The organism is Cryobacterium sp. N21, assembly GCF_002929575.1.
Classification (GTDB): domain Bacteria; phylum Actinomycetota; class Actinomycetes; order Actinomycetales; family Microbacteriaceae; genus Cryobacterium; species Cryobacterium flavum.
Map to the genome: position 1 here is coordinate 285,206 of NZ_PJJQ01000035.1, position 57,020 is coordinate 342,225.

Genomic DNA, 57,020 nt, shown 5'->3' on the forward strand with positions numbered 1-57,020 from the left:
GCAGCACGGCTTTGCCGATGCGCGAATACATGCGCACACCGTTGGGATCTTCGACCTTGTCGACGTAAACGATGCTGCTCTCCATGAGCGCGGCCAGGTGCACGGTATTGCCGACCACCTTGTGCAGGCGACGGATATGGTCGTGCGCTGCCTCTCTCAGGTCGAGGTTGTCGAAGGCCAGTTTGGAGAGCGAGATGAGGTGCAGGCCCAGGGTGTACTGGCCCGACTTGCGTCGGTGCACGTAGCCCACCTCTTCGAGTGATTGCAGCTCGCGGAACATGGTGGAGCGGTGCAGCTCGAACATTTGCGACAGCTCCACGACCGTCTTCGGCCCCTCCGCGATGGAGTCGATGATGAGCGCGGCGCGACGAACGCTTTTCGACATGTGACTACTTTCTCGTCTGAGGACCGAACCGGTTGATGCAAATACTGCAACACTGCGACGTTATCGCCCTATCGGGACCCGTCGTAATCCCCGACCGGCCAATTCGGAGGTGAGCTGGCCGTCGCGCAGCACCGGCCGGCCGGCGACGAAGACATCGTCGATGCCGGTGGCCAGCGCGAACGGCGCTTCGTAGGTGGCATGATCGGCCACCGCGGCCCCGTCGACGACAATGATGTCGGCGATCTGCCCGGGTGCCAACCGCCCGCGCTCACCGAGTTCGAAGGTGTCGACCGGCCGGGTGGCGAGGTGCGCCACGGCCGCGGTCCAGGTGTAGAAGCCGTGTTCACGCACGAATTCGCGCAGGTAGCGGGCGAAGGTTCCGTGGGCCCGCGGATGCGGGTGCGCACCCACAAAGATGCCGTCCGACCCGCCGACGTGCCGCTCGTGCGAGAGGATGCGACCCAGCTCCTCGACCGGACGGGCGTAGCGCACAGCCATGATGGCGTTCACTTCAAGCCGCGAGGCCAGGAGCAGGTCGAGCGCGAAGTCGATCGTGTCGACGCCTGCCCGCGCGGCTCCCTCAGCGATCGTGAGGCCGTGCGCCCAGGCGTATTCGGGCGCCCGGATGTGGCCGAGGGTAATCATGGTGGGCCAGTCCGGCCCGAGACTCGGCTTCTGGTCGATCTGCGGGAACCACTCCCGGCGGAGCGCCTCGCGCGCTTCGGGCCGGGCCAGCTCGAGCAGAATCTCGTGCACCGGGCGAATCGCCAATTCCGGCGGCAACAGCGGCATGGCCAGCAGCGTGCATCCGCGGGTATAGGGGTACGCGTCAAAAGTGGTGTCGATGCCGGCGCCCCGCAACCGATCCAGCAGGGGAAGGAGCGTGTCGGCTTCGGCGTGAAAGTGCGAGATGTGGGTGCGCACCCCCGAGTGCCGGCTAATCGCGGCGATCTCGTCGACTCCGGCGGCCGAATTGGCCTCATAGCCGCCGCGCATATGGGTGACATACACCGCGCCGACGGCCGCGACCGGCTCGCACAGGGCAGCCAGTTCGGCGGTGTCCGAGTAGATCCCCGGCACGTAGTCGAGCCCGCTCGACAGGCCGATAGCGCCGTCACGCAGCCCCCCGGTGACGAGGTCGCGCATGCGGCCCAGCTGCTCCGGGGTGGCGGGCTCGGTACTGCGCGCCATCACCTCGTGCCGCACGGTTCCTGCCGGCACGAGGTAGGCCACGTTCAGCCGGGTGGTGTGATCGTAGGTGGCGAGCAGGTGGGCAACGCGCGGGCCCCGATAGGTCGGGTGCTCGCCGTTAATCGCGGCGAAGTACTCCGACGCGTAGGCGCCGTCTCCGGGCGCGTAGGAGATGCCGTCCTGGCCGCCGATGATGGTCGTCACGCCCTGGCGCAGCAGCGCGAGCTGCACCGCTGGATCGAAGACCTTGCCGTCGCCGTGCGAGTGAGCGTCGACGAAACCGGGCAGCACGAGCCGGCCGGTGCAGTCCACATCTATGTCTCCGGGCTCGGCCGGGACCTCGCCGACGGCTTCGATGCGGTCGCCGCGCATCGCGAGGTCGCCGCGGTACGGCTCCGTCGCGCTGCCGTCGACGATCGTGCCGTTACGCAGCACCAGTCGGGTCATGTCAGGGCTCCAGTCGTTTGCCGGTCTCGGGGTCAAACAGGTGAACGGCGTCGCTGGCGAAGGTGATGCGGCATCCGCTATTGGTCGTGAACTGCTCTTCACCGGCGATGCGGGCGTAGTGCAGGCCGCGGCTGGCACCGACCCCCACGTCGACGGTGGCACCGACCGGCCCGGTCTTGACGCCCACGATGGTTTCGGCACCGAGGTGTTCCACCACAAGGGTGTGCGCCTCGATCGAGAGCAGGTCGCCGCTTGGCGAATCGAGCCCGATCTTCTCGGCCCGCACCCCCAGCGACACCGTCTGCAACCCCAGCGCCACAACGGATGCCGCCCAGCCGGCGGAATTTAGCACCGGCACATCGCCGACATAGAGCAGTCCGTCGCGCACCGTCGCCGCGAAGATGTTCATCGGCGGGGAGCCGATGAACCGGGCGACGAATTCGTTGGCGGGAGCGCTGTAGATCTCGGCGGGGGTGCCGTATTGCTGCACGACGCCCTCGTTCATGACGATGATACGGGTGCCCATGGTCATCGCCTCGACCTGGTCGTGGGTGACGTAGACGAAGGTTTTCTGCACGCGCGCGTGCAGGGCCGAAATTTCGGCGCGCATCTGCATGCGCAGTTTGGCGTCGAGGTTCGACAGTGGTTCGTCGAACAGGTAGATCGCGGGTTCGCGAATGATCGAGCGGGCAACGGCCACCCGCTGACGCTGGCCGCCGGAGAGTGCTTTCGGGCGGCGTTCGAGGTAGTCGGTGAGTTCGAGCATCTCGGCGGTGCGCTCGATCTTGGCCTTGATGTCGGGGCGCTTCAGTAGCCGTGACCGCATCAACGCGCCCCAGAACGGCAGGTGGTGCCACCAGCGAAAGTTGTCCATGATGAGCGGAAATGCGATGTTTGCCCGCACGGTCATGTGCGGGTACAGCGCGTAAGACTGGAACACGAACGCGATATTGCGCTGCTTCGGGGTGAGGGCGTTCACAACGTCGTCGCCGAATTTCAGGGTGCCGGAGCTGATGTCGGTGAGCCCGGCGACCATGCGCAGCATGGTGGATTTGCCGCAGCCCGACGGGCCGAGCAGAACCAGGAATTCCTTGTCGTCGACCGTGGCGCTGAAGTCGCTGATGACAGTGTTGGCGCCATAGCTCTTGGACAGGGCGTCAAATGTGAGCGATGCCATCGGGTTCAGCCTTTCACAGAGCCGGCGGTGAGACCGGCGACGATCTTGCGTTGCATTAGAAGGAAAAAGATGGCTGCGGGAATCGTGAAGACGATCGCCCCGCTGAAGACCATGTCGAGCGGCGTGGTGAATTCGCCGATGAAGGAGGCGAGCCCGGTGGAGGCGACCCAATTCGCGGTGTCGTGAATGAAGGTGGTCGCGAACAGGTATTCATTCCAGCCGTCGAAGAAGGTGATGACGGCTGCCGCCGCGAGGGAGGGCGCAATCAGCGGGATGAACATGACCTGCAGAATCGTGAGGGCGTTGCAGCCGTCGACCCGCGCAGATTCTTCGATCTCGTAGGGCACCGTGTCCATCGCCGATTTAAGCAGGAACACCGCGACCGGCATGGCGAAGGCCGTGTTCACGAGCACGAGCCCGTAGAGCTCGTTGAGCAGCCCGAGGGTCATGAACATGGAATAGAGGGGAACGATGAGCAGGGCTTCGGGCAACATCTGGGTGGCGAAGAAGCCGAAGGTCATCAGGCCCTTGCCGACGAACTTGTAGCGGGAGAGCGCGTAGGCGGCCAGGCAGGCCAGCAGCAGACTCAGCAGTGTGGTTCCCCCGGCCACCAGGGCGGAGTTGCCGAGCCAGCGCAAAAAGGGCGAGTCGCTCACGAGCACCTGGAAGATGTTCAGCGTGCGGCTGAAGTCGGGGATTATGCGCTGGTTGTTGGAGTAGAGATCGCCGACCGGCGTCATGGCCGTGTTGATCATCCAGAACACGGGGAAGCCCGCGAGGATGACGAGCACGAGGGCGAGCAGACTGCGCACCCCGATGCTGAGATTGCGCCTGCCGATCATGATTCGATCCCGTTCGCTTTGGTCGCGCGTTGTTCGACGAAGAAGTAGACGACGGTGACGATGAGCGAGAGCAGCAGCCCCAGCACGCCGGCCGCCGCGGCCAGTCCCAGGTTTCCGTTATTGAAGGCCTGGCGGTACACGTTAATGACGATCGTCGTCGTCGCGTCGACCGGGCCTCCTCCGGTGAGCAGCCAGATGATCTCAAAGCGACGGAACGACCAGATCGTCATGAGCAGGGCGACGACGCGCATGGTGGGCGCAATCTGCGGCAGGACGATCTGTTTGAAGGTGGTGAAGGCATCCGCCCCGTCGACCCGGGTGGCTTCGTAGAGTTCCTCGGGAACGGACTGCAGGGCAGCGAGCACGATGAGCATGACGAAGGGTGCGAGCTTCCAGACCGTGGCGATGACCACGGCCAGCATGCCGTAATTGGGGTCGATGAGCCAGCCGACCTGACCGAGGCCGAGCCCCTGGGTGACGTCGCCGGCGATGCCGTTGGTGTCGTTGTAAATCCAGCGAAAGACCAGTGCGAGGGCAACGGTCGGCACAGCCCAGGGCAGCACCATGATGGTGCGGGCGATCGCGCGGCCGGGCAGAAACCCATTGATGACGAGCGCAGAGGCCGTGCCGAGAACGAGGCAGCCGATCACGGTCGCCGCCGTGTAGATGAGCGTCGTGTAGACGCTCTTCATGAAGGCACCGCTCGTGATGAGAGCGGTGTAGTTGTCGAAGCCCACGTAAGAACCGGCCGAGGGGTTGAGCAGTTTGCTGTTCGTGAAGCTGAGGTTCACCCCGGTCAGCAGCGGGAACGCCGTGAAGAAGAGCAGGTAGAGCACGGCGGGGCCGATGAAGATGTAGGGCGCCGAGCGCACGCGTTTCTTGGTACGAGCGGGCCGCGCCTGGGGCATTACGGAGACCATGCGACTCCTCGAAAAGTCGGGTGGAGAGCGACCCTGCTCGGGTGCGGCGGCTAAAAGCCACCACACCCGAGCAGGCTGTTTTACTGGGTAAGTGCTTCAGCCTGTTTCTGGGCTTCGGCGAGCGCTTCTTCAGCGGAGATGCCCTCGGTGAGCACGCGTTCGATCTGCGTGAGCACGATCGTGCGAATGGCCGCGGTGTCGGCCTCGAATCCGGCGATGATGACGCTGCTGGCGTCGTTGACCTGCTCGTGGAACGCGGCAACCCAGGGGTTGGCGCCCAGCAGTTCGTCGGAGGCGGCAACCTCGGTGGCGATGGCCGACGGGAAGAGCGTATCGGCGAGGCCCTGCTGGGCGTCGTCGGTGAGCATCCACTTGATAAAGTCTTTGGCCGCGTCCTTGTTCTTGGAGTTGGCGTTGACACCGATGGAGAAGCCGGCGTAGGCCGAGCCGCCCTCGGGGAAGGGCAGCACGGCGGAACCGATCTTGTCGGCCGGAACCGCGTCGCCGACCAGGGTCATGACGGCCGAGGAGTTGTCGATGGCCATTCCCAGTTCGCCGGCTGCGAAAGCCGAGCGGTAGGTGGAGGCGTCCTGGCCCTTGCCGAAGCCCGAGGAGTCGTAGACCGACTTGAAGGCCTCGACCGCTTCGATGTTCTCGTCGGAGTCGATGGTGAGCTTCTCACCGTCTGACCACTCGCCGCCGTAGCCGAATTCCCAGTTGGACTGGTCGGTCCACCACGGGGTTTCCTCGTTCATCTGGTGGCGAACCGAGAAGCCGGTCTTGCCGGTGGTTTCGGTGATTGTGGCCGCAGCGGTGATCAGTTCGTCGACGGTGGTGGGTGCTTCGACACCGGCAGCGGCGAGGATGTCGGTGTTCCAGAACAGGGAGTAGGGAACGACCTCCCAGACCAGGCCGAGCTGGCTGCCATCGACGACGTAGTTGTCGTTGATGTTGCGCAACTCGGTTGCTTCGCTGACGACATCGTCGAGCGGTTCGAGCAGGCCGGCATCGGCCAGCTGGGGAAAGTAGGCGTCGGGGATGACGAACACGTCGGGGCCGGCGCCGGCGCCGAACTGCGTGCTCAGAGTCTTCTCGTAGTCGGCGCGAGCGATCTCGACCTTTTCGAGCGTCACATCGGGGTTGTCGGCCGTGTAGCCGTTGATCGTGTCGAACAGTGCGTCACCGCGGGTGGGCTCCAGAAACTGCCAGGTGGCCACGGATAACGTGCCAGCGGCCGCGGCAGTGTTGGCGGCTTCATCGCCACCGCCTGCACAGCCCGAGAGTGCGAGTGCGGCGACCGCTATGACGGCGACCGGGACTGTCTTAAGAACTTTCACGTTTCCTCCTAGTGCAAATGACGCTTGTGCATATGTTGCAACGCATGTTGCAGATGATGTGAATTCAGTATTGTGCAGCCCGAAGTCGGGCGGAAGAGCGGCATGTTGCGGGTTTGTAACATTTGCACGCCATTGTGCGTATATTGCACACTATTTAGAAGTAGGTGCGAACCAGACCCACCACGAGGTCGGACTCCCAGTTCTGCACGACGGGGATACAGCGCCACTTGTCGAACGCGGTGCACGGGTGCGACAACCCGAGCGTCACGACCGAGCCGATCGCGAGCTCCTGCGCCGGGGCCAGCCTCAGAAAACTGTGCTGGTCATTCATCGCGCTGACCGAGGCCCCGGTCAGCGGCGTTGCGGCCGCGCCGAGGTCGATCGCGCGGGTCTGGGGAATGGGAAGCCCCTCGTCGTAGGGAAAGTCGCGCTTGCCAGCGTCGAGCAGGGCAAGCTGCGGTTCCGGGCGCGACAGCACCCGGGCGAGGCCGCGCATGGCCGGTCGCAGCACGTGCGCCGGGTCGGCGTCGCCCAGCCGCGACGCGTCGAGCGGGGAGATTCCCCGATAGAAGCCGTCATCGTGGGTGAGATAGGCACCGGAGCGCAGCACATAGCGAGTGTTCGGCACGGGGTTGTCGATGGGGCCGAAGACTTCATCGACGAGGTCAAAGTAGGCGCTGCCGCCGGCCGTGAGAATGACCTCCTGGTCGTCATAGTCATCGGCCAGGCTCGTGTGCAGTTCGAGCATTGCTTCGAGATAGTCGCGCACCGCGGCGAGTCCCTGCTCGTTGCGGTCATGGGCAAGACAGCCCTCGTAACCCGCAACGCCGGCCAGACGCAGCACCGACGACCGACGGATGCGTTCAGCTACGCCCCGCGCGTCGGCCAGCGTGCGCGCCCCCGTGCGTCCGCCATCGGCGCCAAGCTCAACGCAGACATTGATCGGTCGTGCGAGTTCGACGCCGTCGAGCGCGCGCTCCATGACCTCGACGGTGTCGACGGAATCTGCCCAGCAGCTGAACGAGAAGCTCGGGTCGGCGAGCTGGGCGGCCACGAAACGCAAGGCGCGGGCATCCGTCAGCGCGTTGGCGAGCATGATCGATTCGAAGCCGAAGTCGCGGGCCACTCGCACCTGGCCGGCCGTGGCGAGGGTGATGCCGAAGGAGCCGGTGTCGATCTGGCGCCGCCAGAGGTCGGGTGCCATGGTGGTCTTGCCGTGGGGCATGAGCGAGAAGCCGTGGCGCGCAGTCCAGTCGGCCATGACGCCGAGGTTGTGGGCAAGGGCGTCGTCGCTGAGCACGAGAAGCGGGGTCCAGAACTCGGACAGCGTCGGGCGTGTGGCCAGGAACTGTTCTACGGTGAGGCCGGCCGCGCGAGCCGGGAGGCCCTTGTCGCGGGGCGACAGCTGGTTGTTGTCTACTCTGATTTCTGCACCGTACCGATCGAATTGTTGCATGTCGTGCACATGCAGTTGCAATTTCTGTTATCGATTATCTAATCAGAAGCGTCGCCAACTTGCGAGCATGTTGCAGCATTTGCAACAGTGTTGCAATATATGCTCAGATAGTCAACTATGGAGCCATGAGCCAGACTGTGATCACCATTGGCGAGACCATGGTGCTCGTCACGCCCGTTGAGGCCGAGCCATTGGAGACCGCGAGCGCGTTTCGCCTCGATGTCGGCGGTGCCGAGTCGAACGTGGCGTCACACCTGTGCAATCTGGGCACCCCCACCGCGTGGGTGAGCCAGCTCGGCGACGACGCCCTCGGGCGGCGGGTCGAACGGCTGCTGCGTGAACGCCAGGTCGACACCGGCTGGGTGCGCCGGGTCGCGTCAGCGCCCACGGGCGCGTATTTCAAGGACCCCGGTAACGGCGTGCAATACTTTCGCGCCGGCTCTGCGGCGTCACTCATGAATGCTGTGACTGTCGCTGAGGTTCCCCTCGAAAGCGCTCGGCTCGTGCACCTGTCCGGCATTACCGAGGCACTGTCGGCGAGCTGTGCCGAGCTGGTTACCACCGTCATCGCTCGGGTTGCCGCCGCGCCAACGCTGCTGAGCTTCGACGTGAACTATCGCGGCGCCCTGTGGAGCGTGACTGATGCTGCTCCCGCGCTCGCACACTCAGCCGGCGGCGCCGACATTGTTTTCGTGGGCCTCGACGAAGCTCACACCCTCTGGGACACGCGCACTCCCGACGACGTTCGGACAAAGTTGGCCCACGTGCCGTACCTGATCGTGAAAGACGGTGACGTCGGCGCGACCGAGTACTCCCCCGCGGGAACCGTGTTCGTTCCGGCTACTCCGACGGCCGTCGTCGAGGCGGTCGGGGCCGGTGACGCCTTCGCCGCCGGGTACCTGCACGCCTTCTTACAGGGCCAGGGCAGCGCCGAGCGCCTGCAGGCCGGGCATGACCGTGCCGTGCTGGTTTTGCAATCGACGAGTGACTTTCTGCACATCCACTGACCGCTTTTGAGAGGCACACATGACCGCACTATCGAATGAATCGCTCAGCCCCCTGCTCGATGGCCAGCCGTTGATGGCCATCCTGCGCGGCTTCGGCGTTGCGCGCAGCCTGGAGTTGGCACGCCAGGCCTGGGATCTCGGCATCGACTGCGTCGAGCTGCCGATTCAGTCCAGCCGCGACATCGACGCGCTTCGTGCCGTGGTGGCGGCCGGGGCAGACCGCGGCAAATCGGTCGGGGCCGGAACGGTCGTGACGCTCGAACATGTGCGCCAGGCTCACGAAGCTGGGGCTGCCTTCACGGTGAGCCCCGGCTACGACCCGGTTATTGTGCGTGCCTCGTTCGATGCCGGCATGCCGCCCCTGCCGGGCGTGGCCACCGCTTCGGAGGTGCAGGCCGCCCTCGCCTCTGGCCTGACCTGGCTCAAGGCTTTTCCGGCCAGCCTGCTCGGGCCGACCTGGTTCACCGCCATGGCCGGTCCGTTTCCGCAAGCCAAATTCGTAGCGACCGGCGGCATGGACGCCGCAAACGCGTCACTCTTTCTCGCCAACGGCGTGCGCACCGTGGCCGTGGGCTCGGCCCTCGGCGACCCAGCCCAGCTGGAGCTGCTCGCCGCCATCGCCCATGCTTGACTACCTGCAGGCCAAGCTCGCCTACGAGGTGGACGTGCTCGATGCCGCCGCGGGGCTGGACTCGGGGGAATTCATTCTCGTGGACACGCGCATGCGGGCATCGTGGGACCACGGGCATGCCCTGGGCGCGATTCGCCTGCGGGATGACATTCCGGCGGGGCGCACCGTGGTCGTGTACGGCTGGGGTCCGGGCTGTAACGGCGCCACCAGAGCGGCCGTTGCGCTCATCGCGCAGGGCCATTCGGTGCGGGAAATGATCGGTGGCTTCGAGTACTGGTACCGTTCAGGCCTCGCCGTCGAAACCGCCACCGGCATCGTGCGTCCGCCGGTGGATCCGTTGGTCGGGGCCTCGGGCGAGTCGCTGTAACTTTCGGGCTCGGAAGTGACGAACGGCGGCGGGAGGGGCCGCTCCGAGGTCAGCGCTCTGGCTGAGACCGGCTTTGTGGGGGCACCGCTCGGGTTTGCCGCACTGCTGATGATTCTGGCCGGGGCCGCGGTGGTCGTGAGCCGTCGCCGGAACGTTGCGTAGGGCATCCGCTTGTAGCAACTGACAAAGCGGCCGTCACCACGTTGTATCAACGGGTGGCGGCCGCCTTATTGCGGGCTCGGCGGGGTTAGGCGGGCCGGGCTGCGCGCCAGTGCGTGATTTCGGCCAGCAGCTCGGCCCGGCGATCGTCGTCGATGAAGGCAGCACGCACGCCGTTGCGCGCGAGCACGGCGAGCTGGTCGACGGTGAGGTTGAAGGTGCGCGTGATCGCCGCAAACGTGTCGTCGAGGTAGCCGCCGAAGTAGGCCGGGTCGTCCGAATTGATCGTGACGAGCAAACCACGCTCCAGCATGGCCGGCAGCGGGTGATCGGCCAGCGTGTCCACGACACGCAGACGCACGTTGGAGAGCGGGCAGACCGTGAGCGGAATGGCATTCTGCACCAGGTAGTCCACGAGCAGCGGATCCTCCAGGCTGCGAATTCCATGGTCAACGCGCGATACCTGCAGCCGTTGCAGGGCCTGCCACACGTACTCGGGCGGGCCCTCCTCACCGGCGTGGGCAACACACTTGAGCCCGTGCGCGCGGGCCAGGTCGAAGACCTCGACGAAATCGATCGGCGGGTGCCCGACCTCCGCCGAGTCGAGCCCGATTCCGATGATGGGTGCGTTCATGGCGATCAGCTGGGTAAGAGTGTCGAGCGCCTCGGCGGCAGGCTGATCGCGCAGAAATGTGATGATGAGCGCCGACGACAGGCCGAACTGCGCCTGGCTGTCACGCAGGGCCCCCGCCACGCCGTTTACGCAGGCAGCGAGGGAAACACCGCGCACGGTGTGCGCCTGCGGGTCCAGAAAGATTTCCGCATGGCGCACGCCGGCTGCGCTCGCACGACGCAGGTAGGCGCGGGTGAGGTCGGCAAAGTCCTGCGCGGTTTGCAGCACGGCCATATTGGCGTAGTAGAGCGTGAGAAAGGACTGCAGGTCAGTGAACTCGTATCGACTCTTCAGATCGGCGATGTCCCTGTAAGGCAGCGTCACATTGTTGCGGGCAGCCAACTCGAAGATGAGTTCCGGCTCGAGGGTTCCCTCAATGTGTAGGTGTAGTTCAACGGATGGCAGGTGGGTTGAGGGCATGAGCGGGGTGCTTTCACGTTGAGCGAACGGCTTGCGTTGACAGGTTTCGGTATTACTCAGGCGAGTATACGTTTGGCTCGCTGAACTGTTGCGGCGTCGGGAACGCGAGCAACACCCTGCCGGGGTCGCCGAATCGACGGCTCCGAACAGGCCGCGCGCGGGTGGCGTGGGGCTACTGACCCGAGATCGTGAGGGTCGCGCGCGGGCGCGTGGCCTCGATGAGCTCGGCGTTCTTTCCGTCGACGGACTCGGCCCAGGCCAGCGCGGCCTCGGGGCTGCGTCCGTGGCGCTCGTGCCGGTCGACCAGGCGGCGGAGACGCTCGTTGTCGCTGGTCTCACAGAACCAGGATTCGGCGAGGAGCGAGTCGATCTGCACCCACGGCTCGGTGTCGGCGAGCAGGTAGTTGCCCTCCACCATGACCACACGAGCGCTCGGCAGCACGGCGATCTCGGCAGCGATTCCCTCGTCGACGTTGCGATTAAAGCTTGGCGCATAGACCGTGTGGTCGTACTCGGTGAGGAGGCGACGGAGCAAGGCGACGAATCCCCAGCCGTCGAAGGTGTCGATCGCGCCCTTGCGATCGTGCCGGCCGAGGCGGTCGAGGGTGGAGTTGGCGAGGTGGAAACCGTCCATGGGGAGGTGCACGGCGACATCCGTGCTGCCGAGCAGATCGTTCACCGTCGCGGCGACCTGCATCGCGAGGGTAGTCTTGCCGGCGCCGGGGCTGCCGGCAATCCCGACCAGAATGCGCCCGTGCTCGGGCAGAAGATCGATGACCCGGCGGGCGAGGTCGGTCAGTTGAGCGGATGCTGTGGGCTCGAGGCCGCGGTTCGACATGAGTTGACTATAGGGGGCGGCGGGAGCGCGAGCTGTTCAACACGCGTTAGCTGCTGGGCGGGGGCGCTGACGGGGGGGGCTGCGGCGGCTGCGGGCGGGACGGGGCGCTGCGAGCGCTGACTGTGGCGGTGGGGGGTCAGGAGCCGGTGGGGGGCCAGATACCGTCGCATCCGCTTTGCGCACAGGCGAATTGCCAGGTCTCGCCGTCGGGCACGATTTGCATGGGCATGAGGCAGCGCGGGCAGTTGGGGGCACGCACCTCGGTCGGTACAGCGCTGGCCAGCTCGGCCTCGGAGTACGGCGGACCAAAGTACAGCTGCGGGCACGCGAAGTTGGCGCAACCGTAGTCGTAACCCGTGCCGTGCCAAGTGACTTCCAGGGGATCGCCGCACTGCGGGCAGAGGCGCGGCTGATCGACGTCTTTCTTCTCGAAGACCCATGCGACGTTATCGTCCATGCGCTGAGAATAGTCCCGCTGGCCGGGGTGTGGTGGGCATTTGACGATTTGTGGAAAATCGGGCGACTCGTACTCGGAGCCTCGTGTATAACTGCGGAGAATTTACCATCCGGCGCCGAAGACCATTGGAGGTGACCCGGTTTTCCGGGGTCGGGGCCGCTATCTCCGCAGTTACGAACGGGACGCCCAACGGCCGGGCTAGAGCCAGGTGCGGCCGGCGTCGGTGGAACGGAGGGTGGCGTCGCCGATCCAGAGCCAGAGCGTGTCATCGGCGGCGGCGACGGCGACGTTGCCGGCCAGGGCGGCGGGAGTTTGCTCGGTCGGGTAACAGCCGGTGACCGTGGGCGTGAGATCGGCGGTGAGGGCGACGAGGTTCACACCGATGCAGTCGGTGGCTGTGGTTGTGCCGGTGGTGGTCGCGACGGCCAGGTAGCCGGTGGACGTGGCAGTGACGGTGACTATTCCGGCGACGGTTACCGGCGGCGACCAGGTGGTGGCGGCATCCGTTGTGGCGAACAAGCGGCCGTCGGCGCAGAGCACGGCTGCCGAGTCCGCGTCGCTGCTGGGCGCGAGGGACACAACCGCATCGCACGGGGCTGGCTGGAATCCCGCTGGCCCGTGCAGTTCGGAGCGGTCGGCCGGGTCGACAAACCACATGGTGTCGAGCTCGTCTTCGGAAGATGAGTAGTTATCGCCCGCAACGAAGGTGCGCACGACCTGGGGCGAGCAGTCTTCTTCGGCGAATCCAACGAACTGGGCGACCGACTCGTTGGTTGCGTCGATGCTCTGCAATGCGGTCACCTCGGTGGGACCGTTCGCGTCGGTCGCGGTCCAGGAGGCACCACCGTCGGTGCTGACGGCGGGCTCGGCGAGCGGGTCAGGGCAGGTGCCAGTGACGGCCCGCCAGGCGATGGTCGACGACACAGCAGAGAGAATGCGCGTGAGCGGCACGGGGCTGACGCTGGCGGCCACCGAGCCGGTCGGGCTGGGAACGGGAGTGGCGGTGGGAACAAGCGCAGCGGGCGGCGGGGAGTCGGGGAGGCTGGTCTCGGCCCGGGTCGAGGTGAGAGCGGTGGCGACAAGATAGATGTCAGCCAGGAGGAACAACCCGACGGCGAGATAAACCCAGAGGCGACGACGCGAGGAATCGCGCGGGCTCGTGCGGTGAAAACGGCGCATATCAGCTCTGCCGCAGGGCGGGGGCCAGAGCCGCCGCGATCGTCGTGACCGAGTCGTCGATGATGGCGGCGACTCGGGTGTACACCACCACCGACTGCCGGAATGGGTCATCGATATCGTCGAGGGTGGCGGGAGTCGGCGACGGGTGCAGGCCGCGCGTCGCGGCGATAGAGGCCACGAATGCCGAGAAAGCGGATGCCGCCGGCTGGGTCGCCGAAGCGGGTTGCGGCGCAGCCTCAAACGGTTGCCGATCCTGTTGAGACACGACCGGCAGAGGGGACTCGGCGGTGGCGGCCGAGGTCGGTACATCCGCTCGCCGGGCCCAGGTTGGGGAACCGGGCCCAGGTTCTAAACTGGGCCCGGTTTCCGGGCCCGGAATGGAAGAAGAAGGAGGGTCGGAGGGGGCTTCCACGGCGGAAACCAGACGGGCGAACTGGTTCAGAGTGAAGGTGTACCGGGTGGCCTTGGGGAGCAGCGTGACGACCTCACGGCGGTGGTCCCGGGTAGCCGTGAGAATGAGGTCGGCCTCGCCAACGAGCTGCTCGGTGACCTGCCGGGCCGCATGCTCGGTGTCATGGGCGCCGTGCTTGAGCGAGAGCGCGGCCGCCTCGGCCGTCATGGGGCTCGCCACCATGGCTCGGGTGCCGGCGCTGTGCACCTCGACCAGAAGGCCGAGCGCGTCACAACGAGCTCGCAACAACTGCTCAGCGAGCGGAGAGCGGCAAATGTTGCCCGTGCAGACCAGAAGAATGCGGGGGGCGCTCATGCTTTGGCTCTCGATCGGCGGGCGTAGGACGGCGGGACCATGTCAGGTTCGGCCCCGACTTCACCATAGCTGTGACCGTAGCCGTACGGACCATAGTGTCCGTAACCATAGGCATCCGGCCCGGTGATTTGCAGCATGGTGAGGACGAGCCCGCTGATCGGCGCTCCGACGCTGTGCAGGGCGGCGATCGCCCCCTTGAGCTGGTTCTTCTGGGTACGGCCAGCGGCAACGATGAGAATGGCAGCGCCGACGCTCTTGGCGAGGATAGCGGCATCCGTCACGGGCAGCAGGGGCGGGGAGTCGAAGATGACGACGTCGAAGGTGCTGTTGAATTCATCGATCAGCGTGGCCATGCCGGCTGAGCCGAGCAACTCGCTCGGGTTCGGCGGAATGCGACCGGCGGGAAGCACGAACAACTGCCCGAGGCCCCACGGCTGGATGACATCGCTGAGCTCAGCCCGCCCGATCAGCACGTCGGTGAGGCCGACCCCGCCCTCGATATCCATGTATTCGGCGATTTTCGGGCGACGCAGGTCGGCGTCGACGAGCAGCACCCGGGCGCCGGCATCGGCCAGGGCAATGGCCAGGTTGGCACTCGAGGTGCTCTTGCCCTCGCTGCCGATCGACGACGTGACGACGAACGAACGGTCAGCGCGGCCCAGATCGAGGTATTGCAGGTTGGTGCGCAGGGTGCGAAACGATTCGGCTCGGGGGCTGCGCGGGTCCGCGTGCACGATGAGCGGGCGCTCGGTGGCTTTCGGGTCGAACACGATGCCGCCGATGACGGGCATGTCGGTGACCTGTTCCACGTCGCGCTGGCTGCGGATGCGGATGTCGAGAGTTTCGCGCAGCACGGCCAGCCCCACGCCGAGGGCGAGGCCCACGAGCGCGCCGAGCGCGAGGTTGAGCGGCACGTTCGGGCTCACCGGCGCGTTCGGCACACTGGCCACCTGCACCCGGGTGAGTTTGACCGGCGCGGCCGCACCCGGGTCGTCGGGCTTCTCGATCTGCTGCACGTTCTCGGTGAGGCTCTGCGACACCGCGTTGGCGATATCCGCAGCCCGCACGGGGTCGGCGTCGGTGACCGTGATGTCGATAATGGACGTGTCGAGCGGTGCAGAAACGGAAATCGCATCAGCGAGAGCGGCCGGTATGAGGTCGAGGTTCAGGCCCTCAATGACCGGCAGCAACACGAGCGGCGTGGTGGCGAGGCCGGAGTACGTCTTGACCCTCGCCACGGTGAAGCTGTTGCCCTGCACCAGGTCAGAGGTGGTGCCGCTCGATTGCGTCGACACGAAAACCTTCGAGATGGCGCTGAACTTGGGCGTCGTCGTGATCGAGAAAACGGATGCCGCGGCGACGGCAACGAGCGTCAGCGCGACAATGAGAAGCCAGCTCTTGCGCAGGATGCGAATGTAGTCGCGGAGTTCCACGTGGCGACCTTTCGTTGCGATACATAACTGCTCTCCGTAGTCTCCCACAGATAGGACGCCCCTTTACTCCCACGCCTGCCCCGTAATCAGGGGTGCAAAACCCTAATTCAGGCGTGCTGGCCGCGCACCCAACGGCGGCCGATCAGCACGAACGCCAGGCCCAGCGCGAGTACACCGGCGACGGAATAGAGCACCAGCGCTGGCACCCCGAAGCCGGCTGACGGCAGGGTCGCCGAGCCATCGGCGGCGACAACCGTGATCGTCGCCGTGCCCACACTTTGCGATTTCAGGCCGGTGGCGGTGAGAGTGTAGGAACCGACGGCATCAGCCGGCAGCACGATGGTGAGTTCGAGTGCGCCGAGGTTGGTCGCCGTGCGCTCCGTGTCGGTGGTCACGGCACGCACGATGCCGATCGTCACGGCGCCGTCGCCGGTGACGGCCACGGCCACCCGCTCCGCCTTCTCGAATGCACCGCTTTGGAACCCGACGCTGACCTCGCCACCGGGCTGCTGGTCGCCACTGACCGAGACGAGGTCGGCAGCGACGTAGCCCGCCGCCTGCGCGGCGACCGGCACAGCGAGCAGGGCGACGGCAGCGATCGCGAGTGTGGCGAGAAGTTTCTTGAGCACGTGCTTACCCCCCGGGGTGGTGCTGAATTAGATCATTGTGACGAACCCTGACAACTGAAGTCTAGTTGTGTCGCCTCGTGCAGCGCGATGAGGGGGGTGCTGCGCAGCTCGAGGGCACCGCTGAATGGCCGAGCGCCGAGCCAGTTGAAGCGCAGCACAGTACTCTCCCCCGGGGCCAGTTCGACGCCCACCGTGCTGACCGGAAAGGTCGCATCGGTGGCCGGATGGTAGGGAACGGTGGCCCCGTCGCGGGTGACGCCGAGATTTTGCACCTCGGGAGTGCCGTACCCGCTCACCATGGTCTTGATATTGCCGAGCGGCACGCCGAAGGAACCGCCGCCGGTGACATAAGCGGGAAGGCTGGTGGCGGCATCCGCTGGGGCAGTGTTGGTGAGGGTGACCTCGACCGCGTACTGCGGGCGCTGGTCTGCGCGGCAGGTCTGCTGGCCGATGGCGGTGTGCACGTTGAGGTAGAGGTCCATTTTGGCACCGGTGGCGTCGTTCAGGTAGAGGCCGAAACGGTTCGTGGCGCTGTCGCTGACCGGGCGCGCTCCGGCGAGGGTAGTGCCGGCGAGAACGGCCTGCTCGCCCTCGTTTGCGTTCCAGACCAGTACCCGGTTTTCTGCGCCGGCGCGGACGAGCGCGGTGAGCAGTTTGGTCGGATCGGCGCGGCCACTCTTGACAGCGTCGAAGACCGCGCCGGCGGCGGCGGCGAAGAAGGCATCCTGCTGGGCCGGCACCTCGTAGCGTGCGTAGACGTCGCTGAGCAGCAACTGCACGGCGTTGTCGGCGGTGAGCTCATCGCCAGTGGCCAGCGTGATCGGCCCGGTGGCATCGAGCAGGTAGCTGAGCGCGACCGGATCGACCGAGAGTACGCCGTTGGCCTCGACGCCGAATGCGAGGCGCCACATTTCACGCGTCAGGGCGCCGCTCTGGGCGAAATCGGGCGTCATGGTGACGTTCTGGATGAACTGACCGGTGATGTCCCCGTAAATGCTGCGAATCTCGTCGCCGAGAGGGAGTACCGGCTCGTCCGGCTGCGCGAACGATCCGGAACTCGCCTGCTGCGTGAGCTCGATGCTGCCCTGGTCGGTGTGCAGCAGGGCGAGGGCGCCGGGGATGCCGCCGGTGGAGCGCAGCTCGGCGGGATTCTGAAACAGCAGAATGTAGTCGCGGGGTGCGTCGGCGCCGAGCATGGCCGGCACCAGGGTGACGGCACGTTGCATGCCGTCGAGGGTGACCGCGGTGTCGACCGTGACGGTTTGCAGCTGGGTGACCGAGCTGCGCACGACCTCGAGCACGTTGCCGGTGTCGATGCGGTCGACGTTGGCGGCCGCGCGGGTGAGAGCAGTGTTGGCCGCGGCGACCTGCGGTTGCGAATCGATCAGGGGCTGCAGGGCGATTTTTCCGTCAACCGGTTTGAAGGCGTTCAGGTCGAGGGTGCCGGCGAGTGCGGCGAGGGGCATCACGGCATTCTGGGCGACGTCGTCGACCACCGCGGCGACCTCGCGCACGGCCACCAGGTTGGGTCCGAGAAACGGGAGCAGCTCATAGGCGCGCCAGACGGGGTCGCTCGTGCGGGACCGGGCGGTGTCGGCGAATTCGGCCAACTCGGCCGCGCTCAGGGCAGCGGCAGCACCGTTACCGGCGACGACCTGGTCTTTGAGGCTCATGGCGAGCGGCACGGCCGCCTCGAGGGCGTCCTTCGCCTGCAAGCCGCGAATACCCACCCAGGCGGTGGCGGCGATAAAGACAACGAGCAGCCCGAGCACAACCGGGCCCACGGTGGTGCGCGTTCGGGAGCGCTTCGGCCGCGCTGCGTGTGCCGATCGGGGAGAAGACATTGCCCTATTCAAGCAGAACGCGGGCCGGTCACGGCTTGACGCGCGAGCCGCGGGTTCGCTCCGCGGTGGGTGTCGGCACGACGGCCGGTACCGTGGTGTCGCCGTAACCATAGCCATACCCGTAGTGGCCGTACCCGTAGGCATCGGGGCCCTTGGTCGGCAGCATCGTGAGCACGAGTCCCGAGACGGGAGCGCCCACGTTGTCGAGCGCGGCGATAGCCCCCTTGAGCTGGTTCTTGTGGGTGCGACCGGCCGCCACGACGATCAGCGCCCCGCCCACGTTCTTGGCGAGAATCGCGGCATCCGTCACCGGAAGCAGCGGGGGTGAGTCGAAGATGACCACGTCGAAGGCCCGGTTGAACTCGGTGATGAGTTGGGTCATGCGGGTGGAGCCGAGCAGCTCGCTCGGGTTCGGCGGCACGTGGCCGGCCGGCAGTACGAAGAGCTGCGCTTTTCCCCAGGGCTGGATGACGTCGGCCAGGTCGGCCCGTCCGATCAGCACGTCGGTGAGCCCGACCGCGCCTTCAACGTCCATATAATCGGCAACCTTGGGGCGACGCAGGTCGGCGTCGACGAGCAGAACGCGCGAGCCGGCATCTGCTAGGGCGATTGCGAGGTTGGCGCCGGTCGTGCTCTTGCCCTCGCTCTCGATCGAGGAGGTGATGACGAAGGAGCGGTCGGTGCGGCCCACATCGAGATACTGCAGGTTGGTGCGCAGCGTGCGGAACGACTCGGCGCGGGGGCTGCGCGGGTCGACGTGCACGATCAGCGGCCGATCCTTGGCCTTCGGGTCGAACACGATACCGCCGAGAATGGGCAGGTCGGTAAGCTGTTCGACATCGCGGGTGTTGCGAATGCGGGTTTCGAGGGTTTCTCTCAGCACCGCGAAGCCCACGCCGAGGGCGAGGCCCACGAGGGCGCCGAGGGCGATGTTGAGCGGCACGTTCGGGCTGACCGGGGCGGTCGCGACGGTCGCTTCCTGTGCGCGCGCCAGCTTGACCGGCGAGGTCGCGTCGGTCGTGTCTGGTGTTTCGATTTCTTCGACCACGAGGGTGAGGCTGGCCAGAACGGCGTTGGCCGTGTCGGCGGCCCGCACCGGATCGGTGTCGGTAACGGTCACTTCGATGATCGAGGTCTCCAACTGCGACGACGCAGTGACCTTCGTGGCGAGTTCCTCGGCCGTGACACCGAGGTCGAGCGCGGCCACAACGGGCAGCAGCACGATGGGTGTGGTCACGAGGGCCGAATAGGTCTTCACGCGCGCCACCGAGAAGTTATTGCCCTGGGCCAGGTCGGCGGTCGAACCACTCGACTGAATCGAGACGAACACTTTGGACGTGGCGCTGTACTGGGGCGTCTGCAAAATCGAGAAAGCGGATGCCGCGCCGACGGCCACGAGAGTGCACAACACAATGAGCACCCAACTCTTGCGCAGCATGCGAATGTAGTCGCGAAGTTCCATTCGACGGCGTTCCCCTCAGGTGTTCTGTGGGAATTTCAGCTGGCACCAGCGCTTTGTGCACCGCACGATCGCACGGCTCCCCTCATCTGAGGATATCGAACTTTGGTCGCCAACTCTGACCGTGCACCCCTAACGGGTATTTGGGTAGCTTTACCGTATGGGTATAACTACAGAAACAGCTGGGCCGTCGAGGGTTCGACCGCGCCACGTCGGGTCAGCACTCACGCCGGCCGCCATCGGCATCGTGCTGGCGATGGTGCTCATCGTGGTTGTCGACAGCACGCAATTCGCCGATGCCCGGTGGGCACTGCCGCTTAGCTACCTGTGCGTGTGGATACCCCTGCTCGGAGCCATCGTGGTGGCCGGCTGGGCCCACGGTGCGAGCTTCTGGCGGTGGCTGCGATTCTCGGTTCGGGGGATCGACCTGATCTGGGGGCTCGGCGTTGGACTGCTGGCGCGCACCGTCGCGAGCCTCATCGAAATTCTGGGCTATGGCAGCATCGGCTCGGCCGGAGTTCGCCTGGGCGACACTGTCTACGACGCCTGGTGGCTGTTCGGTGCACTACTCGCGCCCGTACTGCTCGCCCCCATCATCGAAGAGCTCTTCTTTCGTGGTCTCGTGCTTCGGGCCGTCTACGGCCGCGTGGCGGCACGATGGGCGGCGCCGATCGCGATTGCCGTGAGCGGCCTCACGTTCGCCCTTATGCACCTCGTTGCCCTCGACCTCAGCGACCTGGCCACCGTCGCGGTGGTGGGGAGCTCGACGCTGATCTTTGGCCTGGCTGCAGCCTCGCTGTCGCTGGCCACCGGGCGAATCGGCGGCGCGATGATCGCGCACGTGACGTTCAATGCTCTCGTAATTGTGCCGGCTCTGCTGTAGTTCGTGGGGTTCGGATGCGCTGCCCCCTGCTTTGGGGATAGGTTTAAGCTAACTTGGTGAGGGACTTTGCAAATGCCTTTACTAGTATCAGCACGAACAGCACTTACCCGCGCTCTGAAAGAGTGATCAACACCCGAGGTTTTTCTGCGATACGGCCTGCCCGCCGGTCGGAGTGACCTGCGAACGATAAGGCCAGAACATGGGCAAGCTAACCTACGATTCGTACCTGACGGCCGACTTCGATGACCGCGTTCTGGCGCACATCCAGCTCGTCATCGGAGCCAAACTGCGCCGCGGTGAATCGTTCTACTTCTCGTGGCGCGACGACCCCCTCACCGGCGGCGGTCGCAGCACAGTGTGGATCCACCCGGGAATTGCCCTGGCCTACAAGTATTTCGGCAGCAAGATTCCCACACTTAACCGGGAGTGGGTCGAAGCACTGTCGCTCTCGGCGAACTCAGCCACCGGGCTGCAGGTCGTTGCCGAACCGCCGTCGAGCACTGCGTAGCCGGTAACCACGGCCCTGCTGCCGTGGCCCTGGGCGCGCCCGGGTACGTCGCGCGCGCCGGCAGCGGCCCGCCCACGTACCCTCGTGGGCGCACAAAACGCCCCGACACCAGACGGCAGTCGAGGCGTTCCGTGCGAGCAGCCAGGGCTGCCCGGAAAAGCTGGTTACGCGGTGGCCTGCTGACGGCGAACCGAGATGCGCACGACGACGAGGGCGACACCGAGCACGAGGATGCCAGCGGCACCCCAGATGACGAGAACCGGAGCATTGTAGCCGGTCGACGGGAGGCCCGTTCCGGATCCGGCGTCGGCTGCAACGATGTCGAGGGTTGCGGTGTAAGTAGCGGAGGCCGCGGAGGCGGTGACCGTGTAGTTGCCGACGGCCTCATCGGGAATCAGAACTTTGACCGAGGAAGAGCCGTCTAGCTCAGCACGCTTGGTGAGCGACTGGGTGACGGCAGCCTTCACGACGCTCAGCGTGGCGGCGTGCGACCCGGTGACTGTGTACTTGACGCTTTCGCTTTGCTCGAACGCGTTTGCGGCAAAGGCGATGACGGCAGTTTCGCCGGCGATGGGCGGAGCCGTAATGGTCACAACCGCAGGGTCCGACACGTAGTCGGCGGCGACAGCGGCTGGCGCGAACGCGAAGACGGCAATGACGGCGAGTGCGGCCGTGGCTAGGCTTTTCTTGAACATAGTGAGGTTCCCCCTGGGTGCTAGATGGTTGCGACGTCGGTTTCAACGCTTCCCGGCACATCGTCATGAAATACCTAGGCTGCTTCTACGCTAGCGGCCATCTGGTGCAATACATAGGTGGATTGGGGATCAATCTCAGCAAAACGCCGTCATCGCACCCGAAGTGGGGGTGATTAATGCAGAACGCGCGTTCATACCTCCCGCACCAGGCCGTTCCGGGAGATGACCAGCAGCCGGCTCATCGTGATGGCGTTCACGGTGGTCTCCACGATGATCGTCGCGAATTCCGGCCGGCCGGGCGGCAGTACCCGCACCGTCAGTCGCCCCTGCATCAGTCGGTCGAGCTCGCCGCCCACGATCGCGGCCGTCAGCGCAACGGATGCCGGTGGCCGATCGCCGCTGTCGTCGAGCAGCACGACCTCGACCCCGCGGGCGCGTGCCGCCCAGGCTGCCCCGATGATGGGTTCGACGAACAGACAGCGCGCGCGAATGGCGTCGCGCAGGCTGGCCTCCACCAGCAGGAACTCGTCGCGCTGAAAATCCGTCACCGGGTCGATGCGGGTGAGACGTTCGAGCGAGGGTCGCGCCAACGCGTTCAGTCGGGCGACCTGCACCTGACGTTCGGAGGTGGTCGCGCCGGTGCGGGCCACAAAGGTTTCCCTCTGCAACCGATCGCGGTACAACTCGTCGAGATTGCGTGAGTAGTGCCGCAGGGCCACGGCGAACAAGGTGCCCACCAGGAGGGTACCCGCGTGGCGGCTTGCCTGCAGGAGGCCGTCGCCGACGGTGAGCCCCGTGTGCACCGCCACAGCGATGGAGCTGAAAGCCATCATGGCGTATCCCGCCCAGGCCCAACCGGTGCGTCCGCGGGCGACCAACACGACGAGCAGCAGCGTGATGGCGCCCAGGTGCCAGTGGGCGAACGGTCCAACCGGCCCGCTCGGAATGTGGAAGAACATCAGGACGGCAGCGACCGTGCAGAGCAGGAGAACACCTACCGTGCGGATCATCGGCATCGGATCAGCGGCGTCACCGGTGACCAGAATCGCCGCGCTGGAGAGCGCGAGAAAAGCAAAGATGCCCAGCGGCATGATGGTGATGCGATCGGAGTTGGCGGCGGCGAGCACCGAGTGCACGACGATGAAGAGCACGACGTCGAGCCGGGACAGGCGCACGGAAAGACCGAGCGACGCCGAGAACGACAGGGGACGCGGTGCCGCCCCTGGTATGCGGGCGAAAAGAGCCGTCGCCGCGGTCACGGCCGCCGGAGTGGCCGCTGGCGAGGCCCCGATCGGCGTTATCGTTCGAACCCAGAACAGATCGACAGTGACTCCGTGACCCGGCCGGCTCGTGATGACGGCGCTTCCGCCCGGCACGCGTTCCATGCGACCGACGATGCTCTCCACGATTCCCAGCCGGTTGTCGGGCACTTGGGCGCTGTCGAAACCTACCCCGTCGTCGGTGACCGCCAGGTGAATCGCATTCCGGTCGGCGCTCAGCGTCACCCGACGGCGCACCTGATGCGGATGCCCAACTCCGGCGGCGGCGACCGAGTTGCGCAGTGCCTCGCCGGCGGCACCGAGCAGCGCGAGTACGACCGGAGCGGGGATCGGCTTGAGATCGTTCTGCAGAATCGTGACGTGCACCGCGGCCGCGAGCTGCTGGCACTGGTGCCGCAATTGATTGGCGAAGTCAGCCCCGCTGACGGGGGCCGTCCGGGCATCCGTGCCGAGAGCGTCGAGCTGGTCCAGCGTGAAACGCGCTTGGCGGGCGACCACGGTGGGCGAGGCCCGGTTCAGGCCCGCCATCAGCAGGGTGGAGAGCACGCTGTCGTGCACGAGGGCATTGATGGTCTGCCGCTCCGCGCGCCGGGCAAGCCGGGCGGCCTGCTCGGATTCGGCGGCCCGTCGCACGTATTCCTCCCCGTCGACTCGAGCGGCGCTGCGTCGGATGGTCAGCGTCAGCCCCACCAGAACGCTCGACAGAAGGAGCATATAGAGAGCGTCCTGCAACCCCACGAGCAGTGGGTCGGCTTCCGGCGAGGTCGCGCCGCGAATGAGTCCGCTCGCGATAGACGCCAGCACGGCATAGATTCGCGCTGTCCAGGGCCGCACGCTGATGGCGATGGTAACCGTGGGAATGCCCGACAGCATGAGCACCCACGGCACATCGGTGCCGGCCGGGAGGGGTTCGAGCCGCATGACCAGCCACCAGCAGAGGATGAACGAAAAGGTGAAGCCTTCAGTGAGAGCGATGCGCCGTAATACCCGCAGCGGCACCAGATGGGAGAGAAAACCGAGGGCGGCCGGCAACCCCACGATGAACAACCAGCCGACGGTCGACGCGACCGGGAACGGGTTGTAGACCTGGCGCAGGAACACGTCGAGGGACAGCACGCCGAAGATCAGCGCGGTGGCGCCGACGCCGAGGTAGAGCATGCGGGTGAGACGTTCGGTGGCGGATACGTCGTCGAGCTCGGTGGCGCAGGCGCTGGCGGCCGTGTCGGCGTCGGGACGCGCTCTCGGCGGGCGAGGCGGAGCATCCGCTTCGTGCGAATTTCGCTGGGGCATTAGGAGCGGCCGGGAACGGGCAGGATGCCGTCTTCCAGAGCGCGCTTGTATAGGTCGATCTTGGTGTTGGCCGGGCGTCCGACGCGCTCGTACTTGGAGCGAACGCGGCGGATGTAGTCGATGACGGTGGCCTCGGAGAGTGCGGTGCGGGACGCGACGAGGGGCGCTTTCGCGCCGGCCGCGTAGAGCGCGAGTACCTCGCGCTCGCGCGGGCTGAGGCCCGCGTCAGCGAGGTCGGGGTCGCCGTCGAGGGCGGCGGCCCAGTCGGTGGAGGCGATGGTTTCACCGCGCGCGGCCCGGGTGATGGCGTCGAGCAGCACGGCGGCCGGCTCGGATTTGCGCACGACGCCGAGCACCCCGGCGCGGGCTGCGGCCCGCATGAGCTGTGCGTCGTCTCCCCCGGTGAAGGCGAGTACGGCCGCACCCCGGGCGCGAAGCCGGTCGACATTGCTCATGACCGTTGAGCCGTCGGAGAGACGCAGGTCGAGGATGACCAGGTCGATGCGGGTGCCGTGCGGCGTGGTTTCAAGCAGTTCGGTCACCGTGGCGACGGTGCCAGCAACGTGGATCTCGGGGATAGTGGAAAACAACTCGGCGAATCCGCGCGCGACGATCTCGTGATCGTCGATGAGGGCCACTCGATAGCGGTACATGGATTTTACCCTAATGTCTCCTTTCACATCCGACCGCACCCCATTGTGGGCTTTGGGCGCTGTGCCCTGTTTGGGGGCCCACAGAACTGGCGGCTGGACCGGTCTGCTTCGAATTTCTAAGCTGGAAGCGGGGAACTGGGGGGACAGGGGGTGCTCGCGACGACGACGAGCGTCCCGACCGCGTCAGGCGGGCTGTGCGCTCGGCGCTTTATTCGGGCGGATTATTCGGGCGCTGGCCGGCTGCGATTGTTGAGCACTCCGTGGCTCTCGTCGAGATAGCAGCTGCCGCAGAGCGACTCGTAGGTGACCTCTTCGCCGTCGATGGCCACCTGGTCGCCGTCGAACACAAACGCGCCGTCGATCTTGCGCCCGTTGAACACCGCTTTGCGCCCGCAGCGGCAGATGGTTTTGAGCTCTTCGAGGCTGTGGGCAACCTCGAGCAGGCGGCGGCTTCCGGGAAAAGCGACGGTTTGAAAGTCCGTGCGAATACCGTAGGCCAACACGGGCACGTTCTCGAGAATCGCGATGCGCAGCAGGTCGTCGACCTGGGTTTCGGTGAGAAACTGGGCCTCGTCGAGCAGTAGGGCGCTTACGTCACGGCCGGACTGTTTTAAGACCTCGCCGCGGTGCTGCTGGAACGCGGCGTAGGCATCCGTTTCGGGAGTGAGCAGAAAGTCGACGGCGCGGGTGACGCCCAGCCGGGAGAGGATGCCGCGGTCACCCTTGGTATCGACGCTCGGCTTGGCGAGCAGCACGTGGTGGCCGCGCTCCTCATAGTTATAGGCCGCCTGCAGCATGGACGTGCTTTTACCGCTGTTCATGGCGCCGTATCGAAAGTACAGTTTCGCCATTATTTGATGCCTTTGGTCGTGGTGCGCTCAGCGTCAAATTCTAGCGTGAGCAGCGGATGCCGGCTGGTCACCCGCACCCGGGTGAACACGGCGCGCAGCACACTGAGGTACGGGCGCAGGGCTCGGCGGCGGTGAAACGGCGGCAGGGAGATGCCGGCCTGGATCGTGATGGTGTCGATGGCGCTCAACCCCGTTGTGCGCGGCCTGGGGGCGGTGGCGGCGTGCACCTGGGCCTGCGCGCGGGCCTGGGCCTTGGCCTGGGTCGCGGCCTGCTCTTCGGCGGCGGTGACGATGGCAATGGTCGTGGTGTCGGCGGCCGGTGTCGGCCGGGCTCCGCGGTGGCCGAAGGCCTGGGTGATCTGGTCGGTGTCGGCGGGGGCTTCGCCGGATCCGTCGATCTGTACGACCAGGCTGGTGGGGTCGAAGCCCTTGAGTCGGCAGAGGGCCACGATCAGGGCACCGACGGCGGCGCGCTGATCGGAGTCGAAGCCGGTCGCGCGGCGCTCGGGGTCGGCGATCACGCACAGCGGGTTGAGGCCGCGCTCGGTGAGTTTGAGGCGTTCGCGGTCGATGAGGTCGTCGAGCCAGGTGTGGTCGACCTCGGCCACGAGCACCCGCCGCACCTGGAAGGCGAGGGAGCGCGCCCGTTTGATGTCGGCTGCTGTCAGGGTTTCTCGCTCGAGTACGTCGGCCAGAAAGGGGAGCACATCGGCGCCGAGGTTTTTCAGACGCTGATCGACGACCTCGGTGGCGAGGAGACCCCGGCTCTCTTCGGTGCGCGCGCGGATGGCGCGGCGGGCATCCGTTTGCCAGCGGTGAATGGAGTTGACGACCTGGCGCGAATACGCCGCCGAGGCGAGCGCGGGGGCGAGCACCTGGGTCATGGCGATGATGGCGAAAAGGAAAGGCGGGGTCTGGATGCCGAGAAACGGAGACTGGGCCAGGGCCGTGACGCCGACGACGACGGCGGAGGAGACGCCGAGCGTGAGGATTTCTTTCCACGGACGGAATGGGGCAAGGGCGAGGAGCAGCAGGCCGAGTCCGATCGGGGCGAAGTCGTCCTGGATCATGCCGTTGAACTGCCAGGTGCTCGCCGCGGCGAGCAGGTGCGCCGCGAGGCCGAGGGCCACGATCACGACGGCGCGGGTGCGGGTGAACGGCGCCAGATCGGGGCGGGCGGCCCACACCAGCACGGCGGCCGCGATCATGAGCACGGCAACGGAGGCCGCGGCGAGCTCAGTGATCTGGATCTCGTGCATGCGCGATATCGTCGCGACGATGGCGTAGGTCACGACGATGAGGGCGACGACCGGGGCGAGGGGCCACGCGGCGAGGCCGCCGATGGGGTCGAGGCGCTGCTGCGAAGCGGATGCCGGCGCGCGCGGCCGGCGCGGGGTGGGGGTCGCGCGGGTCATCGGGGGTTCCGTGGGGTCGCCGGGTTGTGGCTGGGCGGGGTCGCGCGGGTCATCGGGGGGTTTCGCGGGGTCGGGCGGTTTCGCGCGGTCTGGCTGGTGGCAGGGTTCGTGGGCGTGTGTGTGGCGGCCGGAACCGTCAGGCGCACGCTCGTGCCGGCGCCGGGGCGGCTCCAGATCAGCACGGATCCGCCGAGCTGTTCGATGCGGCGCCGCACCGACTGCCGCAGACCGAGGCGGTCGGAGGCGGATTCCGATTCGGTGAAGCCGCGGCCGGCATCCGTTATGAGCAGTGAGATTGTGCTCAGGTCGGATTCGATGGCGACCTCGGCGGAGGCGACTCCGGCGTGCAGGATGACGTTGACGAGGCACTGCTCAATGGCGAGGCCCACGTCGCGGTCGCTGCCGGCGTCGAGGCACGCGAGGGCATCGCGGTCGCCGGTGACTTCGACAACGAGTCCGCGGTCGCGTGTGCGTTCGATGGCGGTGTAGACGGCGCTCGACAGCCAGGCGTCGCTGACGGGTGATTTCGGCGTGTTCTCAGTGGCTGTGCCGGTGACGGTTGGTCGCGGGGCGGTGTTGGTACGGGCGTCGATGTCGGTGAGCCAGTTGGTGTCGTGCAGGGTGGCGAGCGTGTAGTTGAGGCTCGCCCGGAGGCCCGGCGAGAGGGCGCCGGGTTCGGCCAGGGACAGGGCGACGAGCTGGGCCACGGTCGTGTCATTGAGTAGGGCGATGGCGCGGGTGTCGAGGGCGTCGCGGAGCTGGCGGTTGGATCCGTCTTGCACGGCACGGTGGATTGCGGGCTGGGCGGCGTTACTCGCGCGGCGGTCGATTCCGGCGAGCACCATGACGCCGACGAGCACGAGGTAGGTGGAGAGGGTGAACAGGTCGGGCCGGTAGGGCACTGCGGTACCCAGGATGGCGAGGAACGCGGCGGTCTCGGCGAGGATGAACGCCGCGGTGCTCCAGAGCACGCCGGCGAGGGCGGTGGTTCCGGCGCCGCCGACCATGACGAGTGCCATCTTCGGCAGGGCAACGAGGAACATATTCGACGCGGGGAATACGTCGGGAACGCCGAGCACGGTCGTGGTGAAGACGTAGACGCCGAGGGTTCCGACGATGAGATAGGCGACCGCCAAAGTGATGCGGCGGTGCCGGGTGAAAAGAATGAGCAGGGCCCCCATGGCGGCCACGACCACGATGGTGATCCAGAGTTCGGGGCTGCGGGTGAGGCTGAGAATGCCGACGGACACGACCGCGGCCATCAGGCAGGTCAGCGCGAACCAGTGTGCGGCCCGTGCGAGGGCGCGCGCGAGCGTCAGCTGCACTAAGTGGCCGGGTAGACCCAGAGACATATTTTCCCCCTGGTCAAGTATGCCACCGGGGTTGAATGGGGGCGGGTGGTGGTTGGGCGGGTGGCATAGCCGTGGGTCGATCATGGGCCCAGTTTCCCGGCCCCGGCCCGGAAAGTCTGACCGGTCAGAACAGGGTGGGTGAGAGTTCGGGCGGGAGCTCGGCGGCGATCAGCGACCGCGGGGACTCGGAGCCCGGGGCCCACCTTGTGACCCCGGGCCCAGTTTCTAAACTGGGCCCGGGGCCGGGGCCCGGGCCCCGGCCCCGGCCCCGGGAAGCGCCCGGTGCAGAGGCCAGCGCAGAACCCGGGCCCGGCGCAGGGAGAAGGGCGGGCGCGTGGGAGGCGGGCGCGGGCATCCGTTCCGGGGAGGACGGGAAGGCGCTGGAGCGCAGCCCGCCGGTGGACGGGTCGACGACCCCGCGCTCAAGGCCGTGCGCTCGAATGAGGGGTTTGATGCGGGCGGCGAGCCAGGTGCGGTATTCCTTGGGGGCGTACTGGCCGCGGGCGTAGAGCTCCTGGTAGCGGCCGACCAGTTCGGGATGCTCGCGGCCGAGCCACTGCAGGTACCAGTCTTTGACTGCGGGCTTCAGGTTGAGCCCCGAGTAGAGCACGCTCGTCGCCCCGGCAGCCTTGGCCTGGCGCAGCGCCTCGTCGAGGTGGGCTCGGGTGTCGGTGAGAAACGGCAAAATGGGCATGAGAAAGATGCCGCAGTCCAGGCCGCGTTCCCGCACCGTGGTGACCGTGGCGAGGCGTGCCGTGGTGGTGGGGGTGCCCGGCTCGACGGACTGCTGCAGCTCGTCGTCGTAGATGGCGATCGACATGGCCAGATCGACCGGAACATGCTCGCTCGCCTCGACCAGCAGGTCGAGATCGCGGGGCAGCAGGGTTCCCTTGGTGAGAATGGAGAAGGGCGTCTTGCTGTCGGCGAGGGCCGCTATGATGCCCGGCATCAGCCGGTAGCGTCCCTCGGCGCGCTGGTACGGGTCGGTGTTGGTGCCGAGCGCCACCGGATGCCTCCCCCACGTCGGTTTCGCCAGCTCTTTACGCAAGACCTCGGCCACGTTGACCTTCACAATGATCTCGCTGTCGAAATCCTTGCCGGCGTCGAGGTCGAGGTACTGATGCGTTGGGCGGGCGAAGCAGTAGGTGCAGGCGTGGGAGCATCCGCGGTAGGGGTTGATCGTGTAGCCGAACGGCAGCGCGCTCTGCCCGGGCACGTGGTTGAGCGCCGACTTGGCGAGGATCTCGTGGAACGTGATCCCGGCGAAGTCGGGCGTCTGCACGCTGCGCACGAGGTTGTTCAGGCGGGCCAGCCCCGGCAGGGCGCCGGGCCGCTCGGTCTGTAGTTCTTGTGAGCTCCACCGCATGGGTCAAGTCGAACATAGGTACGACTGAATTGCAAGTGTCTGCCGAAAAACCCGGAGTGAGCGGACGCCCGCGGCCCGCGCCGGGCTCGCGGAACTCAGCAGAGTTCGCGGCACTCCTACAGAGGGGTGCCGCGAACGCGTTCGAAGGTCGCGAGCGGGCGAGCCGGGCGCGAGCAGTGGCATCCGCTCGCAGCACGCGTTAGGGAAGTTGGCACTGGTTTGAACACGTGCAGGCTTCCTCAACACGTGCCACGAGCACACCGGAGGGGCTCGATGGGCGAGCGCGCCTGAGGGGCTCGATGGCCGCGAGCGCGCGGACACCGGCGCCGCGGCATCCGCTCGGCGGGGAATCGCTGTATTGTGCCGACATGCGATCAGAAGCCACACCGGCATGACCCGGCTGCGACGCAGTGACCCGACCCGGCCGGGGTACACGCGAAAGCGCGCCGGCACGGGCTTCAGCTACCGCGACCCCGCCGGGCAGAAGGTGACCGAGACGGCGCTGCGCGAGCAACTCGCGGCGCTCGCGATTCCGCCCGCGTGGAACGACGTGTGGATCTCGCCGCACGCGAACGGGCATATCCAAGCGATCGGCATCGACGCCGCCGGGCGCCGCCAGTACATTTACCACCCGGTGTGGCGCGAACAGAAGGACCGCCTCAAGTTCGAGCGCGCGCTGCAGCTGGCCGAATCGCTGCCGCGGGTGCGCGGCCAAGTCACCCGTGAGCTTCGCGGCGACGGCCCGCCGCGCACCCGGGCGCTCGCCGCGGCGTTTCGCATGCTCGACCTCGCCTCGCTGCGCATCGGCAGCGAGCGCTACGCCGATACGTACGGCAGCCACGGCCTTTCGACCCTGCTCTGCTCCCACGTAACGGTGCGCGGCGACGTGGTGCGGCTGAATTTTCCGGCCAAGAGTGGGCAACAGTTTCAGGGCGTCATAACGGATGCCGACCTCGCGTTGTATCTGCGCGCCCGCCTGCGCGAGCGGCCGGCCGCACCGCTGCTGTCCTGGGTACTGGATGACATCGAGGACATCGTGTCGGCCGCCGACATCAACGATTTCATCAAGGAACGAACCGGCGGGGAGTTCACGGCGAAGGACTTTCGCACCCTGCGGGGCACGGCCGCCGCCGCGCAGAGCCTGGCGGCCAGTCTCGCCGAGAGTTTGAAGGTGACCACGGAGGCGGGCGGCCGGCCGGCGGTATCCGGTGTGGCGGGCTCTGCCGGGCGGCCACGATCGTCTGGCGGCACGGATGGCGCGGGTGCTACAGGTGCGCCGGGTGCGCAAGCCTCAGCTGCTGGGCCGGCGGGATCGGCCGCGCCCGCGGCATCCGCTGCCCGGCCGCCACGTGCTGCGACGCGCAGCCGGCGCCAGGACAACCGTGTCATCGCCGCAGCCATGCGTCAGGCGGCGGATGCGCTGGGCAACACGCCGGCGATCGCGCGCACGAGCTACGTGGATCCGCGCGTGGTTGACCTCTATCTCGCCGGTGAGACCATCGACCCCGCGGGCCGAGTCTCGGTCGAGACGGCGCTGCGCACACTTTTACTCGGCGAAGCGACCTGATGAATCTCACCCGTTCGGGGTATAACTTGAGTGCCGCCCGCCGGTCGCCGCTGCGACCCGGCCGTCCCCATGAGAAAGGTAGACCTGTGACTTACGACTCCGACCCCGACAACCAGCCGCCGCTCGATGCCCCCGACACCCCAGAAACCGAATCGGCGCCCGAGGCCCCGGCTTCGCCGACCAACCCCGATCAGCTGGTCGGGCCGGATGGGCCCGACGGGCCGGACGACGAATACGCGGGCTCAGCCGTTCCGGTCGCAAGCGCGGGCACCGGTCCCGATGGGCCGGCCCCGAGCGACGACGGCTCGACAGCCGGGGAGGCCGCCGCGCCCGACAGCGATGCCGAAGACGATCAGGACAACGTCGACAACGAGCCCAACCTCGACGACATCGACCCCGCCGACAACCCGTCAAACCCCGATCTCGTCGGGCACGACGTCGACGCAGAAGACCCCCGCCTCGCCGAACCCACCGCGTGACGTCCCCGCACCCCGCAACCCCTAAGGAGTCCCCATGAAAGGCAAGTTCTTGTTCCTCGCCGGTACCGCGACCGGCTTCGTTCTCGGATCCAAGGCCGGCCGCCAGGCCTATGACCGGCTCAGCGCGAAAGCCCACGAAATGTGGGGCGACCCCGCCACGCAGAAAGTCATCTCGCAGGCCGAGACGATTGCCCGCGACGCCGCGTCCGTGGCACAGAACAAGGTGAGTGACCTGCTCGACCGCACCGAAGCATCCGTCAAGAAGGAGCAGCACCACACCAATCCCACCACGGGTGCCGACGGCCACGAAATGTAGACCGCGGGCCGACCGTCTCGGCTAGTCCGTGACGCGTGAGACCTGGCGGCTGCCGGGCCGCATTGGTGCGCCCGGGCCGGTTGCACCGCGCACCAAAAAACTGGCTTGGGCCCGGTCGAAGGATGAGTAGAACCACCTCGTGGTGAGCACGCCGAGCTTGGTCACCTCATAGGCGTCCCCGCTCTGCTGGATCACTCCGAGCAGGGCGGCCGGGTCGCCATCGAGCATGTGCGAATCTCGCACCAACCATTCGGTCGGGGTGACCTGGAGGATGCCGAGCTGCGATACGAGCGGATTCTGGGCGTCCGAAACGCCATTGTTCGGGTTCACGTGCCGCCTCCTGGCCGCCATTGGGCTTTAAGTAGACATCCGCTAACTCCCGCATTCAAGGGGTTGACAGCGCCCTCCTACGCGATCCCCGCCCGGCTCCAATCTTCCTTCCGCGAGAGCGCAAAAAGTGCCCGATTGGACACTCCAATCCGGCACTTTTTGCGCTCTCCCGAGGCGAGCTGGGACTAGTTCGTGAGGTTCAAGACCTCGGCGGTCGCGGCGAGGGACGCGGCAGCAGCAGCGGGGTCGTCGGAGAGGCGGGTGCCGTAGCTGGGGATCATCTGGCGGATCCGCGGCTTCCAGCCCTCGATGCGGTCGGGGAAGCAGCGCGCCAGCAGGTCCACCATGATCGGCGCGGCCGTCGAGGCTCCCGGCGAGGCGCCGAGCAGGCCGGCGATCGAGCCGTCGCTCGAGGTGATGACCTCGGTGCCGAACTGCAGCACTCCCCCGAGCTTGGGGTCCTTCTTCATGACCTGAACGCGCTGGCCGGCCGTGATGAGCTCCCAGTCCTTCGAATCCGCGGCGGGAATGAACTCGCGCAGGGCCTTGATCTTGGCGTTCCGCGACGCGAAAACCTCGCCGATCAGGTATTTCATCAGGTCGAAGTTGTTCTTCGCGACGGCTAGCATCGGGCCGAGGTTGTGCGTGCGAATGGAGAACGGCAGGTCGAACCAGGTGCTCGTCTTCAAGAACTTGGGGCTGAACCCGGCGTACGGGCCGAACAAAAGCGACATTTCGCCGTCGACGACGCGGGTGTCGAGGTGCGGAACCGACATGGGCGGGGCGCCCTTGGCCGCCTTGCCGTAGACCTTGGCCTGGTGCTGAGCGACGAGCTTCGGGTTGGTGGTGCGCAGGAACTGGCCACTGATCGGAAAACCACCGAAGCCCTTGATCTCGGGAATCCCGCTCTGCTGCAGCAGAGCGAGTGCGCCGCCACCGGCTCCGACGAACACGAAGCGGGCGTTGATGGTACTGCGGGTCTGCCCGACCTGGCGCAGCAATTTAAGGTTCCACGTGCCATCCGCTTTGTGCCCCAGGCCCACGACCTGCTCGTTCATGTGCATCGTGACGCCCTGCTGTTCGAGGTTCTCGAACATGAGCCGGGTGAGGGCGCCGAAGTCGACGTCGGTGCCGCTCGTGATGCGGGTGGCGGCGATCTTCTGGCCGGCGGGGCGCTTGCGGGTGAGCAGCGGAGTCCAGGTGCCGATGGTGGCGGTGTCATCGCTGAATTCCATGCCGGCGAACAACGGCTCGGGAGCGAGCACGGCGTGGCGCTTACGCAGGTATTCCACGTTGGCTTTGCCGTGCACGAAGGTCATGTGCGGGGTGGAGTTGATGAACTTCTCTGGCTCGGGCAGGGCGCCGATCGAAACCAGGTGCGCCCACAGCTGGCGGCTGATCTGGAACTGCTCGTTGATAACGACGGCCTTGTCGGCGGTGACCGAACCGTCCGCAGCCTGCGGCATGTAGTTGAGTTCGCATAGCCCGGCGTGGCCGGTGCCGGCGTTGTTCCACGGGTTCGAGCTCTCTTGGGCCAGCTCGCCGAGGCGCTCGTACACCTCGATGCGCCAGTCGGGCTGCAGCTCCTTCAGGAGCGTGCCGAGGGTGGCACTCATGATGCCGCCACCAATGAGGACTACGTCAACGGTTCCCTGAGAATTCACACTGTCGAGTGTATCGCTGCGAGCGGATCCGCCTGACCGCGCACTCACCGCTCGCCCGCGCGCCGAATGACGATGACCGTGACATCGTCGGGGGCGCTGAGCCCGGCCCGCAGCATCAGCGAATCCACAGCGTTCTGGGCAGTCGGCGCCCCACGCACCAGCCGGTCGACCGCGTCGAGGGAGGCGAGCGTGCCGTCAAACAGGTCGAGCACACCGTCGCTCACCGACACCAGCGTGCTGCCCGGCGCGAGCACGACAGTCTGCTCCTGCCAGGGCGAGTCGTCGCCGGCGCCGAGCGGCAGCCGCAGCGACGTGAGCCGCTCGGTCGTGCCGTCGGCGTGCACGACCAGGGTGAGGCCGTGGCCGGCATCGACGTAGCTCACGACACCGGTGTCCATGTCGAGTCGGGCGTGGAACAGCGTCACGAAACTGCCCGCCTCGTCGAGGTCTGGGTCGAGCGTCGCCGCCGCGATACGCGCGACCTCGGCCACACCATCGAGACGAGATCCGGCTCGCAGCACTGCCCGCACGGTCGCCGCGATGATCGCCGCACCCACCCCCTTGCCCATGACGTCAGCGAGGGTGAAGGCCGCGCCCTCCCCCACCGGATACCAGTCGTAGAAGTCGCCGCCGACGGCGCGCGACGGCGAACAGGCCCCGGCCACCTCGAACCCCGGCAGGCTCACGAGTTTCTTGGGCAGCAGGCCGTGCTGTACCGCGGCTGCCTGGTCGAGTTCCTGCGAGGCGTTCAGCTCGTTCTGCACCCAGAACGCCAGGTCGCGGAGCAGATTCTGCTCGAGCGCCGAGAACTCGCGCGGCACGGTATCGAACACGCATAGGGCGCCGATGCGTTCGCCGCCTTGCGCTTCGAGAACATGACCGGCATAAAAGCGGATGCCCGGTTCCCCGGTCACATAGATATTGTCGCGAAACCGCGGGTCCAGCCGGGCATCGGGCACGATCAACGTGCCGCAGGCGTCGATGGTGGAATCGCAGAAGGCACTGGACCGCGGATACTCGAGGGGCTGATCGGGCTCGATGCCAGCGCTGGACTTGTTCCACTGCCGGTCGTGGTCGATGAGCGAGATGATGGCGATCTGCACATGGAAGAGCTCTTTGACCAGCCGGGTGATGCGGTCGAAGCGTTCCTCCGGCGCGGTGTCGAGGATATGCAGGTCGTCGAGCGCGCGCTGGCGGGTGAGTTCGGTGTGCTGGAAAATAGCCGACGCAGTCATGACCGCAGCGTTCGCACGATGTGCCAGCGGTTCACGTCGCCGTCGCGGGTGTATTCGAGCTCGTCGACGAGGGCCTGGATGAGCGCGATTCCCCGGCCCGATTCGCTCAGCGCATCGGGCATCTCACGGCTGTCCACCGCACCGTCTGATGCGGGGTCGGCGGACGCCGCGAGCAGCTCCACTACCGTCCCCCCGGTATCGCTCAGCCGCGCGTCGATCGAGACAGCGCTCACCTCGAGCCGCAGTGCGCAGGTCACACCGCTGCCGGTGTTGCCGTGGCACAGCACGTTCGAGGCGAGTTCGATCAGGGCCGTCTCGAAACTGAAACGGTCTCTCGGGGAGACGTGCGCGGCATCCGCCCAGACCGTTTCGAGCAGGGCGTGCACGGTGTCCACGTCGTCGGGCGGTGAGACCAGCGTGAGGGTGTGCGCGCTCACGCTAACCATGGAACGCGCTGCTCGCGGCGGGATACGCGGTGAGGACGCGTTCCATGTTGGTCAGCTGCAACACCAGGCGCACCTGCTCGTTCGGCGCGGCGATGCGCAGGTCGCCGCCGGCCTGCCGGGTGACCTTGAGGCCGCCGATGAGAGCGCCGAGGCCCGAGGAGTCGATGAAATCGACGTCGCTCAGGTCGACAGCCACCCGATTCTGGCCGGCGGCGACGGATGCTGCCACCACCTCCCGCAGGCGCGGTGCGGTGACCATATTCAAACGTCCCATGATGTGCACGACGGCGATGCCGTCGCCCTGGTCGGTGACCGTGAATTGCATTAGCGGCTTGTCTCCTTCGGGGTAAAGCCTTGATAGCGGGCGGCGGGTACCAGCACGCTGAGAATGACGAGGTCGAACACGACCCAGGCGAGGTTCACGAACGTGCCGATGGGTTCGCCGACGCCGAGCGCCAGCCGGGTCACGCCGATGATGGTGGCGACGACGAGCACGATGGCGACGATGATCTGCGGCCGGATCAGGTGCCAGGGCGCAGCGCCCTCCTGCCGGGTTTTCGGGGTGACCGCGAAGCCGAGCGGCCGGTGGAAGACCACGTTGGCGACGGCGGTCGTGGTGGCTTTGATCCAGACCGGGAACAGGGCGAGGCTGTACTGCTGGCCCCGCCAGGTCGAGATTCCGTGGCTGGACAGGATGAACAACAGCTGGTTGGCGATCATGAACGGCAGAAAGCGCAGAAAGAATTCGAGGGCCGTCGTATTGACCGGCAGAATGCCGAAGCAGAGAAAGACGGCGGGGGCGGCGAAGTAAACCAGCGCGGCGTAGCCGCTGAGATAGCTCCACATGGTCGAGAAGTACATCAGTCGCTGCGGCAGGGTGAGGCCGCGCTGCACCAGCGGGTTCTCGCGCATCATGACCTGCATCGTGCCCTGGGCCCAGCGCAACCGCTGGGTGAGCATGGTGCCGAGGTCTTCGGGAGCGAGTCCAATGGCGAGGGTTTCGTGATGATAGACGGTGCTGAAGCCGAGGCCGTGCAGGCGCATGCTCGTAGCCATGTCCTCGGTGACGCTGATCGTGGCGAGCGGCATGAGCGGCTGGGCCTCGTCGGCGCGGTCCACGTCGATCGACCGCAGCAGCACCTGCACCGATTCGAGGGCTCCGAGCGGGGACAGGTCGCGGGCGGCGAGTAGCTCGAGGCTGTGTGCGGGAATGGCGCTGGCGGCATCCGTTTCGAGCTGCAGTTCGGCGATGACGGCCAGGTCGAGGGTGAGTAGGTGCAGGTCAACGGCCACCAGGTCGCGCGACACCGCCGTGATGCGATTCTGCAGCGTGTAGGTGGCAGGCCCGATGGTCTCGCCGGCGGCGATCGCGGCGCGCGTGTCGCTGATGGCCGCGCCCACCTCGTGCAGGGCGGCCTGGACGAACGGGTCCTGCGCATCGTCGGCCCGGCCGGCCCGGGCGAGCACCCGGGCGGCGCCGGTGAGGGCGCGGGTGACGGCGCGCTCCATTTCGAGCACGTAGCGGGTGATGCCGAGCTGCATGAGCGCTTCGCGGCGCAGGAGGGCATTGGAGCCGCAGAAGAACGCGGCGTTCCAGCCGTCTTTGCCCTGCTGGATCGGTCCGTAGAACAACGGAGCCTGGCTGCCGAGCGGATCGGCGGCGCCGACGTTCTCGAACACCTGCGGCGTCTGTACCAGAGCGATCTTCGGGTCGGCGAAGTAGCCGAGAGTGTGGTCGAGTATCTGCGGCAGCGGAACCTGGTCGGCATCGAGAATGAGTAGGAACTCGCCCGCGGTGCTCATGAGCGCGTTATTGAGGTTGCCGGCTTTGGCGTGCAGCGGGCGATTCTGCCAGTCGGCTCCGCGGGTGATGTAGCCCACGCCGAGCTGGTCGGCCGCCTCGCGCATCTCGGGGCGGTTGCCGTCGTCGAGGATGAACGTGGAATGCGGGTAGCGGATGCCGCGCGCCGCCAGCGCGGTGCGCCGCACCATCTCGACGGGCTCGTTGTAGGTCGTGATGAACACGTCGACGGTGAGGTCGGCGGCCGGCGCGGTGGGAAGCTCGCGCTCGCGCGCCCGCCACATGGTGAGGCCGAACAGGGCGACGTCGATCAGGCTGTAGGTTTCGGCGAGCACGAGGGCCACGGCGATCCACCAGGCGTCCCAGTTGAGTGAGAAGAACCAGCGCCACAGAATATAGTTCGCGCCGAGGGCGACGGTGACCAGCACGGCCACGCGCACGAGCAGTAGATGCGCCGCGGATCGGGCGGGGCGAACCGGTTTCCCCACATTGCTCCCTGATCCCAGGCCACTAAGACAGGCGGATTCTGACACCAGAATAAACCCGCATGCGACTCCGCACCGATTCCCGAAGTGGGCATTGTGCCGTAATTCGGACTGCGCTAAAGGCGCGCTCGTGGTGGGGGCTATGAAAGGTATGGTTTCTGACAACGACGAGCGGCGCGTGGCCGTCATCATCGAGGATGACGCCGACATTCGCAACCGGCTCGAGGCCGTGCTCACCCAGGCCGGGGTCGAGACCATCGCCACGAGCAACGGCCTCGACGGCATCGCCGCGGTGCGCGCCTACGACCCGATCGTCACCACCCTCGACGTGAGCATGGGCAACCTGCGCCGCAAACTCGGTGACAGCAGCATGACCCCAAGCTGGTTGGAAACCGTGCGCGGCGTTGGCTACCGCCTGGCAGCCCAGGAGTAGCGGCCCCGGAATTAGACGGGAACTCGGCGTCCGGTGCCGTGCCGCGCGCTGAAGTTCTCACTCGCTGAAGGCCTCCGGGCCCACCTTGCGACCCCGGGCCCAGTTTATAAACTGGGCCCAGGGACGGGGCCCGGGCCCCGTGCGCCACCAGGGCCGGCCGGAGCTGCCGGGCCCAACTTGCGAAAGCTGGCCCAGCTTCTATCACGGGCCCACTTTCCGGGCCCGGGCGAGGCAAGCACAGGCGCGCGGCAGGGCAGTTCGGAACGGGCTAGGCGGCTCGTGCGGCGGCGATGAGTTCGGCGATCTGCACGGCGTTCAGGGCTGCACCCTTGCGCAGGTTGTCGTTGCTGATGAAGAGGGCGAGGCCACGGCCATCCGGTACGCCTTCGTCTTGACGGATGCGACCGACGAAGCTGGCGTCCTGGCCGGCGGCCTGCAGCGGCGTGGGGATGTCGGTGAGTTCGACGCCGGGGGCCACCTTCAACAGTTCCTCGGCGCGGGCGACGCTGATCGGCTTGGCGAACTCCACATTGATCGAGAGCGAGTGGCCGGTAAAGACGGGCACGCGCACGCAGGTTCCGGAAACCAGCAGTTCGGGCAGTCCGAGGATCTTGCGGCTCTCGTTCCGCAGCTTCTTCTCTTCGTCGGTTTCGAACTGACCGTCGTCGACGATGCTGCCGGCCAGCGGAATCACGTCGAACGCGATCGGCCGGGCGTAGATGGTGGGCTCGGGCAGGGTGACGGCACTTCCGTCGTGCACGAGCTGGAACAGGTTCTCATCCTGCGCGGCAACCCGCACCTGGCTGGCCAGTTCGAACGCTCCGGCCAGGCCACTGCCGGACACGGCCTGGTAGGTGCTCACAATGAGGCGCTTGAGGCCGGCTTCGTCGTGCAAAACCTTGAGCACGGGCATGGCGGCCATGGTGGTGCAGTTCGGGTTGGCGATGATGCCCTTGACGGCCTGCTTGATGGCTTCGGGGTTGACCTCGCTGACGACGAGGGGAACGTCGGGGTCCATGCGCCAGCCGCTCGAGTTGTCGACGACGAGCACACCGGCCGCGGCAAACCGGGGCGCCTGCGCTTTGGAGAGCGTGGCGCCGGCCGAGAAGATGGCCACGTCGAGCCCGGTCGGGTCGGCAACCGAGGCGTCTTCGACCGTGATCTGCTCACCCTTGAAGGTGAGGCTGGTGCCGGCCGAGCGTGCTGACGCGAAAAAGCGGATGCTCTTCACCGGAAAGTCGCGCTCCTCCAGCAGACGACGCACCACGGCGCCGACCTGTCCGGTGGCGCCGACGACGCCGATATTGATGCCGGGGGTGTTGGCTGAGCTGGTCACGTGTGGTTCCTAACGTCTGTGGGGCTGTCTCCCGTGGCTAATTCAGGAAATTCGGACTGCTTGCTGGCATTTCGGCCCCCGGAGCGGATGCCGGTGGTCGATTTTCTGATTTAGCCCCCGAGAGTCGGGGTGATGGGCTTCATTCTGTCAAAACGGGAGTTCCTCCCCCTGCCACCCGGCCTAACTCTCGCAATTTCTAAACCCGAGAAAGTGGACCCGCGTAATTACGCGGAAGTTGACAACCAACGGGACAATTTGCAGGAGTTATGACGGTGAGGCGGGGTATCCGTTTGGCGACGTGTGAGTTTTTAGGCCATTTGGGGCCTAGACCGGGTCAAAACTCACACCTCGGCGGGACTAGCGGCCGGAGCCACCGTGCACGACGGCTTCGATCTCACCGTCGAGCCCGAACGCGGTGTGTACCACGCGGAGGGCCTCGTTGATGGTGTCGGCGCGGGTGACGACCGAGATGCGAATCTCACTGGTCGAAATCATCTCGATGTTGATCCCGGCCTCGTAGAGCGCCTCGAACAGCTTCGCCGAGACGCCGGTATTGGTGCGCATACCTCCGCCGACCAGGGCGAGCTTGGCGATCTGGTCGTCGTACTGCAGGCTCTTGAAGCCGATGAGCTCTTTCTCGTTGGTCAGCGCGGTGAGCACCTGCTGGCCCTCCGACTTGGGCAGGGTGAACGAGATGTCGGTGAGCCCGGTGGCGGCGGCCGACACGTTCTGCACGATCATGTCGACGTTGGCGTTGGTGCGCGCGACAATCTTGAAGATGAGCGCGGCCTTACCGGGAATGTCGGGCACACCGACCACGGTGACCTTGGCTTCGCTCAGGTCAGCGGCGATTCCGGCGATGATTGGCTCTTCCACAATTACTCCATTTTCTCGCGCGGTCGCGGCGTTGTACACGATGGTGCCGGTGTTGTTGTTGAACGAGGAGCGCACGTGCAGGGTGACGCCGTGCCGGCGGGCATATTCCACAGCGCGAATGTATAGAACTTTGGCTCCGGCAGCGGCGAGTTCGAGCATCTCCTCGCTGGTGACGCGCTCGAGTTTGCGGGCATGGGGAACGACCCGCGGATCCGCGGTGAAGACGCCATCGACATCCGTGTAGATTTCGCAGATGTCGGCGCCGAGGGCCGCGGCGAGGGCGACGGCGGTGGTGTCCGAACCGCCGCGGCCGAGAGTCGTGATGTCCTTGGTATCGCGATTGAAGCCTTGGAAGCCAGCGACGATGGCGACGGCGCCCTCGTCGAGGGCCGAGCGGATGCGGCCGGGCGTGACGTCGACGATGCGCGCGGAGCCGTGGCGGGCATCCGTGATCATGCCGGCCTGGCTGCCGGTGAAGGAGCGGGCGTCGTAGCCGAGGCTCTTGATGGCCATCGCGAGCAGCGCCATCGAGATGCGTTCGCCAGCGGTGAGCAGCATGTCGAGCTCGCGCGGGGCGGGAAGCGGCGTGACCTGGTGGGCGAGGTCAAGCAGTTCGTCGGTGCTGTCGCCCATCGCCGAGACGGCGACGACGACCTCGTTGCCGGCCTTGCGGGTGTCGACGATGCGCTTGGCGACCCGCTTGATGCTTTCGGCGTCGGCGACGGATGATCCGCCGAACTTCTGCACGATCAACGCCATGGGACTCCTGAGATGGGGGTGTGCGGCTTGTTGTGCGGGCCGCGTCCAAGTTCCCATCCTAAATGCTGGTGCTGGCGGGCCGGTGCCATGTGACGTTGCGCGGCAGAGGGGGTGCGGCGGTGGGTGGGGTGTGCGGGGCCGGGTGGGGGTGTGCGGGGGTCGGTGTGCGGGGGTCGGTGTGCGGAGGCGGCATCCGCTCGCTGGGCCCACCTTATGGCCCGGGGCCCAGTCTATAAACTGGGCCCAGGGACGGGGCCCGGGCCCCGTCCACAAGAACGAGGGGTGCGCTAGGCGCAGCGGAGGCGACCGGGCTAGTGAGTGACCTCGCGGCGGCCCTCAAAGGCGCGGCCGAGCGTGACCTCGTCGGCGTACTCGAGGTCGCCGCCCACGGGCAGGCCGGAGGCCAGACGGGTGACCTTGATCTCCAGGGTGGTGAGCAGGCGGGAGAGATAGGTGGCGGTGGCCTCTCCCTCGAGGTTCGGGTCGGTCGCGATGATGACCTCCTGAACGGTGTTGTCGGCGAGGCGCTGCATCAGCTGGCGGATGCGCAGGTCGTCGGGTCCGACGCCGTCGATCGGGCTGATGGCCCCGCCCAGCACGTGATAGAGGCCCTTGAACTCGCGGGTGCGCTCGATCGCAACGACGTCCTTGGCCTCTTCGACGACGCAGATCGACGTGGGATCCCGGCGAGGATCCCGGCAGATCAGGCAGGTAGGCTGCTCGGAGACGTTGCCGCAGATGTCGCAGAACCGCACTTTGTCGCGCACCTCGAGCAGCACGTTGGCGAGCCGGGTTACGTCGAATTTCTCGGTCTGCAGGATGTGAAACGCGATGCGCTGCGCCGACTTCGGGCCGATACCAGGAAGCTGGCCGAGCTCGTCGATCAGTTCTTGGACGATGCCTTCATACATGGTTTAGTGGTCGTTTCTGGTTCGGGGCGCCGCGGAGTGCGGCTGTTCTTCGATGAAGGTGGCACCGAGAATCTCGCGCACGACGGCCTCGCCGTAGCGCTGCTTCTCAGCGAAGGACGGCGCCCGCGACGGGTCCTTCGTGGAGCCGCGCTGGCCGGACGCGTTCGGGTGCTGGCGGGGGGCTTGTGCGCTCTCACCGAGAATGGGTTGACCGAGGCTGGAGCGACCGGCATTCTGCTGGACAGCGGTCTCGTGACCTGCGGTCTGCGGGCCTGAGTTCTGCGGGCCTGAGTTCTGCTGGGGCGCGCCCTGGGGCTGTCGACTCTGCTGGGCGTTCGTGGGAACAGCACTTACGGGCACAGCGGATGCCTCAGCGTGCGCCTCGTAATTCGGCACGCGTTCGTCGGCGGGGGCGTCCATCTCGGGCGGAACGTCGTCGTCGAACGGCGGCGGTACGTCATCGTACGGCGGCTCGTCGTGGGACGTCGATACGAAAGCAGTCGCGGCCCAAGGTTCGTCTGACGCCACGCCCCCGGATGAACCCGCAGTCCCAACCGACTGTGCCGACACGGGCGATGACGATTCGGGGGCCAGAGCTGCTGGCGGTGCAGCGGTTTCGGGAGCAGGGGTATCCGTTGCGTCGTCGTCGAGAGCGGGCAGTGCCGGGCCGTTCGGTGAGCCGGGGATGGCTACGGTCGCCCATCCGCTGGTGGATGCAGCGACGGGCGACGCGCCTTCAGCGGCCGGCGAGGCTGGCTCGCGCGGCGCATCGGGAGGGGCAGGCATAGTGCGGGGAGTTACGTCGGGTTTCTGGGCAGACGGCGCGGTCGCAGTGTTCTCAGTCGCAGCAGCCGCAGCAGCCGCAGACGGCGCGCTTGTCGGGGACGCCGGCGAATCCGCTGCCTCGAGATTCGGGACGGCCGAGCCGACAGCATGCGCTGCTGCCGAGGGCGATTCGGGTGCCGGGCCTGCTGGCGCAGGCTCCGCGGCGGCTGCGGGTGCGGCACCGGACGCCGCGCTCGGCGAGGAAGTCTCGCGCCCAGCGTCGACGCGCGCGATGAACTTGACCCGCAGGCCGAGCACAGCGACGATCGCGGTGCGCAAGAAGTCGCTCGTTCCCATTCCGGGGACCTTTTGTTGCTTGAAGCTCTCGACATCGGCGTGACTCGGGAACGACAGGGCGAGTACGTCGCCGTTCAGGCTGAGTACGTGGGCGGTGTAGACGACAAGCCACGCGGTGGTCTTCTCGTTCTTGACCGCTTCGAGAATCTCGGGCCAGGCGTCCTTGAGCTGTTGCAGGGAGACCGGGGCACTGGGGACGATGGGCGGTTTGGGCGCGGAGGGCGCGTCCGCAGCCAACGGTGCTCGCGTTCCCGCCGCAGCCTGCGTTCCCGGAATGGCGGTCTCGACCGGCTCGACCGACGCATTGGCGGCGGGCTCGCGGGTAGCAGCGGCGCCACCGGCAGCGGCAGCGACACCGGCAGCGGCGGAGCTGGCAGCCTGCGTTCCCGGGATGGCGGTCTCGACAGGCTCGACCACCGGATGGGGGGCGGACTCGCGGGCAGCAGGAGCACCAGCAACGGCGGCCACAGCGGGCACAGCCGCCACGCCGTCGACGCCGATACGACGCTCCAGGCGCTCGACCCTCGCGAGGGCGCCGCGAGTTGAGTCGTCGGTCGCGGGAATCAGGGACCGCGCGATCATGAGCTCAAGATGCAGGCGCGGCGAGGTGGCCCCGCTCATCTCGGTGAGCGCCGCGTTGAGAATGTCGGCGGTGCGCGAGAGTTCGGCCGGCCCGAAGGCCGCGGCCTGCACGGTCATGCGTTCCAGCTCGTCTTGCGGCACGCCGCGCAGCACGGCCGCGGCCCCCGCGACGCTTGTGGCCGCGACGATGATGAGGTCGCGCATGCGCTCGAGCAGATCTTCGACGAAGCGGCGCGGATCTTGCCCGGTCTGGATGACCCGGTCGACCGCGTCGAAGGCTGCAGCGGAATCACGGGCACCGATGGCCTCGACGGCCTCGTCGAGCAGCGATGCACTCGTGTAGCCGAGCAGCGCCACGGCGCGATCGTATTCAATGGACTGGCCATCAGACCCGGCCATGAGTTGGTCGAGCAGCGACAGGGTGTCGCGCGGCGAGCCGCCGCCGGCGCGCACCACGAGCGGCAGCACGCCGGGCGCGACGACCATCTTCTCGGTGTCGCACATCTGCTGCACGTACTCGAGCATCGGCCCCGGAGGCACCAGCCGGAACGGATAGTGATGGGTACGCGAGCGGATGGTTCCGATCACCTTTTCGGGTTCGGTGGTCGCGAAGATGAACTTCACGTGTTCCGGCGGCTCTTCGACAATCTTGAGCAGCGCGTTGAAACCCTGCGGGGTGACCATGTGGGCCTCGTCGAGGATGAAGATCTTGTAGCGGTCGCGGGCGGGCGCGAAGATGGCGCGCTCGCGAATGTCGCGGGCATCGTCGACACCGTTGTGACTCGCCGCGTCGATTTCGACGACGTCGAGCGAACCGCCGCCGTCTCGGGCGAGCTCGACACAGCTAGGACAGACACCGCACGGGGTGTCCGTCGGGCCCTCAGCACAGTTGAGACAGCGGGCCAGGATGCGCGCCGATGTGGTCTTGCCACAGCCGCGGGGGCCGCTGAACAGATAGGCGTGGTTCACCCGGTTGGTGCGAAGCGCCGTCATCAGCGGATCAGTCACTTGGGACTGGCCGATCATCTCGGCAAAGGTCTCTGGCCGGTAGCGGCGATACAGGGCGGTAACCACGATCTCAATGGTACTTGCCGCAACCGACACTCGCCCCCGCCGCGGCATCCGCTGCGACAATCGTGAAGCGGATGCCGCGGCGCGTTGAACCGACGACGGCGACATCCACGACGCTAACACCGGCCGGGCTGACCGCGCTGATGGTGGCGCAACCCTGGGTGCTCGCCGTGCTCGCGATCGGGGCTGCGGTGCTCGTGACCTGGACGTTCTGGCCCCGCAGAGAACGGGAAGACACCGACCGGGATGACGATCGTGATCGATCGTCTGATGCCGTTCCGGTTGGCGTCCGGGCCGCCGACTCCGACGCCGCTGGAGCCTCCCCCACTCCCCCGGGGTTAGCTCCGGATCCCTCCACTGCCGCGACGGAGGCCTCGGCCGCGTCCGCTCCCGGGGGCTCGTCAAACCATCCGAGCGGCCGGCCAGTGCAATGATCGCCCGGCAGCTCGTCCTCGCGGTTGCGGCGCTTCTCGCCGCCGCGCTCGTTCCCGCCGACTCGAGGTGGACCGACGCGACGTTTACGGATTCTGAATTCGTCGCATCCGCTGTGACAGCAATCGTGGTGCCAGCACCGGTGATCGACACCTGCACGGCGGCGAGCGTGCTCGTGTAGCTCAGCCTCGTGCCGCGGATCGTGCTGACCTGGCACTATCCGACCACCGGATACGCGGCGGCCAATGCCCGCTACTACAAATCGAACACCGGGTTCGGCGGGCTCATAGAGGTCTCGCTCGGCAGCGGGGTGAGCACGTCTGAGCCGGTATCGGGAACGTTCACGTCGACCTTCGAGGGTGCGCTGCTCGGCGGACTGCTCGGCGGGGCGGGCGACGTCGGGGTCGCTGCGGCCCACTCGAGCGGGCTCGCTCATCTCGAGCGCGCACGCCACGTTCCCGCTGCTGGTCGGCGCCGGAACCTGCACGATCGTGAACGCCTGACCCATTACCGCTGAGGTTCCCGCTTACAACTGCGGAGATTCGGCCGCGCTGGCCCAAAACGTAACGAAACTGGCCGCCGCCATGGAAAATCTCCGCAGTACTGAACGGGCCCGAGAGTAGAACACGTTGGAGCCTGCCGGTCGCCGCCATCTCCCGCATCTATCGCGTGCCGACCGGCCCCAGTGCAGGTCTGCGGAGATTCTCGGCGATCCCAGCCCAGTTAGGCCACAAGCGACCCAAGGAGGGCGTCTTCTCCGCACTTCTGAACCGCTGCTGAAGCATACGGGGCCGGCCTCTCCTCCCCAGTCACCGAATTCTGGTGGCAATCCACAACTTGCGCGCACCTCGCCGAGCACAGCGTCATTCGTCGCACTATGCAGTCATGAGCCACGACCTTGTCACTGTTTTGTGCCACTTGGGGCACGTCGCCACGTCACAGCAACTGGCGGGTATCGGGGCCAGCCGACGATCAGTGAAATCTGCAGTGGACTCCGGGCTGATCAGGCACGTTGCCCACGGCGTATTTTCCTGCGCGCACCTCGACGCGCCGACTCTCACCGCACTGCAAGTTGGCGGGCGGGTCGATTGTCTGACTCGCCTGTCGCAGCTCGGCATCTGGAGCGGAATCGCGCGGCCAGGACTGCATCTCCGCTTGCGCCCGCACCACCACCAGCGACGATTGGCCCCCGGCGCATCGATCCATTGGAGTCGCGCCTTCCAATGCTGGGCACCGGTGTTCGAAGTATCACCGTTTGACGCCGTGCTGCAAGCGTTGTCGTGCCTCGACGATGTCGACGCGCTGGCATGCCTGGAGTCCGCGCTTTTCATGAGGTTCATCACGGAGGACGACCTCGTAGAGCTCCTCCGTCTGGCCCCTGACCACCTGCGCGCGTTGCTGCGCCTCCTCGATCGCGGGGCGCAGTCCGGATTTGAAACGTTCAGCCGGGTGGGGTTCATCCGCGCGGGCTTTCGGGTCGCGACACAATTTTATGTGACAGGTGCTGGCCGCGTCGACATGCTCGTGAATGGGTGCGTCGGAATAGAGACCGACGGTGAAGAATGGCACGGTCCGGAACGATTTCTGCCCGACCGCAGCAAAGATCGCGAAGTTGAACGGCAGGGGATTCGGGTCCTCCGCTTGGCCAGGCCACACATCTTCGACACGTGGCACACTACCCTCGAGACGGTGCGTCGCATGGTAAACGACGCCGAGGACGCAGCAGCCTGGAAGCGTCGTTCGTAACGGCGGAGATATGGCAGAAATCGCCCCAATCACGCCAGATTCTGGGCTGAACGCGAAAATCTCCGCAGTTCTGCACGGCGAGCGCGGGAGGCCAAGCCTGGGGCGGGGTCAGCGCACCGTCGCCAGGGTCTGGCGGGCGATCTCGAGCTCCTCGTTGGTCGGAATCACGAGCACCGTGACCGCGGAGTCGTCGGCGCTGATCACGCGGGCGCCGCGCGCGGCGGCGGCATTGCGCTCGGGGTCGATGCGAATGCCCAGGGCCTCCAGCCCGGCAAGGGCGCGCTCGCGCACGAGCGGCGCGTTCTCGCCGACACCGGCGGTGAAGGAGATCACGTCGACCCGGCCGAGCTGGGCATAATACGCCCCGACGTAGCCCTTAACCCGGTGCACGTAGACGTCGATCGCGAGCTGCGACGGCCCGTCGCCAGCGGCCGCGGCCACGATCACATCGCGCATATCGCCCCGCCCGGTCAGACCGAGTAGTCCGCTGCCCCGGTTGAGTAGTTTGTCGATCTCGGGAAAGTCGAGTCCGGCCCGGCGATGCAGGTGGAACAGCACGCCCGGGTCGATGTCGCCGGAGCGGGTGCCCATGACGAGTCCCTCGAGCGGTGTCATGCCCATACTGGTCTCGACCGAGCGGCCGCCCTCGACCGCGCAGGCCGACCCGCCATTACCGAGGTGCAGCACGATCTGGTTGAGGTCTTCGACCGGTCGCTGCAGAAAGTTCGCCGCCTCGCGCGCCACAAAGCCATGGCTGGTGCCGTGAAAACCATAGCGACGGATGCGATACCGCTCGGCCAGATCGGCATTGATCGCGTAGGTGAAGGCTTCGGGCGGCAGCGTCTGGTGAAATGCCGTGTCGAAAATGGCCACGTGCGGCACGTCAGCGAATGCCTCGACGGCCGCGACGATGCCCTGCAGCGCGCCCGGATTGTGCAGCGGCGCCAGCCCCGACAGCTCGTCGATGTCCTTCTCAACCTGCGGCGTGACGAGGGTCGGCTGGTGAAAGCGGGCTCCGCCGTGCACGACGCGGTGCCCGACGGCCACCGGAACGTGCCGCGCAAGCGACGGCCCGTGGGCCCGGAACGCTTCGAGCATCACGGCGAATCCGGCCGTGTGGTCGGGAATGGGCAGCTCGCGCTTCCACTTTCGATCAGCGGATGCCGGAACGTGCGTCTCCGCAGAAGCCTCCGCCGCCGATACCTCGGCCTTCACCCCGGCGATGGAGTGCACGGAATCGCCGACGACCTCGCCGATGCGCTCCACCATTCCGCTCGCCAGGGTGGTCTCGGTGTCCATCTCAATGAGCTGGTATTTGAAGGAGCTCGAACCGGAGTTGACGACCAGAACGGCGGTCATCGGGTGGCTCCGGCCGGGGTGGCGTCAAGGGCCGGCACCGCGGCATCCGTCAGGCCGGCAGCCTGGATGGCGGTGATCGCGACGGTATTCACGATGTCCTGTACCAGGGCGCCGCGAGAGAGGTCGTTGATCGCCTTGCGCAAACCCTGCAACACGGGGCCGATCGCGACCGCGCCGGCGCTCCGCTGCACGGCCTTGTACGTGTTATTGCCGGTGTTGAGGTCGGGGAAGATGAACACGGTGGCGCGCCCGGCCACGCTGGAACCGGGCATCTTTGTGGCGGCGACAGCGGCATCCGCTGCGGCATCGTACTGAATCGGGCCCTCGACCAGCAGATCGGGGCGGCGCTCCCGCACGAGGGCGGTGGCGGTGCGCACCTTCTCGACGTCGGCGCCCTCTCCGGAAGACCCGGTGGAGTACGACAGCATGGCGATGCGCGGCTCGATGCCGAACTGCACCGCCGTGGCGGCAGCGGAGATGGCGATGTCGGCGAGCTGCTCGGCGGTAGGTACCGGAATGACGGCGCAGTCACCGTAGACCAGCACGCGGTCGGCGAGCGCCATGAGGAACACACTCGACACCACGCCGACGCCGACCTGCGTCTTGATGATCTCGAAGCTTGGCCGAATGGTGTGCGCGGTGGTGTGGGTGGCGCCGGAGACCATGCCATCGGCGAGCCCGAGCTGCACCATCATCGTGCCGAAGTAGCTCACGTCGGTCACGGTTTCGTTGGCTTGATCCAGCGTGATTCCCTTATGTGCCCGCAACTGCATATATTCCTGCGCGAATTTGAGGCGCAGCAGGTCGTCATAGGGGCTCACCACGTGGGCCTTGGAGATATCGAGACCAAGGCCGATGGCGCGCGAGCGCACCTCGAACTCTTCGCCGAGAATGGTCAGCTCGACCACATCGCGGGCCAGCAAGGTGGCGGCAGCGCGCAACACGCGGTCGTCCTCCCCCTCCGGCAGCACGATGTGCTGGCGGTTCTGGCGCGCCCGCTCGAGCAGCGCGTACTCGAACATGAGCGGCGTGACGACTTCGGCCCGACTCACATCGAGCCGGTCGAGCAGGGCCGCCGCGTCGACGTGCGTCTCGAACAACGCCAGCGCAGTGTCGTGCTTGCGCTGCGAGTCGGCGGCGAGGCGTCCGCGGGTGCGGGTGATGCGCATGGTCGTGTCGTAGGAACCGAGCGAGGTGCGAATGATCGGCAGCGAGGGCGCGAGGCCCTCCATCAGCTGCTGGATAGCGTCGGGGAGGTCGAAACCGCCGTTCAGCACGATTCCGGCAATCGAGGGGAAGGTGGCGGAGGCGTTGGCCAGCAGCACGGCCAGCAGCACGTCTTCGCGGTCGCCCGGAACGACGACGACGGCGCCCTCGATGAGGCGCGGCAGTACGTTGACCATGGACATGGCCGCGACAACGACGCCGAGCGCCTCGCGGGCGAGCAGGGCGGGGTCACCCTTGATCAGGTGGCCCTCGGTGGCCTCCATGATGCTCTGCATGCTCGGGGCGACAAGGTAGGGATCTTCGGGAATGGCCCAGATCGGCACGCCGAAGGCTCCGCCCGAGCGCGCCGGCTGGGCGTTGGTCGTAGCCCGCACCGAGTCGATAATCTCGGCCAAGGCGGTTTCGTCGGCCCGGTTGACGATGATCGCCAGAATGGATGCGTGTTCGTCGCGCAGTTCCGCCAGCGCCACGTCGGTCTGCTGGCCGATGTCCACGGCCGAACGGGCGTCGCTCTGGCCGAGGCGTTCGCCCTCGCCGGGGCCGACGCGACCGCCGAGCACGAGTAGCACGGGGGCTCCGAGGTTCGCGGCGATGCGGGCATTGAAAGCCAGCTCGGTAGGACTGCCGACGTCGGTGTAGTCGCTGCCGATGACGACGACCGTGTCGCAGTTGGCTTCGATCGCCTTGTATCGGGCGACGATCACGGCCAGGGCCGCGTCGGGGTCGGTGTTGACGTCGTCGTAGCTGACACCGATGCTCTGCTCGTAGGTCTGCCCGGCCGCGGAACCGGGGCCAGCATTGGCCTGCAGGTGACGCAGCAGGAGCTCGACGACGTAGTCGGGTTCGGTTGCGGTGCGAGCGACCGGGCGGAACACGCCGACCCGTTCCACCAGGTGGGTGAGCGTGTCGACCACGCCGAGCGCAATCGAGGATTTGCCGGTATTACCTTCGGCGCTGGTGATATAGATGCTTCGAGCCACGATGTCCATTCAAGCGTATTCGGGTTGGGAGAGTGTGGGGCGTGGGTCAGACGCTGGGCGAGACATCCGGCCTTCGCGGTTCGCGAGCGAACGCGTCAAACCAGCCACGCGACGCGGTGCCGCGGCTAGACATTGTCGGCGCCGGTCTCGGCGGCGGCGGCATCCGCTTGGGAAGACCAGGACCAGTTCGTGATGGACGGAACGTCTTCGCCGTGGTCGCGGGTGTATTGGCGGGCGGCGAGGCGGGCATCCTGCATCTGCTGCCGCAGCAGGCCAGCGCGGGCGGCGAGCCCGGGGGTGCGGTCGATGACGTCCATAACGAGGTGGTACCGGTCGAGGTCGTTGAGCATGACCATGTCGAACGGGGTCGTCGTGGTGCCGATCTCCTTGTAGCCGCGGGCGTGCAGGTTCTCGTGGCCGTGGCGCTTGTAGGTGAGCCGATGAATGAGCCACGGATAGCCGTGATAGGCGAAGATGATGGGCTTGTCCGGCGTGAAGACGGCGTCGAAGGCGCTGTCGCTCAGGCCGTGCGGGTGGTCATCCTCGGACTGCAGGCGCATCAGGTCGACGACGTTCACGACCCGCACCATGAGCCCGGGCAGGTTCTCGCGCAGAATCTCGGCGGCGGCGAGCACCTCGAGCGTGGGCACATCGCCGGCGGCGGCAAGCACGACATCGGGGGCGAGACCGGCAACCTCGGTGCCAGCCCAGTCGAAGATGCCGAGGCCACGGGTGCAGTGCGCGACGGCCTGCTCCATCGTGAGCAGGTTCGGCGCCGGCTGCTTGCCCGCCACGACGATGTTGACATAGTTGACGCTGCGCAGGCAGTGGTCGTAGGTGGAGAGCAGCGTGTTCGCATCGAAGGGCAGGTAGACCCGCACGACGTCGGCGCTCTTGTTGACGACGTGGTCGATGAAACCCGGATCCTGGTGGCTGAACCCGTTGTGGTCCTGCCGCCAGACGTGCGAGCTCAGCAGGTAGTTGAGGCTCGCGATCGGCGCCCGCCACGGGATCTCGGCGGTCACCTTGAGCCACTTGGCGTGCTGGTTGAACATGGAATCCACGATGTGGATGAACGCTTCGTAGCAGTTGAACAGCCCGTGCCGCCCGGTGAGCAGGTAGCCCTCGAGCCAGCCCTGACACTGGTGCTCGCTCAGCATCTCCATGACGCGGCCAGCGCGGGCCAGGTTGGTGTCGCCGGGTTTCAGCTCCGCGTTCCACTGCTTGTCGGTTACCTCGTAGACCGGCGGCGCCAGCCGGTTCGACGCGGTCTCATCAGGCCCGAATATGCGAAAATTCTGCGGATTCAAACGGATGACCTCGGCCAGGTAGCCGCCCAGCACGCGCGTAGCCTCGTTCAGCGTTGCACCCGGCTCGGGAACGTCGACGGCGAAATCGCGAAAGTCGGGCAGGTGCAGGTCGCGGCGCAGGAGTCCGCCGTTGGCGATCGGGTTGGCGCTCATGCGCAGGTCGCCGTGAGGGGCGAGGTCGGTGATCTGTTTCACGGGAGCACCGTCTTGGTCGAACAGGTCTGCGGGACGGTAGGACAGCATCCACTGTTCGAGCAGAGCGGTGTGCGCCGGGGTGTCGCGGGCATTTGCCAGCGGAACCTGGTGCGCGCGCCACGTGTTCTCGACCTGCACATCGTCGATACGGGCGGGGCAGGTCCAGCCCTTGGGGGTGCGGAGGATGATCATGGGCCAGCGCGGGCGGGCGAAGTCCTCGTTGTTTGCGGCAGCCTGGGCGGCGGCGGCCTTGATCTCGGCGATCTGGTTGAGCACCAGGTCGAGGGTCTCGGCCATGCGGGCGTGCACGAGCATCGGGTCTCCGCCGTCGAAGCCGCCGCTCACTATATACGGAGTGTGACCGTAGCCGCGCATCAGATCGAGCAGCTCGTCTTCGGGGATGCGCGCCAGCACCGTGGGGTTGGCGATCTTGTACCCGTTGAGGTGCAAAATGGGCAGCACGACGCCGTCCAGCAGCGGGTTGATGAACTTGTTGGAGTGCCAGCTGGTGGCAAGCGGGCCAGTTTCGGCCTCACCGTCGCCGACCACCGCGGCCACGAGCAGGTTCGGGTTGTCAAACGCGGCGCCGTAGGCGTGGCTGAGGGCGTAGCCGAGTTCGCCGCCCTCGTGGATGGATCCGGGCAGCTCGGGCGAGGCGTGGCTGGGGATGCCGCCGGGAAAGGAGAACTGGCGAAACAGCTTCTGCACGCCGTGCTCGTTCTGCTCGATGTCGGCGTAGACCTCGGTGTAAGTGCCGTCGAGGTAGGCGTTGGCGACCATGCCGGGGCCGCCGTGGCCGGGGCCGGTGATGTAGATGGTGCTCTGGCTGCGTTCGGCGATCGCACGGTTCAGGTGCGCGTAGAGAAAGTTGAGGCCGGGCGTGGTTCCCCAGTGGCCGAGCAGGCGCGGTTTGACGTGGTCGCGGGTCAGCGCCTCTTTCAGCAGGGCGTTGCCTAGCAAGTAGATCTGGCCAACAGCGAGGTAATTAGCGGCCCGCCACCAGGCGTCGATGCTCGCCAAGGCCGCTGCGCTGAGGGGTTTTGGCGCGCGCGAGGGCCAGGTCATGGTGCCGGAATCGTCGATCATCGGTCCTCCGCGTTGTCGCGCGGCGACACAGCCGCGCTCCTTCCATCCTATTGAGCCTCGCCGACCGGCCAAGTGCCAAAGGTCCCAACAACCGCGTACTCGGCTAAATGGGGGCCACGATCTCCACGCGATCGTCGCGCGAAAGCGCAAAAAGTGCCCGTTTGAGACCCTCAATCGGGCACTTTTTGCGCTCTCGCGGGCAGAATGGGCATAGAAAAGACTCCTCGCGCACCTCGGCACAGTGGCGCAGCCCCGGTTACCCTTGCGGGTCATGGATACGAAAAAGACCCCTCGCGCACCCGCCAGAGCCCGGTTACCCTTGCTACGTTTCCGTCCTGGGGGAATTGGCCAAGGTGGCGCCACACGAGGAGCCGAAGTTCAGTTTAGGGTACGACGCTGGGCGGCACCAACCGGGGGGGGCGGTCTGCGGAGGTGGCGGCGGCATCCGCTGGAAACAGGTAAGATTCTCTGGTGCCGTTGCTTTATTGCAACGGCGGCCAGGAGAATTCGCCTAGTGGCCTATGGCGCACGCTTGGAAAGCGTGTTGGGTGAAAGCCCTCGGGGGTTCGAATCCCCCATTCTCCGCCACAGTGTTACCGCAGCGTGTTGGGTGACGCACAACGCCAATTCGCAGGGTCCGAATCCCCCATTCTCCGCCACAGTGTTACCGCAGCGTGTTGGGTGACGCACAACGCCAATTCGCAGGGTCCGAATCCCCCATTCTCCGCCACAGTGTTACCGCAGCGTGTTGGGTGACGCACAACGCCAATTCGCAGGGTCCGAATCCCCCATTCTCCGCCACAGTGTTACCGCAGCGTGTTGGGTGACGCACAACGCCAATTCGCAGGGTCCGAATCCCCCATTCTCCGCCACAGTGTTACCGCAGCGTGTTGGGTGACGCACAACGCCAATTCGCAGGGTCCGAATCCCCCATTCTCCGCCACAGTGTTACCGCAGCGTGTTGGGTGACGCACAACGCCAATTCGCAGGGTCCGAATCCCCCATTCTCCGCCACAGTGTTACCGCAGCGTGTTGGGTGAAAGCACAAACCCCATTCGCAGGGTCCGAATCCCCCATTCTCCGCCACACGGATGCCCGCAGCCCGCTCCCCCTCGGCGGAGCGGGGACGCTAGACGCCGGCGCGGTCGGCGAGGCCGCGCACGAAGGCGGCCTGTCCGGCGTGCTGCAGGTCGTCGGAGAGCACACTGGCCAGGCGCACACCGAGCGTGACGACGGGGGTCCAGGACTCGTCGATGACCCGGTCGAGGTCTGCCGCGCTCAGGGTGGCCAGGTAGGCGATGCTCGCGCTGTGCACGGCGTCGTAGTAGCCGCCGAGCAGGTCGGCGTCGGCGCGCACGGCGGCGACATCGGCGGAGGTATGCCCGTAGCCGGTCGCCGTCGGCCCGAACGGCAGGTCGAATCGTTCAGCCCAGCCCTGGCCGATGTACACCTGCTCGATACCGGCGAGGTCGGCGAGGTGGTCGTCCTGCACGCGGGACAGGTGCCAGGTGAGCCACGCAATGGTGTTGGCGTCGGCATCCGCTCGAAAGGTGAGCGTGGCGACGGTGGCATTTTTCAGGGTGCGATGCACCGTGCCCTGGATGCGGGAGAACTCTTCGATGAGAAGTTCGGTGGGGGTCATGGGTCTCCTTGGTCGTTCTTTTAACGTACCCCGGCTGGTCATTCTGCCGTCCTAGTACTCATCCGACGGATGCTGGCCCTCCTCCAGATCGAAACACGGTGAGAACGACGTAATTTTCAGTTCGGTGCCGGGAGCCCCGATCGACGCGCTGTAGAAGTCGCCTTGAGCGCCCGTCATATCCACCCGCGGTGCCCCCTGCCTGGTTTTGCGCCTCTCGACCACCACGCCGTCCTCCTTCTCCCATGCCGCGGCAATAATTTCGATCATGGCCTCAGAATCGACATCACCGATCAAAGTGACGGTCGTTCGACCGGGCCAAGCCAACTGATCATTCGCGCACCCCAAGAGATGCGCCTTCTGCGTCTGGGTCTGATCGCCGACATTTTCAACGGGAACGAAAGCCGCAGTCTCATCCTCCATCGCCATTGCGATGCCCTTAGCTGTCTGCAGATCCATGAAGGCATCACTTCCCTCATTCATCATTGTGCACGACGCCAACAACGCCGTAAGGGTAAGCATCCCGAGGACAGCCACGTATTTTCGCTTGGGATTCATCCGTAAATCAGCTCCTGAAGGTCTCTGACAACTTCTCGATTATTCACATCGTCAGTGGCGACGAGGTTGTGGCATCCATCGGAGAGACCTGTCTCGCTGGGCACATGGACTCCTCAGTACTTCATGCCCGGCTTCGTGCCGCCCTCCAGCTCGAAACACGGCGAGAACGAAGTAATGTACACTTTCGTGCCCGAATTCCAGATGGCCGCATTGTAGAACCCACCCGTGGCAACACGCATATCAACCTGGGCATCATCGCCCGTGGTGTCATCCTCCTCGACGGTGACGCCTTCCTTGACTTTCCAAGCCGCCGCGATGCGGTCGACAATACCTTGAGTGTCCACCTCGCCAGAAAATGTCAGAATCGTTCTACCCGACCACTGATAGGTTTCATCAGTACAGCCGAGCAGGAATGAAGATTTCATATGAGTCTGGTCCGCTACATCCTCCGGCGGCACCAAGAGTGCGGTCTCGTCCTCCATCGCCATCGCGATGCCCTTCGCCGTCTGGAGATCCATGGTGGCTGACTCGTTCGTTGACGCGCACGACGACAGCGCGACGGAGCACGCCACGGCAAGCATTGCGGCCCCGATGCGTCGACGACTCACTCGAGAAATCCGCCGTGCCGGCCGGCTGTTTGCGTTCACCATCCGACGCGCCTAATACTCATCCGACGGATGTTGCCCTTCCTCAAGCTCGAAACAGGGCGAGAACGACGTGATGTAGAGCTGCGTGCCCGAATTCCAAATGGCTGCTGTATAGAACCCGCCTGTCGCGACCGTCATGTCGACTTCGGCATCGTTACCAGTGTTGAAGGCATCCTGATCCACTGTGACACCATTTTTGAGCTGCCACGCCGCTGAAATGCTGTCAACAACGCTCTGGGGGTCAACGCCACCCGCAAAGGTCACAACAGTCCTCCCGGACCACTGATGACCTCCATCCCCACAACCAAGCAGGTGCGCAGTCTTCCGTTGAGTCTGGTCCGCTACATTTTCCGGCGGCACCAAGAGTGCTGCCTCGTCCTCGATCGCCATCGCGATGCCCTTGGCTGTCTGCAAGTCCATGGCGGTCTCCTTCTCTGCACCGGAAGGTGGTGCGCAAGCGGTGAGTCCCAGCCCCAGGACGAGTGCGCCAGCTCCTATGCCAGCAATGATCGTCGATT

At 66.4% G+C, this 57,020-nt stretch carries 53 protein-coding genes, 1 tRNA gene, 1 other RNA gene and 1 pseudogene (1 of these 56 cut by a window edge); 14 read left to right on the forward strand and 42 right to left on the reverse strand.

Features of this window, described 5'->3' with window-relative positions; all coding sequences use genetic code 11:
- The 7 genes from CXY77_RS15750 to CXY77_RS15780 form a co-directional block, all read right to left on the reverse strand.
- Positions 1-385, reverse strand: the 5' portion of a protein-coding gene (locus CXY77_RS15750; protein WP_092340275.1) for an IclR family transcriptional regulator. Its footprint begins 347 nt before the window's first position; the window shows 385 of its 732 coding nt (coding positions 1-385); it begins with the start codon at positions 383-385; its stop codon lies off the left edge, out of view.
- 60 nt (positions 386-445) lie between these two features.
- Positions 446-2,023, reverse strand: coding sequence for an amidohydrolase family protein (locus tag CXY77_RS15755; protein WP_104130455.1), 1,578 nt, complete (start codon positions 2,021-2,023; stop codon positions 446-448).
- Position 2,024: 1 nt separating this feature from the next.
- The gene (locus CXY77_RS15760) at positions 2,025-3,200 is read right to left on the reverse strand and encodes an ABC transporter ATP-binding protein (protein WP_104130456.1); all 1,176 of its coding nucleotides are present in this window, start codon (positions 3,198-3,200) and stop codon (positions 2,025-2,027) included.
- 5 nt (positions 3,201-3,205) lie between these two features.
- Entirely contained in the window at positions 3,206-4,042 is an 837-nt protein-coding gene (locus tag CXY77_RS15765) for a carbohydrate ABC transporter permease (protein WP_092340278.1), read from the reverse strand.
- Positions 4,039-4,962 (reverse strand): carbohydrate ABC transporter permease, encoded by a 924-nt coding sequence (locus CXY77_RS15770; protein WP_104130457.1) that lies wholly within the window; start codon positions 4,960-4,962, stop codon positions 4,039-4,041. The genes CXY77_RS15765 and CXY77_RS15770 overlap by 4 nt, the downstream gene beginning before the upstream one ends.
- Before the next feature lie 80 nt (positions 4,963-5,042).
- A complete protein-coding gene (locus tag CXY77_RS15775; protein ID WP_158252859.1) occupies positions 5,043-6,299 on the reverse strand; it encodes a sugar ABC transporter substrate-binding protein in 1,257 nt (418 codons plus the stop codon).
- 154 nt (positions 6,300-6,453) lie between these two features.
- Positions 6,454-7,755 carry an alanine racemase gene (locus CXY77_RS15780; protein WP_104130527.1) on the reverse strand — a complete coding sequence of 434 codons (1,302 nt, stop codon included), beginning with the start codon at positions 7,753-7,755 and terminating at the stop codon, positions 6,454-6,456.
- Positions 7,756-7,880: 125 nt separating this feature from the next.
- Between CXY77_RS15780 and CXY77_RS15785 the strand changes: the two genes are divergently transcribed.
- Genes CXY77_RS15785 through CXY77_RS20215 form a run of 4 tightly spaced genes read left to right on the forward strand, consistent with a single transcriptional unit; the run spans position 7,881 to position 9,922 of the window.
- Positions 7,881-8,762: a sugar kinase gene (locus CXY77_RS15785; protein WP_104130459.1), complete on the forward strand. Its 882-nt coding sequence runs from the start codon at positions 7,881-7,883 to the stop codon at positions 8,760-8,762.
- Positions 8,763-8,781: 19 nt separating this feature from the next.
- Positions 8,782-9,393, forward strand: a complete 612-nt coding sequence (locus CXY77_RS15790; RefSeq protein WP_104130460.1) for a bifunctional 4-hydroxy-2-oxoglutarate aldolase/2-dehydro-3-deoxy-phosphogluconate aldolase — start codon at positions 8,782-8,784, stop codon at positions 9,391-9,393.
- The gene (locus CXY77_RS15795; protein ID WP_092340283.1) at positions 9,386-9,760 is read left to right on the forward strand and encodes a rhodanese-like domain-containing protein; all 375 of its coding nucleotides are present in this window, start codon (positions 9,386-9,388) and stop codon (positions 9,758-9,760) included. The genes CXY77_RS15790 and CXY77_RS15795 overlap by 8 nt, the downstream gene beginning before the upstream one ends.
- Positions 9,761-9,775: 15 nt before the next feature.
- Positions 9,776-9,922, forward strand: a complete 147-nt coding sequence (locus CXY77_RS20215) for a hypothetical protein (protein ID WP_158252860.1) — start codon at positions 9,776-9,778, stop codon at positions 9,920-9,922.
- Positions 9,923-10,007: 85 nt separating this feature from the next.
- Here the strand turns inward: CXY77_RS20215 and CXY77_RS15800 are convergent, their stop codons facing one another.
- The 9 genes from CXY77_RS15800 to CXY77_RS15840 form a co-directional block, all read right to left on the reverse strand.
- Complete coding sequence (locus CXY77_RS15800; RefSeq protein WP_104130461.1) at positions 10,008-11,012, reverse strand: adenosine deaminase; 1,005 nt, start codon at positions 11,010-11,012, stop codon at positions 10,008-10,010.
- 172 nt (positions 11,013-11,184) lie between these two features.
- Entirely contained in the window at positions 11,185-11,850 is a 666-nt protein-coding gene (locus CXY77_RS15805) for a nucleoside/nucleotide kinase family protein (protein ID WP_092340285.1), read from the reverse strand.
- A gap of 136 nt (positions 11,851-11,986) precedes the next feature.
- Positions 11,987-12,307, reverse strand: coding sequence for a hypothetical protein (locus tag CXY77_RS15810; protein ID WP_104130462.1), 321 nt, complete (start codon positions 12,305-12,307; stop codon positions 11,987-11,989).
- 198 nt (positions 12,308-12,505) lie between these two features.
- Positions 12,506-13,486 (reverse strand): hypothetical protein, encoded by a 981-nt coding sequence (locus CXY77_RS15815; RefSeq protein ID WP_092340287.1) that lies wholly within the window; start codon positions 13,484-13,486, stop codon positions 12,506-12,508.
- 1 nt (position 13,487) lies between these two features.
- Positions 13,488-14,252, reverse strand: a complete 765-nt coding sequence (locus CXY77_RS15820; RefSeq protein ID WP_104130463.1) for a hypothetical protein — start codon at positions 14,250-14,252, stop codon at positions 13,488-13,490.
- A complete protein-coding gene (locus CXY77_RS15825; protein ID WP_104130464.1) occupies positions 14,249-15,685 on the reverse strand; it encodes a polysaccharide biosynthesis tyrosine autokinase in 1,437 nt (478 codons plus the stop codon). Before CXY77_RS15825 ends, CXY77_RS15820 begins: the two co-directional genes overlap by 4 nt.
- Positions 15,686-15,792: 107 nt before the next feature.
- A complete protein-coding gene (locus CXY77_RS15830) occupies positions 15,793-16,314 on the reverse strand; it encodes a hypothetical protein (RefSeq protein WP_092340290.1) in 522 nt (173 codons plus the stop codon).
- A gap of 32 nt (positions 16,315-16,346) precedes the next feature.
- Entirely contained in the window at positions 16,347-18,158 is a 1,812-nt protein-coding gene (locus CXY77_RS15835; RefSeq protein ID WP_158252861.1) for a DUF4012 domain-containing protein, read from the reverse strand.
- Between the two features lie 28 nt (positions 18,159-18,186).
- Complete coding sequence (locus tag CXY77_RS15840; RefSeq protein ID WP_104089031.1) at positions 18,187-19,620, reverse strand: polysaccharide biosynthesis tyrosine autokinase; 1,434 nt, start codon at positions 19,618-19,620, stop codon at positions 18,187-18,189.
- Between the two features lie 157 nt (positions 19,621-19,777).
- Here CXY77_RS15840 and CXY77_RS15845 point away from each other — a divergent pair, with 157 nt between their 5' ends.
- Both CXY77_RS15845 and CXY77_RS15850 read left to right on the forward strand, forming a co-directional pair.
- Positions 19,778-20,500 carry a CPBP family intramembrane glutamic endopeptidase gene (locus tag CXY77_RS15845; RefSeq protein WP_104130466.1) on the forward strand — a complete coding sequence of 241 codons (723 nt, stop codon included), beginning with the start codon at positions 19,778-19,780 and terminating at the stop codon, positions 20,498-20,500.
- A 199-nt stretch (positions 20,501-20,699) separates the two neighbouring features.
- Positions 20,700-21,008, forward strand: a complete 309-nt coding sequence (locus CXY77_RS15850) for an ATP-dependent DNA ligase (RefSeq protein ID WP_092340294.1) — start codon at positions 20,700-20,702, stop codon at positions 21,006-21,008.
- A gap of 164 nt (positions 21,009-21,172) precedes the next feature.
- On the opposite strand, the gene CXY77_RS15855 is transcribed toward CXY77_RS15850, so the two are convergent.
- From CXY77_RS15855 to CXY77_RS15885, 7 genes are all read right to left on the reverse strand, one after another.
- Positions 21,173-21,703, reverse strand: a complete 531-nt coding sequence (locus tag CXY77_RS15855) for a hypothetical protein (protein ID WP_092340295.1) — start codon at positions 21,701-21,703, stop codon at positions 21,173-21,175.
- Positions 21,704-21,894: 191 nt separating this feature from the next.
- On the reverse strand, positions 21,895-24,273 hold the full coding sequence (locus tag CXY77_RS15860) for a sensor histidine kinase (protein WP_104130467.1): 2,379 nt from the start codon (positions 24,271-24,273) through the stop codon (positions 21,895-21,897).
- Positions 24,273-24,926 carry a response regulator transcription factor gene (locus tag CXY77_RS15865; RefSeq protein WP_092340297.1) on the reverse strand — a complete coding sequence of 218 codons (654 nt, stop codon included), beginning with the start codon at positions 24,924-24,926 and terminating at the stop codon, positions 24,273-24,275. Before CXY77_RS15865 ends, CXY77_RS15860 begins: the two co-directional genes overlap by 1 nt.
- A 221-nt stretch (positions 24,927-25,147) precedes the next feature.
- Complete coding sequence (locus CXY77_RS15870) at positions 25,148-25,777, reverse strand: thymidine kinase (RefSeq protein ID WP_092340298.1); 630 nt, start codon at positions 25,775-25,777, stop codon at positions 25,148-25,150.
- Positions 25,777-27,192, reverse strand: coding sequence for a hypothetical protein (locus tag CXY77_RS15875; protein WP_092340299.1), 1,416 nt, complete (start codon positions 27,190-27,192; stop codon positions 25,777-25,779). Before CXY77_RS15875 ends, CXY77_RS15870 begins: the two co-directional genes overlap by 1 nt.
- Positions 27,189-28,544 (reverse strand): ATP-binding protein, encoded by a 1,356-nt coding sequence (locus tag CXY77_RS15880; protein WP_140425559.1) that lies wholly within the window; start codon positions 28,542-28,544, stop codon positions 27,189-27,191. Before CXY77_RS15880 ends, CXY77_RS15875 begins: the two co-directional genes overlap by 4 nt.
- A gap of 124 nt (positions 28,545-28,668) precedes the next feature.
- The gene (locus CXY77_RS15885; protein WP_104130469.1) at positions 28,669-29,910 is read right to left on the reverse strand and encodes an Rv2578c family radical SAM protein; all 1,242 of its coding nucleotides are present in this window, start codon (positions 29,908-29,910) and stop codon (positions 28,669-28,671) included.
- 391 nt (positions 29,911-30,301) lie between these two features.
- On the opposite strand from CXY77_RS15885, the gene CXY77_RS15890 reads away from it, so the two are divergent.
- The 3 genes from CXY77_RS15890 (at position 30,302) to CXY77_RS15900 (ending at position 32,272) form a co-directional block, all read left to right on the forward strand.
- Entirely contained in the window at positions 30,302-31,477 is a 1,176-nt protein-coding gene (locus tag CXY77_RS15890) for a DNA topoisomerase IB (protein WP_104130470.1), read from the forward strand.
- Between the two features lie 86 nt (positions 31,478-31,563).
- On the forward strand, positions 31,564-31,956 hold the full coding sequence (locus CXY77_RS15895; RefSeq protein WP_092340304.1) for a hypothetical protein: 393 nt from the start codon (positions 31,564-31,566) through the stop codon (positions 31,954-31,956).
- 34 nt (positions 31,957-31,990) lie between these two features.
- Positions 31,991-32,272 (forward strand): hypothetical protein, encoded by a 282-nt coding sequence (locus tag CXY77_RS15900; protein WP_092340305.1) that lies wholly within the window; start codon positions 31,991-31,993, stop codon positions 32,270-32,272.
- Between the two features lie 21 nt (positions 32,273-32,293).
- Here the strand turns inward: CXY77_RS15900 and CXY77_RS15905 are convergent, their stop codons facing one another.
- The 6 genes from CXY77_RS15905 to CXY77_RS15930 form a co-directional block, all read right to left on the reverse strand.
- Entirely contained in the window at positions 32,294-32,602 is a 309-nt protein-coding gene (locus tag CXY77_RS15905) for a hypothetical protein (RefSeq protein ID WP_104130471.1), read from the reverse strand.
- Positions 32,603-32,787: 185 nt separating this feature from the next.
- The gene (locus CXY77_RS15910; protein ID WP_104089016.1) at positions 32,788-34,266 is read right to left on the reverse strand and encodes a malate:quinone oxidoreductase; all 1,479 of its coding nucleotides are present in this window, start codon (positions 34,264-34,266) and stop codon (positions 32,788-32,790) included.
- 44 nt (positions 34,267-34,310) lie between these two features.
- Positions 34,311-35,501 (reverse strand): PP2C family protein-serine/threonine phosphatase, encoded by a 1,191-nt coding sequence (locus CXY77_RS15915; RefSeq protein ID WP_092340308.1) that lies wholly within the window; start codon positions 35,499-35,501, stop codon positions 34,311-34,313.
- Entirely contained in the window at positions 35,498-35,938 is a 441-nt protein-coding gene (locus CXY77_RS15920) for an ATP-binding protein (protein WP_158252862.1), read from the reverse strand. The genes CXY77_RS15915 and CXY77_RS15920 overlap by 4 nt, the downstream gene beginning before the upstream one ends.
- A 1-nt stretch (position 35,939) precedes the next feature.
- A complete protein-coding gene (locus CXY77_RS15925; RefSeq protein WP_092340310.1) occupies positions 35,940-36,272 on the reverse strand; it encodes an STAS domain-containing protein in 333 nt (110 codons plus the stop codon).
- Entirely contained in the window at positions 36,272-38,236 is a 1,965-nt protein-coding gene (locus tag CXY77_RS15930) for a glycosyltransferase (protein ID WP_233197451.1), read from the reverse strand. Before CXY77_RS15930 ends, CXY77_RS15925 begins: the two co-directional genes overlap by 1 nt.
- A 316-nt stretch (positions 38,237-38,552) precedes the next feature.
- Between CXY77_RS15930 and CXY77_RS21135 the strand changes: the two are divergent.
- Positions 38,553-38,666, forward strand: a pseudogene (locus CXY77_RS21135) (helix-turn-helix domain-containing protein); the annotation flags it as partial.
- A gap of 268 nt (positions 38,667-38,934) precedes the next feature.
- On the opposite strand, the gene CXY77_RS15940 reads toward CXY77_RS21135, so the two are convergent.
- From CXY77_RS15940 to CXY77_RS19980, 5 genes are all read right to left on the reverse strand, one after another.
- Positions 38,935-40,002, reverse strand: coding sequence for an aspartate-semialdehyde dehydrogenase (locus CXY77_RS15940; protein WP_104089011.1), 1,068 nt, complete (start codon positions 40,000-40,002; stop codon positions 38,935-38,937).
- A 357-nt stretch (positions 40,003-40,359) separates the two neighbouring features.
- Positions 40,360-41,637, reverse strand: coding sequence for an aspartate kinase (locus tag CXY77_RS15945; protein WP_092340317.1), 1,278 nt, complete (start codon positions 41,635-41,637; stop codon positions 40,360-40,362).
- Between the two features lie 311 nt (positions 41,638-41,948).
- Complete coding sequence (recR, locus tag CXY77_RS15950) at positions 41,949-42,548, reverse strand: recombination mediator RecR (protein ID WP_092340318.1); 600 nt, start codon at positions 42,546-42,548, stop codon at positions 41,949-41,951.
- Between the two features lie 3 nt (positions 42,549-42,551).
- Positions 42,552-45,326: a DNA polymerase III subunit gamma and tau gene (locus CXY77_RS15955; RefSeq protein WP_104130528.1), complete on the reverse strand. Its 2,775-nt coding sequence runs from the start codon at positions 45,324-45,326 to the stop codon at positions 42,552-42,554.
- A gap of 4 nt (positions 45,327-45,330) precedes the next feature.
- Positions 45,331-45,561, reverse strand: a complete 231-nt coding sequence (locus CXY77_RS19980) for a hypothetical protein (protein ID WP_140425560.1) — start codon at positions 45,559-45,561, stop codon at positions 45,331-45,333.
- A 192-nt stretch (positions 45,562-45,753) separates the two neighbouring features.
- On the opposite strand from CXY77_RS19980, the gene CXY77_RS15965 reads away from it, so the two are divergent.
- The 3 genes from CXY77_RS15965 to CXY77_RS15975 all read left to right on the forward strand — a co-directional run bounded on the left by CXY77_RS15965 (position 45,754) and on the right by CXY77_RS15975 (position 47,501).
- A complete protein-coding gene (locus tag CXY77_RS15965; RefSeq protein ID WP_104089009.1) occupies positions 45,754-45,936 on the forward strand; it encodes a hypothetical protein in 183 nt (60 codons plus the stop codon).
- Between the two features lie 9 nt (positions 45,937-45,945).
- Positions 45,946-46,272, forward strand: coding sequence for a hypothetical protein (locus tag CXY77_RS15970; protein WP_092340321.1), 327 nt, complete (start codon positions 45,946-45,948; stop codon positions 46,270-46,272).
- 368 nt (positions 46,273-46,640) lie between these two features.
- The gene (locus tag CXY77_RS15975; RefSeq protein ID WP_233197453.1) at positions 46,641-47,501 is read left to right on the forward strand and encodes a hypothetical protein; all 861 of its coding nucleotides are present in this window, start codon (positions 46,641-46,643) and stop codon (positions 47,499-47,501) included.
- A 108-nt stretch (positions 47,502-47,609) separates the two neighbouring features.
- Here the strand turns inward: CXY77_RS15975 and CXY77_RS15980 are convergent, their stop codons facing one another.
- The 4 genes from CXY77_RS15980 to ffs all read right to left on the reverse strand — a co-directional run bounded on the left by CXY77_RS15980 (position 47,610) and on the right by ffs (position 54,034).
- Positions 47,610-48,860, reverse strand: a complete 1,251-nt coding sequence (locus tag CXY77_RS15980) for an acetate/propionate family kinase (RefSeq protein WP_104130475.1) — start codon at positions 48,858-48,860, stop codon at positions 47,610-47,612.
- Positions 48,857-51,067, reverse strand: coding sequence for a phosphate acetyltransferase (gene pta / locus CXY77_RS15985; RefSeq protein ID WP_104089199.1), 2,211 nt, complete (start codon positions 51,065-51,067; stop codon positions 48,857-48,859). Before pta ends, CXY77_RS15980 begins: the two co-directional genes overlap by 4 nt.
- Before the next feature lie 125 nt (positions 51,068-51,192).
- Positions 51,193-53,658 (reverse strand): phosphoketolase family protein, encoded by a 2,466-nt coding sequence (locus tag CXY77_RS15990; protein ID WP_104130476.1) that lies wholly within the window; start codon positions 53,656-53,658, stop codon positions 51,193-51,195.
- Between the two features lie 279 nt (positions 53,659-53,937).
- Positions 53,938-54,034, reverse strand: an RNA gene (ffs, locus tag CXY77_RS15995) — signal recognition particle sRNA small type.
- A 124-nt stretch (positions 54,035-54,158) separates the two neighbouring features.
- Between ffs and CXY77_RS16000 the strand changes: the two genes are divergently transcribed.
- A tRNA-Ser gene (locus tag CXY77_RS16000) sits at positions 54,159-54,246 on the forward strand.
- A gap of 541 nt (positions 54,247-54,787) precedes the next feature.
- Here CXY77_RS16000 and CXY77_RS16005 read toward each other — a convergent pair.
- The 4 genes from CXY77_RS16005 to CXY77_RS16020 all read right to left on the reverse strand — a co-directional run bounded on the left by CXY77_RS16005 (position 54,788) and on the right by CXY77_RS16020 (position 56,922).
- The gene (locus CXY77_RS16005) at positions 54,788-55,300 is read right to left on the reverse strand and encodes a DUF664 domain-containing protein (RefSeq protein WP_092340325.1); all 513 of its coding nucleotides are present in this window, start codon (positions 55,298-55,300) and stop codon (positions 54,788-54,790) included.
- 51 nt (positions 55,301-55,351) lie between these two features.
- Positions 55,352-55,855, reverse strand: coding sequence for a hypothetical protein (locus CXY77_RS16010; RefSeq protein ID WP_104130477.1), 504 nt, complete (start codon positions 55,853-55,855; stop codon positions 55,352-55,354).
- Positions 55,856-55,968: 113 nt separating this feature from the next.
- Entirely contained in the window at positions 55,969-56,373 is a 405-nt protein-coding gene (locus CXY77_RS16015) for a hypothetical protein (protein ID WP_104130478.1), read from the reverse strand.
- A gap of 141 nt (positions 56,374-56,514) precedes the next feature.
- Entirely contained in the window at positions 56,515-56,922 is a 408-nt protein-coding gene (locus tag CXY77_RS16020; protein ID WP_140425561.1) for a hypothetical protein, read from the reverse strand.
- Positions 56,923-57,020: the final 98 nt, after the last annotated feature.

Bases quoted from the DNA above. Each gene is read 5' to 3' on its own strand.
- CXY77_RS15755 (WP_104130455.1), bottom strand. From the start codon at position 2,023: ATGACCCGACTGGTGCTGCGTAACGGCACGATCGTCGACGGCAGCGCG.
- CXY77_RS15760 (WP_104130456.1), bottom strand. From the start codon at position 3,200: ATGGCATCGCTCACATTTGACGCCCTGTCCAAGAGCTATGGCGCCAAC.
- CXY77_RS15765 (WP_092340278.1), bottom strand. From the start codon at position 4,042: ATGATCGGCAGGCGCAATCTCAGCATCGGGGTGCGCAGTCTGCTCGCC.
- CXY77_RS15770 (WP_104130457.1), bottom strand. From the start codon at position 4,962: ATGGTCTCCGTAATGCCCCAGGCGCGGCCCGCTCGTACCAAGAAACGC.
- CXY77_RS15780 (WP_104130527.1), bottom strand. From the start codon at position 7,755: ATGCAACAATTCGATCGGTACGGTGCAGAAATCAGAGTAGACAACAAC.
- CXY77_RS15785 (WP_104130459.1), top strand. From the start codon at position 7,881: ATGAGCCAGACTGTGATCACCATTGGCGAGACCATGGTGCTCGTCACG.
- CXY77_RS15790 (WP_104130460.1), top strand. From the start codon at position 8,782: ATGACCGCACTATCGAATGAATCGCTCAGCCCCCTGCTCGATGGCCAG.
- CXY77_RS15795 (WP_092340283.1), top strand. From the start codon at position 9,386: ATGCTTGACTACCTGCAGGCCAAGCTCGCCTACGAGGTGGACGTGCTC.
- CXY77_RS15800 (WP_104130461.1), bottom strand. From the start codon at position 11,012: ATGCCCTCAACCCACCTGCCATCCGTTGAACTACACCTACACATTGAG.
- CXY77_RS15805 (WP_092340285.1), bottom strand. From the start codon at position 11,850: ATGTCGAACCGCGGCCTCGAGCCCACAGCATCCGCTCAACTGACCGAC.
- CXY77_RS15810 (WP_104130462.1), bottom strand. From the start codon at position 12,307: ATGGACGATAACGTCGCATGGGTCTTCGAGAAGAAAGACGTCGATCAG.
- CXY77_RS15815 (WP_092340287.1), bottom strand. From the start codon at position 13,486: ATGCGCCGTTTTCACCGCACGAGCCCGCGCGATTCCTCGCGTCGTCGC.
- CXY77_RS15820 (WP_104130463.1), bottom strand. From the start codon at position 14,252: ATGAGCGCCCCCCGCATTCTTCTGGTCTGCACGGGCAACATTTGCCGC.
- CXY77_RS15835 (WP_158252861.1), bottom strand. From the start codon at position 18,158: ATGTCTTCTCCCCGATCGGCACACGCAGCGCGGCCGAAGCGCTCCCGA.
- CXY77_RS15840 (WP_104089031.1), bottom strand. From the start codon at position 19,620: ATGGAACTTCGCGACTACATTCGCATGCTGCGCAAGAGTTGGGTGCTC.
- CXY77_RS15845 (WP_104130466.1), top strand. From the start codon at position 19,778: ATGGGTATAACTACAGAAACAGCTGGGCCGTCGAGGGTTCGACCGCGC.
- CXY77_RS15850 (WP_092340294.1), top strand. From the start codon at position 20,700: ATGGGCAAGCTAACCTACGATTCGTACCTGACGGCCGACTTCGATGAC.
- CXY77_RS15855 (WP_092340295.1), bottom strand. From the start codon at position 21,703: ATGTTCAAGAAAAGCCTAGCCACGGCCGCACTCGCCGTCATTGCCGTC.
- CXY77_RS15860 (WP_104130467.1), bottom strand. From the start codon at position 24,273: ATGCCCCAGCGAAATTCGCACGAAGCGGATGCTCCGCCTCGCCCGCCG.
- CXY77_RS15865 (WP_092340297.1), bottom strand. From the start codon at position 24,926: ATGTACCGCTATCGAGTGGCCCTCATCGACGATCACGAGATCGTCGCG.
- CXY77_RS15870 (WP_092340298.1), bottom strand. From the start codon at position 25,777: ATGGCGAAACTGTACTTTCGATACGGCGCCATGAACAGCGGTAAAAGC.
- CXY77_RS15875 (WP_092340299.1), bottom strand. From the start codon at position 27,192: ATGACCCGCGCGACCCCCACCCCGCGCCGGCCGCGCGCGCCGGCATCC.
- CXY77_RS15880 (WP_140425559.1), bottom strand. From the start codon at position 28,544: ATGTCTCTGGGTCTACCCGGCCACTTAGTGCAGCTGACGCTCGCGCGC.
- CXY77_RS15885 (WP_104130469.1), bottom strand. From the start codon at position 29,910: ATGCGGTGGAGCTCACAAGAACTACAGACCGAGCGGCCCGGCGCCCTG.
- CXY77_RS15890 (WP_104130470.1), top strand. From the start codon at position 30,302: ATGACCCGGCTGCGACGCAGTGACCCGACCCGGCCGGGGTACACGCGA.
- CXY77_RS15900 (WP_092340305.1), top strand. From the start codon at position 31,991: ATGAAAGGCAAGTTCTTGTTCCTCGCCGGTACCGCGACCGGCTTCGTT.
- CXY77_RS15915 (WP_092340308.1), bottom strand. From the start codon at position 35,501: ATGACTGCGTCGGCTATTTTCCAGCACACCGAACTCACCCGCCAGCGC.
- CXY77_RS15925 (WP_092340310.1), bottom strand. From the start codon at position 36,272: ATGCAATTCACGGTCACCGACCAGGGCGACGGCATCGCCGTCGTGCAC.
- CXY77_RS15945 (WP_092340317.1), bottom strand. From the start codon at position 41,637: ATGGCGTTGATCGTGCAGAAGTTCGGCGGATCATCCGTCGCCGACGCC.
- recR (WP_092340318.1), bottom strand. From the start codon at position 42,548: ATGTATGAAGGCATCGTCCAAGAACTGATCGACGAGCTCGGCCAGCTT.
- CXY77_RS15965 (WP_104089009.1), top strand. From the start codon at position 45,754: ATGATCGCCCGGCAGCTCGTCCTCGCGGTTGCGGCGCTTCTCGCCGCC.
- CXY77_RS15975 (WP_233197453.1), top strand. From the start codon at position 46,641: ATGAGCCACGACCTTGTCACTGTTTTGTGCCACTTGGGGCACGTCGCC.
- CXY77_RS15980 (WP_104130475.1), bottom strand. From the start codon at position 48,860: ATGACCGCCGTTCTGGTCGTCAACTCCGGTTCGAGCTCCTTCAAATAC.
- CXY77_RS15990 (WP_104130476.1), bottom strand. From the start codon at position 53,658: ATGATCGACGATTCCGGCACCATGACCTGGCCCTCGCGCGCGCCAAAA.
- CXY77_RS16005 (WP_092340325.1), bottom strand. From the start codon at position 55,300: ATGACCCCCACCGAACTTCTCATCGAAGAGTTCTCCCGCATCCAGGGC.
- CXY77_RS16010 (WP_104130477.1), bottom strand. From the start codon at position 55,855: ATGAATCCCAAGCGAAAATACGTGGCTGTCCTCGGGATGCTTACCCTT.
- CXY77_RS16015 (WP_104130478.1), bottom strand. From the start codon at position 56,373: ATGGATCTCCAGACGGCGAAGGGCATCGCGATGGCGATGGAGGACGAG.
- CXY77_RS16020 (WP_140425561.1), bottom strand. From the start codon at position 56,922: ATGGACTTGCAGACAGCCAAGGGCATCGCGATGGCGATCGAGGACGAG.